The sequence below is a fragment of the Kitasatospora sp. NPDC056076 genome (assembly GCF_042266305.1).
Lineage (GTDB): Bacteria > Actinomycetota > Actinomycetes > Streptomycetales > Streptomycetaceae > Kitasatospora.
The window spans coordinates 57,672-114,275 of sequence record NZ_JBHJWG010000029.1; the positions used below are offsets into that span (position 1 = coordinate 57,672).

The 56,604-nt window shown below is 73.0% G+C and carries 43 protein-coding genes, 1 pseudogene and 1 riboswitch (1 of these 45 cut by a window edge); of the genes and pseudogenes, 36 read left to right on the plus strand and 8 right to left on the minus strand.

Annotated elements, in window-relative coordinates; all coding sequences use genetic code 11:
* The 3 genes from ACFC1T_RS23520 to ACFC1T_RS23530 form a co-directional block, all read left to right on the plus strand.
* On the plus strand, nucleotides 1-301 hold the 3' portion of the coding sequence (locus ACFC1T_RS23520; RefSeq protein WP_375891517.1) for an ATP-binding protein. 155 nt of this gene lie to the left of the window's left edge; the window shows 301 of its 456 coding nt (coding positions 156-456); the start codon falls outside the window, past its left edge; it ends in the stop codon at nucleotides 299-301.
* 331 nt (nucleotides 302-632) lie between these two features.
* Entirely contained in the window at nucleotides 633-2,609 is a 1,977-nt protein-coding gene (locus tag ACFC1T_RS23525; RefSeq protein ID WP_375891518.1) for an RICIN domain-containing protein, read from the plus strand.
* Nucleotides 2,610-2,848: 239 nt separating this feature from the next.
* Entirely contained in the window at nucleotides 2,849-3,787 is a 939-nt protein-coding gene (locus ACFC1T_RS23530) for a DMT family transporter (RefSeq protein WP_375891519.1), read from the plus strand.
* 71 nt (nucleotides 3,788-3,858) lie between these two features.
* Here ACFC1T_RS23530 and ACFC1T_RS23535 read toward each other — a convergent pair whose 3' ends face one another.
* Nucleotides 3,859-4,152 (minus strand): hypothetical protein, encoded by a 294-nt coding sequence (locus ACFC1T_RS23535; RefSeq protein ID WP_375891520.1) that lies wholly within the window; start codon nucleotides 4,150-4,152, stop codon nucleotides 3,859-3,861.
* 172 nt (nucleotides 4,153-4,324) lie between these two features.
* Between ACFC1T_RS23535 and ACFC1T_RS23540 the strand changes: the two genes are divergently transcribed.
* Nucleotides 4,325-4,966: a hypothetical protein gene (locus tag ACFC1T_RS23540; protein ID WP_375891521.1), complete on the plus strand. Its 642-nt coding sequence runs from the start codon at nucleotides 4,325-4,327 to the stop codon at nucleotides 4,964-4,966.
* Nucleotides 4,967-5,084: 118 nt separating this feature from the next.
* Nucleotides 5,085-5,513 (plus strand): nuclear transport factor 2 family protein, encoded by a 429-nt coding sequence (locus ACFC1T_RS23545; protein ID WP_375891522.1) that lies wholly within the window; start codon nucleotides 5,085-5,087, stop codon nucleotides 5,511-5,513.
* Here the strand turns inward: ACFC1T_RS23545 and ACFC1T_RS23550 are convergent.
* Complete coding sequence (locus ACFC1T_RS23550; RefSeq protein ID WP_375891523.1) at nucleotides 5,510-6,256, minus strand: TetR/AcrR family transcriptional regulator; 747 nt, start codon at nucleotides 6,254-6,256, stop codon at nucleotides 5,510-5,512. The genes ACFC1T_RS23545 and ACFC1T_RS23550 overlap by 4 nt on opposite strands.
* Before the next feature lie 143 nt (nucleotides 6,257-6,399).
* On the opposite strand from ACFC1T_RS23550, the gene ACFC1T_RS23555 reads away from it, so the two are divergent.
* Nucleotides 6,400-6,993 (plus strand): NADPH-dependent FMN reductase, encoded by a 594-nt coding sequence (locus tag ACFC1T_RS23555; protein ID WP_375891524.1) that lies wholly within the window; start codon nucleotides 6,400-6,402, stop codon nucleotides 6,991-6,993.
* A gap of 25 nt (nucleotides 6,994-7,018) precedes the next feature.
* On the plus strand, nucleotides 7,019-8,614 hold the full coding sequence (locus ACFC1T_RS23560) for an MDR family MFS transporter (protein WP_375891525.1): 1,596 nt from the start codon (nucleotides 7,019-7,021) through the stop codon (nucleotides 8,612-8,614).
* A gap of 99 nt (nucleotides 8,615-8,713) precedes the next feature.
* Here the strand turns inward: ACFC1T_RS23560 and ACFC1T_RS23565 are convergent, their stop codons facing one another.
* The 4 genes from ACFC1T_RS23565 to gcvT all read right to left on the minus strand — a co-directional run bounded on the left by ACFC1T_RS23565 (nucleotide 8,714) and on the right by gcvT (nucleotide 13,170).
* Nucleotides 8,714-10,081: an L-serine ammonia-lyase gene (locus tag ACFC1T_RS23565; protein WP_375891526.1), complete on the minus strand. Its 1,368-nt coding sequence runs from the start codon at nucleotides 10,079-10,081 to the stop codon at nucleotides 8,714-8,716.
* A gap of 135 nt (nucleotides 10,082-10,216) precedes the next feature.
* The gene (gene glyA, locus ACFC1T_RS23570; RefSeq protein WP_375891527.1) at nucleotides 10,217-11,485 is read right to left on the minus strand and encodes a serine hydroxymethyltransferase; all 1,269 of its coding nucleotides are present in this window, start codon (nucleotides 11,483-11,485) and stop codon (nucleotides 10,217-10,219) included.
* An 83-nt stretch (nucleotides 11,486-11,568) separates the two neighbouring features.
* Nucleotides 11,569-11,949, minus strand: coding sequence for a glycine cleavage system protein GcvH (gcvH, locus tag ACFC1T_RS23575; protein WP_375891528.1), 381 nt, complete (start codon nucleotides 11,947-11,949; stop codon nucleotides 11,569-11,571).
* A gap of 99 nt (nucleotides 11,950-12,048) precedes the next feature.
* Complete coding sequence (gene gcvT / locus ACFC1T_RS23580) at nucleotides 12,049-13,170, minus strand: glycine cleavage system aminomethyltransferase GcvT (RefSeq protein ID WP_375891529.1); 1,122 nt, start codon at nucleotides 13,168-13,170, stop codon at nucleotides 12,049-12,051.
* A gap of 246 nt (nucleotides 13,171-13,416) precedes the next feature.
* Nucleotides 13,417-13,521, minus strand: a riboswitch (glycine riboswitch).
* 186 nt (nucleotides 13,522-13,707) lie between these two features.
* On the opposite strand from gcvT, the gene ACFC1T_RS23585 reads away from it, so the two are divergent.
* From ACFC1T_RS23585 to ACFC1T_RS23615, 7 genes are all read left to right on the plus strand, one after another.
* Nucleotides 13,708-14,505 (plus strand): enhanced serine sensitivity protein SseB C-terminal domain-containing protein, encoded by a 798-nt coding sequence (locus tag ACFC1T_RS23585; protein WP_375891530.1) that lies wholly within the window; start codon nucleotides 13,708-13,710, stop codon nucleotides 14,503-14,505.
* 115 nt (nucleotides 14,506-14,620) lie between these two features.
* Complete coding sequence (locus tag ACFC1T_RS23590) at nucleotides 14,621-15,571, plus strand: enhanced serine sensitivity protein SseB C-terminal domain-containing protein (protein ID WP_375891531.1); 951 nt, start codon at nucleotides 14,621-14,623, stop codon at nucleotides 15,569-15,571.
* A 456-nt stretch (nucleotides 15,572-16,027) separates the two neighbouring features.
* Nucleotides 16,028-17,017 carry an ABC transporter permease gene (locus ACFC1T_RS23595; RefSeq protein WP_375891532.1) on the plus strand — a complete coding sequence of 330 codons (990 nt, stop codon included), beginning with the start codon at nucleotides 16,028-16,030 and terminating at the stop codon, nucleotides 17,015-17,017.
* A gap of 65 nt (nucleotides 17,018-17,082) precedes the next feature.
* The gene (locus ACFC1T_RS23600; RefSeq protein WP_375891533.1) at nucleotides 17,083-18,852 is read left to right on the plus strand and encodes an ABC transporter substrate-binding protein; all 1,770 of its coding nucleotides are present in this window, start codon (nucleotides 17,083-17,085) and stop codon (nucleotides 18,850-18,852) included.
* Between the two features lie 99 nt (nucleotides 18,853-18,951).
* Entirely contained in the window at nucleotides 18,952-19,962 is a 1,011-nt protein-coding gene (locus ACFC1T_RS23605) for an ABC transporter permease (protein WP_375891534.1), read from the plus strand.
* Entirely contained in the window at nucleotides 19,959-21,029 is a 1,071-nt protein-coding gene (locus ACFC1T_RS23610) for an ABC transporter ATP-binding protein (protein WP_375891535.1), read from the plus strand. Before ACFC1T_RS23605 ends, ACFC1T_RS23610 begins: the two co-directional genes overlap by 4 nt.
* 34 nt (nucleotides 21,030-21,063) lie before the next feature.
* Nucleotides 21,064-22,110 (plus strand): ABC transporter ATP-binding protein, encoded by a 1,047-nt coding sequence (locus tag ACFC1T_RS23615; protein ID WP_375891536.1) that lies wholly within the window; start codon nucleotides 21,064-21,066, stop codon nucleotides 22,108-22,110.
* 103 nt (nucleotides 22,111-22,213) lie between these two features.
* On the opposite strand, the gene ACFC1T_RS23620 is transcribed toward ACFC1T_RS23615, so the two are convergent.
* Nucleotides 22,214-23,641 (minus strand): acyltransferase family protein, encoded by a 1,428-nt coding sequence (locus tag ACFC1T_RS23620; RefSeq protein WP_375891537.1) that lies wholly within the window; start codon nucleotides 23,639-23,641, stop codon nucleotides 22,214-22,216.
* Nucleotides 23,642-23,770: 129 nt separating this feature from the next.
* Between ACFC1T_RS23620 and ACFC1T_RS23625 the strand changes: the two genes are divergently transcribed.
* Nucleotides 23,771-24,430 (plus strand): trimeric intracellular cation channel family protein, encoded by a 660-nt coding sequence (locus tag ACFC1T_RS23625; protein WP_375891538.1) that lies wholly within the window; start codon nucleotides 23,771-23,773, stop codon nucleotides 24,428-24,430.
* Here the strand turns inward: ACFC1T_RS23625 and ACFC1T_RS23630 are convergent.
* On the minus strand, nucleotides 24,336-25,112 hold the full coding sequence (locus ACFC1T_RS23630) for an IclR family transcriptional regulator (RefSeq protein ID WP_375891539.1): 777 nt from the start codon (nucleotides 25,110-25,112) through the stop codon (nucleotides 24,336-24,338). The genes ACFC1T_RS23625 and ACFC1T_RS23630 overlap by 95 nt on opposite strands.
* Before the next feature lie 183 nt (nucleotides 25,113-25,295).
* Here ACFC1T_RS23630 and ACFC1T_RS23635 point away from each other — a divergent pair, with 183 nt between their 5' ends.
* From ACFC1T_RS23635 to ACFC1T_RS23735, 21 genes and pseudogenes are all read left to right on the plus strand, one after another.
* Nucleotides 25,296-26,477, plus strand: a complete 1,182-nt coding sequence (locus ACFC1T_RS23635; RefSeq protein ID WP_375891540.1) for a cysteine desulfurase family protein — start codon at nucleotides 25,296-25,298, stop codon at nucleotides 26,475-26,477.
* Between the two features lie 63 nt (nucleotides 26,478-26,540).
* Nucleotides 26,541-27,680: a tRNA 2-thiouridine(34) synthase MnmA gene (gene mnmA, locus ACFC1T_RS23640; RefSeq protein ID WP_375891541.1), complete on the plus strand. Its 1,140-nt coding sequence runs from the start codon at nucleotides 26,541-26,543 to the stop codon at nucleotides 27,678-27,680.
* A gap of 122 nt (nucleotides 27,681-27,802) precedes the next feature.
* Nucleotides 27,803-28,969: an alpha/beta hydrolase family protein gene (locus tag ACFC1T_RS23645; RefSeq protein ID WP_375891542.1), complete on the plus strand. Its 1,167-nt coding sequence runs from the start codon at nucleotides 27,803-27,805 to the stop codon at nucleotides 28,967-28,969.
* 121 nt (nucleotides 28,970-29,090) lie between these two features.
* Nucleotides 29,091-29,615: a TIGR00730 family Rossman fold protein gene (locus ACFC1T_RS23650; RefSeq protein WP_375891543.1), complete on the plus strand. Its 525-nt coding sequence runs from the start codon at nucleotides 29,091-29,093 to the stop codon at nucleotides 29,613-29,615.
* Nucleotides 29,616-29,628: 13 nt separating this feature from the next.
* Nucleotides 29,629-30,318 (plus strand): SDR family oxidoreductase, encoded by a 690-nt coding sequence (locus tag ACFC1T_RS23655; RefSeq protein ID WP_375891544.1) that lies wholly within the window; start codon nucleotides 29,629-29,631, stop codon nucleotides 30,316-30,318.
* A gap of 61 nt (nucleotides 30,319-30,379) precedes the next feature.
* Complete coding sequence (locus ACFC1T_RS23660; protein ID WP_375891545.1) at nucleotides 30,380-31,390, plus strand: methionine synthase; 1,011 nt, start codon at nucleotides 30,380-30,382, stop codon at nucleotides 31,388-31,390.
* A gap of 19 nt (nucleotides 31,391-31,409) precedes the next feature.
* Entirely contained in the window at nucleotides 31,410-33,698 is a 2,289-nt protein-coding gene (ligA, locus tag ACFC1T_RS23665; RefSeq protein WP_375891546.1) for an NAD-dependent DNA ligase LigA, read from the plus strand.
* Nucleotides 33,699-34,083: 385 nt separating this feature from the next.
* A pseudogene (locus tag ACFC1T_RS23670) lies at nucleotides 34,084-35,835 on the plus strand (putative bifunctional diguanylate cyclase/phosphodiesterase); the annotation flags it as partial.
* A 196-nt stretch (nucleotides 35,836-36,031) separates the two neighbouring features.
* Complete coding sequence (gene gatC / locus ACFC1T_RS23675) at nucleotides 36,032-36,328, plus strand: Asp-tRNA(Asn)/Glu-tRNA(Gln) amidotransferase subunit GatC (protein WP_030057414.1); 297 nt, start codon at nucleotides 36,032-36,034, stop codon at nucleotides 36,326-36,328.
* 5 nt (nucleotides 36,329-36,333) lie between these two features.
* On the plus strand, nucleotides 36,334-37,827 hold the full coding sequence (gatA, locus tag ACFC1T_RS23680; protein ID WP_375891547.1) for an Asp-tRNA(Asn)/Glu-tRNA(Gln) amidotransferase subunit GatA: 1,494 nt from the start codon (nucleotides 36,334-36,336) through the stop codon (nucleotides 37,825-37,827).
* Nucleotides 37,828-37,832: 5 nt separating this feature from the next.
* The gene (locus ACFC1T_RS23685) at nucleotides 37,833-38,117 is read left to right on the plus strand and encodes a hypothetical protein (protein ID WP_375891558.1); all 285 of its coding nucleotides are present in this window, start codon (nucleotides 37,833-37,835) and stop codon (nucleotides 38,115-38,117) included.
* An 83-nt stretch (nucleotides 38,118-38,200) separates the two neighbouring features.
* Entirely contained in the window at nucleotides 38,201-39,712 is a 1,512-nt protein-coding gene (gene gatB / locus ACFC1T_RS23690; protein WP_375891548.1) for an Asp-tRNA(Asn)/Glu-tRNA(Gln) amidotransferase subunit GatB, read from the plus strand.
* Nucleotides 39,713-40,010: 298 nt separating this feature from the next.
* Nucleotides 40,011-40,169 carry a hypothetical protein gene (locus ACFC1T_RS23695; protein WP_375891549.1) on the plus strand — a complete coding sequence of 53 codons (159 nt, stop codon included), beginning with the start codon at nucleotides 40,011-40,013 and terminating at the stop codon, nucleotides 40,167-40,169.
* 134 nt (nucleotides 40,170-40,303) lie between these two features.
* A complete protein-coding gene (locus ACFC1T_RS23700) occupies nucleotides 40,304-43,351 on the plus strand; it encodes a helix-turn-helix transcriptional regulator (protein WP_375891550.1) in 3,048 nt (1,015 codons plus the stop codon).
* A gap of 477 nt (nucleotides 43,352-43,828) precedes the next feature.
* Nucleotides 43,829-46,762 carry a putative bifunctional diguanylate cyclase/phosphodiesterase gene (locus ACFC1T_RS23705; RefSeq protein ID WP_375891559.1) on the plus strand — a complete coding sequence of 978 codons (2,934 nt, stop codon included), beginning with the start codon at nucleotides 43,829-43,831 and terminating at the stop codon, nucleotides 46,760-46,762.
* 329 nt (nucleotides 46,763-47,091) lie between these two features.
* The gene (locus ACFC1T_RS23710; RefSeq protein WP_375891551.1) at nucleotides 47,092-48,939 is read left to right on the plus strand and encodes an acetolactate synthase large subunit; all 1,848 of its coding nucleotides are present in this window, start codon (nucleotides 47,092-47,094) and stop codon (nucleotides 48,937-48,939) included.
* 35 nt (nucleotides 48,940-48,974) lie between these two features.
* On the plus strand, nucleotides 48,975-49,499 hold the full coding sequence (ilvN, locus tag ACFC1T_RS23715) for an acetolactate synthase small subunit (protein ID WP_097236150.1): 525 nt from the start codon (nucleotides 48,975-48,977) through the stop codon (nucleotides 49,497-49,499).
* Nucleotides 49,500-49,604: 105 nt separating this feature from the next.
* Nucleotides 49,605-50,603, plus strand: coding sequence for a ketol-acid reductoisomerase (gene ilvC, locus ACFC1T_RS23720; protein ID WP_375891552.1), 999 nt, complete (start codon nucleotides 49,605-49,607; stop codon nucleotides 50,601-50,603).
* A 233-nt stretch (nucleotides 50,604-50,836) separates the two neighbouring features.
* Nucleotides 50,837-52,423 (plus strand): phosphoglycerate dehydrogenase, encoded by a 1,587-nt coding sequence (serA, locus tag ACFC1T_RS23725; RefSeq protein ID WP_375891560.1) that lies wholly within the window; start codon nucleotides 50,837-50,839, stop codon nucleotides 52,421-52,423.
* A 290-nt stretch (nucleotides 52,424-52,713) separates the two neighbouring features.
* The gene (locus tag ACFC1T_RS23730; RefSeq protein WP_350504273.1) at nucleotides 52,714-52,875 is read left to right on the plus strand and encodes a hypothetical protein; all 162 of its coding nucleotides are present in this window, start codon (nucleotides 52,714-52,716) and stop codon (nucleotides 52,873-52,875) included.
* A 260-nt stretch (nucleotides 52,876-53,135) separates the two neighbouring features.
* Complete coding sequence (locus ACFC1T_RS23735) at nucleotides 53,136-56,486, plus strand: S8 family serine peptidase (RefSeq protein ID WP_375891553.1); 3,351 nt, start codon at nucleotides 53,136-53,138, stop codon at nucleotides 56,484-56,486.
* The last annotated feature ends 118 nt before the right edge of the window (nucleotides 56,487-56,604 follow it).

The window sequence follows — 56,604 nt, forward strand, 5'->3', positions numbered from 1 at the left end:
CACCAACGCCTGTCGCCACGCCCGCGGGCCGCGCGACCGTCTGATCGGTGTCCGCCTGGCCCTGGTCACCCCCACCCTCCTCCGCATCGAGGTCTCCGACGCGAGCCCCAACCTCCCCGTGCCCCGGCACGCCGCCCCCGACGAGGAGTCCGGCCGGGGCCTCGAACTCGTCGCCGCCCTCGCCACCTCCTGGGGCGCCCACCCGCGCGGCGAGGGCCACATCGGCAAAACCGTCTGGTTCGAACTCGCCCTCCCCTCGCCCGCCGGCCCTGCCTCGGGCGATCTCGTCGCATCGCGGTGAGCGGGCCGACGCCTGTGGGAAATGGTGCCGCGCTCAACGACGTTCTCCGGCGGCTCGGGCCGGATGAGGACTTCGCGGCGGACGTGGCGTCCGCCCGCGCCCTGCGCAGGAAGTCGGCGGGGCCGACTTCCTGCGCAGGCCCCAACAGTGTTGGCGCCCATGCGGCGCCCGGAAGATATCAATTCGTGATAACCGTCCGGCGCTTCCGGGGTAGCGCGTAAAAATCCTCACGCCTTTTCGCTCGGGACGTATGAATACCGTCAACAGTGCCGCTGCAGCGGGATTTCCGGCCCTACCATCCAGCTTTACCGAGAAGAAGGATGGAATTGACGTGCAATCCCTGTCCCGCCTGAAACGCGCCCTGGCCTGCGGGGTCGCCGCGGTCGCCCTGTCCGGCGGCCTGGCCGTTCAGGCCCCGACGGCGTCGGCGGCGCCCCCCGTGGACACCACCTGCGGCACCCCGGCCGCCGTGGGTGGCGGCAACTGCATGACCGCGCTGATCAATTCGGCCTTCGACATGATCAAGGGCATGCGTGCCGCCGCCAACAACAACAAGCTGGACAACGCGGAGTTCACCCAGAGCACCGCGTCCAAGCTGAGCCAGAAGTTCCCGGGGTTCAACGTCCTGGTGTACAAGACGGTGGGCACCGACCTGTACGACACCGAATGGTTCAAGGGCGAGTACAAGGCCGACATGAAGGGCGTGCTGCTCGACACCACGTACAAGCTCAACCATTTCCTGGACAAGGACAAGAAGGACCCCTCCGGCTACGACGTGTTCCGGATCTGGGTCTTCCAGGGGGACTCGACCTTCCGCAACCGGACCGACGGCGGCTTCATGAACTGGGCGTTCGTCGGCCAGGACGGCGACAGCGTCAAGAAGGAGTCGTGGACCTGCCGGTCGGGCACCGCGCGGCCCTACAAGTGCGACGGCGACGTCCGCAGCATCCACTTCCCCGGGCGCTCGGGCTACGGCACCCGGACCGGCAGCCTGACCCCCGACATCAGCCGCGACCACCACGCCTGCCTGGACGTCAGCGGCAACGGCACCGCGAACGGCACCCCCGTGCAGATGTGGGAGTGCAACGGCGGCGACGCGCAGCGCTGGACCTACAACGGGTACCGGCTCCAGGCGGCCAACGGCAAGTGCCTCGACCTGCCGGGCAACAACACCGCGAACGGGAACAAGCTCCAGGTCTGGGACTGCCTGGACAACCCCGGGCAGCGCTGGAACATGTCGGCCAGCGGCGGCTTCCGGCACCTGGTGGACCAGGAGGACCGGTCCAAGGACGTCTGCATCGACGACTTCAACTCGCAGACCGGCAACGGCAGCCCGGTGGTGGCCTGGGGCTGCGGCTCCGAGGACAAGCGGGACGCGCCCAACCAGAACTGGGCCTGGGGCGGCACCCCGCCGACCACCACCCCGACCACGCCCGCCAACGGCGCCGACGTGATCCTCAAGCTCGACAACGGGCTGGGCGCCGTCCCGGTCGGCGGTTCGGCCGGCGCGTCGGTCGTCCCGGGCATCCGGGGCGGCAACGAGTCCAAGTGGAAGATCGCCTCGGTGGGCGGCGGCCGCTACCGGATCACCAGCTCGTACGGGCTGGAACTCACCGAGAACAGCAACTACATGGCCGAGCTCCAGCCGTGGAGCAACGCCGACCGGCAGAAGTGGCAGCTCGTCCCGGTCGGCAACGGCAAGTACCGGATCCGGATCTCCGAGGACGACTGCCTCGCCCACGACGCCGACTTCAAGCAGCTCGGCGTGTGGACGTGCAAGTCGGGCTGGCAGCAGGAGTGGGTGCTGGAGGGCTACTCCGGCGGCGGGACCACGCCGACCAAGCCCGACCCCGGCACCGGCGGCGGTGGCACGGGCGGTGGCACCGGCGGTGGCGGTGGCGGTGGCGCCAGCGTTCCGACCGAGCGGCCGCTGTTCCTCAAGCTCGCCAACGGGCTGGGCGCGTCGGCGCCCACCGAGACCGCCAGCTGGGGTTCGCCGATCGTGGCCGGGGTCCTGGGGTACAAGGGCTCCAAGTGGACGATCAAGCCGCTGGGCGGGGACCGCTACCGGATCGTCAACGACCTCGGGTACAACCTCACCGAGAACCCCGACACCTACGTCGCCGAGCAGCAGGCGTGGGGTGACACCTCCAACCAGAAGTGGCAGTTCAAGAGCCTCGGCGGGGGGAAGTACCGGGTCCAGATCGACGACGACAACTGCCTCGCCCACGACGCCGACTTCAAGCAGCTCGGCGTGTGGACCTGCAAGTCGGGCTGGCAGCAGGAGTGGACCTTCCAGCTCCTCTGACCGCTCACCGCTGCCGCACGGGAAGTCGGACCGGCCGACTTCCCGTGCGGTGCCGTTTCGGCCCCGCTAGCATCGGGGGCGTGAACCCGTACTGGCGCGTCGCGCTGCCACCCCTCCGCGCCTGATCGGGCGCCCGCTCCGGTGGCTTGATCCCCGCAGCCCCGCCCAGGGGCTCAGCGGCGTGCGCCCGTTCTCGAAACCTTTCCTCTGACGGTCTTCGACGACGGAAGTTCACGACTGTGCCGAATCGCCTGTCCGCGCCCGCGCGCGCCCGCCTGACCCCCACCCCCGGCCGTACCCGTCCGATCGACGGGCCGGTGCCGATCCTCGTCACCGCGCTGCTGTGGGGCACCACCGGGACGGCCAGTTCGCTGGCGCCGGGCGGCGCCCCGGCCATCGGCATCGGCGCGGCCGCGCTGGTGCTCGGCGGGCTGCTGCTGTTCCTCACCGACCGCACCGCCTGGTCGCTGCCCCGCCGCTGCGGGACGCGGGAACGGTGGCTGCTGGCGGCCGGGGCCGTCGCTGTGGCGGGGTACCCGCTGACCTTCTACCCGGCCGTACCCCGCGCCGGGGTCGCGGTGGCGACGGTGATCGCGCTCGGCAGCGCGCCGGTCTTCACCGGACTGCTGGCATGGCTCACCCGGCAGGGGCGGCCCGGCGGGCGCTGGGCCGGGGCCACGGCGCTGGCCGTGCTCGGCTGCGCGGTGCTCGTGCTCGGGCCCGAACTCGCCGGTGGCGGGCGGGCGGTGGACCTCCTCGGGGTGCTGCTGGCGACGCTCTCCGGACTCTCGTTCGCGGTGTACTCGCTGATCGCCGGGCGGCTGATCGGGGGCGGGCGGCCGGCCGCCGGGGTGATGGGGGCGATGTTCGGCGGGGCGGCGGTGCTGGTGCTCCCGGTGCTGCTGCTCGGCGACCTCCAGTGGCTGGCCTCGGCGCGCGGCGCGGGCGTCGTGCTGCACCTCGGAGTGGTCACCACCTTCCTGGCGTACCGGCTCTACGGCCACGGCCTGCGGCACACCCCGGCCCAGACCGCCACCACCCTGACCCTCGCCGAACCCGCCGTCGCCGCCGTCCTCGGCGTCGCGGCCCTGGGCGAGCGCCTCCCGGCAGCATCCTGGTGCGGCCTCGCCGTCCTCGCCTCCGGCCTCGCCTTCCTCGCCCTCCCCGAGCGGCGCTAGACGCACCGCTGCACGGGAAGTCGGCCCGGCCGACTTCCCGTGCAGCGGGTGAAACCGGGCCGGGCCCGCCGTCAGTCGATGCGCACGCTGGCACCGAACTCCTGCGTCGTGTGACCCCCGGGAGGAACGACCGCGATGACCCTTCCGGTGCAGTTCGCGCCGTCGTACACGCGGGCGGGCCCGTCGGTCCTGTTCTCCAGGATCAGCGGAACGATCGGCGCGTTGTAGCAGCCGCTCGGGTTCTTGATGACCTCGCCGGGGGCGAAGACGAGCTCGCCGCGGGCGGCGAAGGCGGTGTTGGGCAGGGTGAGGGCCATGACCCCTGCGGTGGCGAGGGCGCCGAACACGGTCGCGAGACGTCGCACGATGACTCCTGGGGAGTGGGTGATCGGGGCCGGGACGCCCCAGGCCCAAACTCCCCACCCGCCGGAGCACCCGCAATCCCCGCGCGTCGCCCGAGTGACTCGCCTGCGTAGGCCGGCACCGGAAGTCGGCCCGGCCGACTTCCCCTGCGGCGGGGGCTGGTTGACTGGCGCCGTGAACGCTGTGACCGAGGTGCTGGTCCCTGGAAGCGGGGGCGACCCGTTGGTGGCGGGCGAGCCGTTGCTGGGGTGTGCCGGGTTCTGGTGGTGCCACCTGGTCGGGCTGGGGTGGCCCGGGCCCGGGGAGGGGTGGCCGGAGCCCGAGTGGTTCGGGGCGGACGGTGCCGATGCCGACGCGATGTCCGAGCGGCTGTACGACGCCGGGGCGTGGCCGGTGTTCCGGATCCCGTTCGACGGCGGGCGGGCGGTGGCGGTGGTCTACCGCAATCTGGACGGCGATGCCGGGATCGACTACCTGCTGATCGGCCCCGGGTCGTCCCGGCCGGAGCTGCTCGTTCAGGACGACGGGCACCGCACCGGGGCGGGGCTCGGCTGGCCGGAGCTGGAGCGCATCGCCGACGCGCCCGACCGGGCAGCCGACGGCGTGCACCACCCCGCCGAGCGGCTACTCCTGCTGCTGCCCGCACTGGACGGCTCGGAGTCGGCGGCCGGGGCGGTGGACCGGGTGGCACGGGCGCTGGTGGAGGTCGGGGCTCCGGCGGGCACCGCCCGTGCGACGGCGGCGCGGCTGCTGGAGCGGCGGGGGAGCGGGGTGGGCTGCCAGGTGGCGGGGGAGTCGCCGCTCAGTGGTGGGTAGGGTGGGGTGATCGAGTGATCCGCGCGGGGGCAAGTGGGTTGCCGTACAAGGATCCTGGCGTCCCCGTCCGCTAACGAAGGGGCCTGAGGCCATGTCGGATTCCACCACGGCCGGTCCAATGGAGCTGCTGGCCCGGTACCGGCGGGCGATGCTCGACCTGGATGCGGACGCGCTGGCCGGGCTGTACGCCGAGGACGGGGTGCACGAGTTCCCGTTCCTGTTCCCGGGGATGCCCGCGCGCTACCGGGGGCGGGAGGAGGTCCGGGCCGGGTACCGGGCCGCGTGGGGGGCGAGTGAGGCCCGGCCGCGGGAGGTCCGGGAGGTGGCCGTCCATCCGGGGGCGGACCCCGAGGTGCTCACCGTGGAGCAGCTGGTGATCGGCACGATCGCCTCCACCGGCGCGGAGTTCGCCCTGCCGGGGCTGCTGGTGCTGCGCGCCCGGGGCGGGCTGCTGGTGCACGTCCGGGACTACATGGACGGCCTCGGCGTCGCCCACGCGATGGGGCGCCTCGGTGCGGTCGCCGCCCGGTTGGAAGCCGGGAGCTAGATGGCGAAGTGGGTGGCGATGCCGTCGAGGACGCAGTCGAGGCCGGTCTCGAAGTGCCAGGCGGGGTCGTCCTTGCGGGTGGCCTGCTGGAGGTACTGCTGGTAGGCGGGGTAGCGGCCGGTGCCCATCAGGTAGGTCATCCGGGGGGCCAGGCCGGCGCGGGTCTCGTCGCCGTCGGACCAGTTGTGGTCGCGGCGCAGGGCGGCCAGGGCGACCTCGGAGGCGACCGAGCCGTGGACGTAGCCGGCCACCGTGCGGAAGATCGCCATGGTGGTGTCGGCGTCCAGGCCGTGCTCGGCGAGGGCGGCGAAGGACCGCTCGGGGACGGCGAGCTGGTGGGGGGTGAGGGAGAACGGGGTGGCCGCCCGGACCATCCAGGGGTGGGCCAGGTTCATCGCGCGCAGGTGGACGGCGAGTGAGCGCATGGCCGCGCGCCAGCCGTCGGCGGGGGCGTCCAGGGGGAGTTGGCCGTAGACGAAGTCGGCCATCAGCTCGATGAGTTCGTCCTTGCCGGAGACGTACCGGTAGGCGGCCATCGGGGCCACGCCGAGCGCGGTGGCGAGCCGGCGCATGGTGACGGCGTCCAGGCCCTCGGCGTCGGCGATGGCGACCGCGGCCTCGGCGATCCGGTGCGGGGTCAGGGTGGTGCGCGGTGCGGCGGCCGGGCGGTCGAGCCGCTCCCAGAGGGAGAGCTGCGGCTTGTCCTGGTCGTCGTCCCCGCTGGGGGCCTGCTGAGCGGGCATGGGGGGCGGGCTCCTTCCGGTGGGAGGGTTCACCGTATCACTCGCGTGTACACCGTATCCGTCTAGTAGACGCCGTACGCATCAGTGTGTACGTTGTATCCATCGCCGATACGGCGTACACATCATCTTGGAGGGGGACCCCCATGTCCACGGAGCAGAACCTCAAGGTCGCGGTCGTGCTCGGCAGCACCCGCGACGGCCGCTTCGGCCCGGTCGTCGCCGACTGGCTGCTCGGCCACCTCGACGCCCGCGGCGGCATGACCGCCGACCTGATCGACCTGGCGGCCACTCCGCTGCCCACCGTGATGCCGTCCTGGGGTGCGGAACTGCCGGAGCAGGAACGTGAGTTGCTCGCCGCGGTGTCGCCCCGGCTGGCGGCCGCCGACGCCTTCGTGTTCGTCACGCCGGAGTACAACCACAGCTTCCCCGCGCCGTTGAAGAACGCCATCGACTGGCACAACCAGCAGTGGCACGGCAAGCCGATCGGCTTCGTCTCGTACGGCGGACTCTCCGGCGGCCTCCGGGCGGTCGAGCAACTGCGAGTGGTGATGGCCGAGTTGAACTCCGTCACGATCCGCAACACGGTCAGCTTCCACGGCGCCGCCCAGGCCTTCGATGCCGACGGGAAGCCGAAGGACCCGGCCGCCGATGCCGCCGCCAAGACCCTGCTCGACCAACTGGACTGGTGGGCGCAGGCGTTGCGGGATGCCCGGCAGGCCCGGCCGTTCACCGCCTGAACCGGACGGGACAGGGGGAACCGCCATGACCACGGAACCGACCGACGACCGCCCCAAGCCGCCGCTGCTCGGCGTGCTCGGGCTGATGCTCGGCATCTTCCTCTCGGCCCTCGACGGGCAGATCATCGGCACCGCGCTGCCCACCATCGTCGGCGACCTCGGCGGGCTGGAGCACCTCTCCTGGGCGGTCACCGCCTACCTGCTCACCTCCGCCGCCGCCACCCCGCTGTGGGGCCGGCTCGGCGACCTGTACGGGCGCAAGGGCGCCTACCAGTGGGCGGTGGCGGTCTTCCTGCTCGGCTCGGCACTGTCCGGACTCGCCCAGGACATGGGCGAGTTGATCGCCTTCCGGGCGCTCCAGGGGGTCGGCGCGGGCGGGCTGATGGTCGGCGCGCTCTCGGTGATCGGGGTGCTGGTGCCCGCCACCGACCGGGGCCGGGTGCAGTCGGTGATCGGGGTGCTGATGCCGATCGCCTTCGTCGGCGGGCCGCTGCTCGGCGGCTTCCTCACCGACCGGCTCAGCTGGCGCTGGGCCTTCTACGTCAACCTGCCGGTCGGCCTGTTCGCCCTGGCCGCGGTCGCCCTCGCGGTCCGGCTGCCGAAGGCCGAACGGGTCCGCGTCCCCTTCGACTGGGCCGGGGTCGCCCTGCTGACCACCGGCATCCTCGGACTCACCCTGGTCAGCAGCTGGGGCGGGACGACGTACGCCTGGACCTCGCCGCTGATCCTCGGCACCGGCGTGGTCGCGGTGGTCGCGCTGGCCGCCTTCGTGCCGGTCGAACTGCGCGCCCCGGGACCGCTGATCCCGCCCGCGCTGTTCCGCAGCCGCAACTTCTCGGTGGCCCAGGTGCTGGGCTTCCTGGCCGGCGCGGTGATGCTCGCCCTGATCGGCTACCTGCCGCAGTACCTGCAGTTCGTCCAGGGCGCGACACCGACCACCGGCGGGCTGCTCCTGCTGCCGCTGATGCTCGGCATGATGGGCACCCAGCTGGTCACCGCCCGGCTGATGGGCCGGCCCGGCGGCGAACGGCGCTACCCGGTGCTGGGCGGGGCGCTGACCCTGGCCGGGTCCGTGCTGCTGCTGTTCCTGGGGACGGACACGCCGGTGGCGGTGGCCTCCGGGCTCACGGCGGTCGCCGGGATCGGCATCGGGCTGCTGATGCAGAGCACCATGCTGACCTCGATGGGCGCGGTGCCGCGCCAGGACATGGGGGCGGCGATGGGCGTGGTGACCCTGCTGCGCAGCTTCGGCGGCTCGCTCGGCATGGCCGCCCTCGGCGCGGTCTACACGGCGCGGCTGACCGCCGGCCTGGAGGCGCGGCTGAGCCCGGCCGACGCCGCCCACCTGACCGGCGGCGGGGGGCTCACCCCGGCCACGCTGGCGGGCCTGCCCCCGGCCGTCCGGGACGCCGTCGGCACGGCGGTCACCAGCGGGCTGCACGGCGCGGTGGCCGGCGGCCTCGGCCTGGCGGCGGTGGCGACGGCGGTCGCCCTCCTGGCCCGGCCGAACCCGAACCCGAGCCCGAAGCCGGCCGCCAGCCCTGCCCCGAACCCGAGCCCGGCCCCGTCGTCGAGCCCCGAGCCGAGCCCGAGCCCGGCGCGGCGGGCGGCCACGCCGTAGCCCTGCCGCCCGCCGGGGGCGGTAGGGGCCCGAGAAAGCGCGAGCGGCCCGCGGGCGGTACGGGGTTCCGCCCGGGGGCCGCTCGTCAGCGGGGCTCGATCAGCACTCGATGACGTTCACGGCGAGGCCGCCGCGCGAGGTCTCCTTGTACTTGATCTTCATGTCCGCCCCGGTCTCCTTCATCGTCTTGATCGCCTTGTCCAGCGAGACGTGGTGGCGCCCGTCGCCGCGCAGCGCCATCCGGGCCGCGGTGACGGCCTTGACCGAGGCCATGCCGTTGCGCTCGATGCAGGGGATCTGGACCAGGCCGCCGACCGGGTCGCAGGTGAGGCCGAGGTTGTGCTCGATGCCGATCTCGGCGGCGTTCTCGACCTGCTCGGGGCTGCCGCCGAGGACCTCGGCGAGGCCGCCCGCGGCCATCGAGCAGGCGGAGCCGACCTCGCCCTGGCAGCCGACCTCGGCGCCGGAGATGGAGGCGTTCTCCTTGAAGAGCATGCCGATGGCGCCGGCCGCGAGCAGGAAGCGGACGATGCCGTCCTCGTCCGCGCCCGGGATGAAGTTCAGGTAGTAGTGCAGGACGGCCGGGATGATGCCCGCCGCGCCGTTGGTCGGGGCGGTGACCACCCGACGACCGGAGGCGTTCTCCTCGTTGACCGCCATCGCGTAGAGGGTCACCCACTCCATCGCGTTGGCCGGCCCGATGCCCTCGGCGCGCAGCGCCCGGGCGCCCGAGGCGGCCCGGCGGCGGACCTTCAGCCCGCCCGGCAGGATGCCCTCGCGGCTCATGCCGGCCCGCACGCACTCCTGCATCACGGACCAGATCTCCAGCAGCCCGGTGCGGATCTCCTCCTCGCTGCGCCAGGCCTTCTCGTTCTCCAGCATCAGGCCGGAGATCGACAGCCCGGTCTCCCGGCTGAGCCGGAGCAGTTCGTCACCGGTGCGGAAGGGGTACTTGAGCGCGGTGTCGTCGGGCTTGACCCGGTCCGCGCCGAGCGCGTCCTCGTCCACGACGAAGCCGCCGCCGACCGAGTAGTAGGTCTTCTCCAGCAGCGTCGAGCCGTCCGCCGCGAACGCCCACAGGGTCATCCCGTTGGCGTGGTACGGCAGCGAGCGGCGCCGGTGCAGGATCACCTGGCTGTCGGGGTCGAAGTCGATGGGGCGCTCGCCGAGCAGGTTGATCCGCTTCTCGGCGGCGATCCGCTCGACGTCCTTGTCCGCCTGGTCGACGTCGACGGTGCGGGGCGAGTTGTTCTCCAGGCCCAGCAGGACGGCCTTCAGGGTGCCGTGGCCGTGGCCGGTGGCGCCCAGCGAGCCGTACAGCTCGGCGCGTACGGCGGTCACCTGCTCCAGCAGGCCTTCGGAGCGCAGGCGGCGGGCGAACATCCGGGCGGCGCGCATCGGGCCGACGGTGTGGGAGCTCGACGGGCCGATGCCGATGGAGAAGAGGTCGAAGACACTGAGGGCCACGGGGGACGTCCTTGTCTGGTCTCGTGGAGGGACTGGGCGGTGCACGGAACGGGGCACCGCGCGCACTTCCAGTGTGCGCGGTGCCCCGGAGTGACAGGTGTCCGGCCGGAGTGAGGCCGGTCACCCGCGGCCGAACTAGAGGTTCGGGTAGAGCGGGTACTTCTCGGCCAGGGCGGTGACCCGGGCCTTGAGCGCGGCGGCGACGGTCTCGTCGAAGGCGGGCTTGAGCGCCTCGGCGATGACGTCGGCGACCTCGCGGAAGTCCTCGGCCCGGAAGCCGCGGGTGGCCAGGGCCGGGGTGCCGATCCGCAGGCCCGAGGTGACCATCGGCGGGCGCGGGTCGTTCGGGACGGCGTTGCGGTTCACCGTGATGCCGACCTCGTGCAGCCGGTCCTCGGCCTGCTGGCCGTCGAGCTGGCTGTTGCGCAGGTCGACCAGGACCAGGTGGACGTCGGTGCCGCCGGACAGCACCGAGGCGCCGGCCTCGGCGACGTCGGCCTGGAGCAGGCGCTCGGCGAGGATCTTGGCGCCCTCCAGGGTGCGCTCCTGGCGCTCCTTGAAGTCCTCCGAGGCGGCGACCTTGAAGGCGACGGCCTTGCCCGCGATCACGTGCTCCAGCGGACCGCCCTGCTGGCCCGGGAAGACCGCGGAGTTGATCTTCTTGGCCCACTCGGCCTTGGACAGGATGACGCCGCCGCGCGGGCCGCCCAGGGTCTTGTGGGTCGTGGTGGTGACCACGTCCGCGTACGGCACGGGGTTCGGGTGCAGGCCCGCGGCCACCAGGCCGGCGAAGTGCGCCATGTCCACCATGAGCAGCGCGCCGACCTCGTCGGCGACCCGGCGGAACGCGGCGAAGTCCAGCTGGCGCGGGTAGGCGGACCAGCCGGCGATGATCAGCTTCGGCTGGTGCTCCTTGGCCAGGCGCTCGACCTCGGCCATGTCGACCTGGCCGGTCTTCTCGTCGACGTGGTAGGCGGCCACGTTGTAGAGCTTGCCGGAGAAGTTGATCTTCATGCCGTGGGTCAGGTGACCGCCGTGGGCCAGGCTCAGGCCCAGGATGGTGTCGCCCGGCTGGATCAGCGCGAACATCGCGGCGGCGTTGGCCTGCGCGCCCGAGTGCGGCTGGACGTTGGCGTGCTCGGCGCCGAACAGGGCCTTCACCCGGTCGATCGCGATCTGCTCGACCACGTCGACGTGCTCGCAACCGCCGTAGTACCGGCGGCCGGGGTAACCCTCGGCGTACTTGTTGGTGAGCACCGAACCCTGGGCCTCCATGACCGCCACCGGGGCGAAGTTCTCGGAGGCGATCATCTCCAGCGTGGTCTGCTGGCGGTGCAGCTCGGCGTCGACCGCGGCGGCGATCTCCGGGTCGAGGGCGTGCAGGGACTGGTTGAGAACCGTCATGGTGTGGTCTTCCCGGGGAGGAGAGCGGAGGGACGGTGGGAGAGCGGGACGGACCGCCGTGCTGCGGCCCGTCCCGGCGGGGCTCAGCCCTCGGCGTGGGTGAGCGCGTCGTACTCGGCGGCGCTGAGCAGCGTGTCGGTGGCCTCCACGCGGACCTTGAACAGCCAGCCGCCCTCGAACGGGGCGCTGTTGACCAGGCTGTTGTCGTCCAGGACGTCCTGGTTGACCTCGGTGACCTCGCCGGTCACCGGGGAGTACAGGTCGCTGACCGACTTGGTCGACTCCAGCTCGCCACAGGTCTCGCCGGCGGTCACCGTGTCGCCGACCTCGGGGAGCTGCACGTAGACGATGTCACCGAGCGCGTCGGCGGCGTGCTTGGTGATGCCGACCGTCGAGACACCGTCCTCGGCGGCGGTCAGCCACTCGTGCTCCTTGGTGTACTGCAGGTGCTGGGGGTTGCTCATGGCGTCATTCTCCAGGATGGGAAGCGGGTACGACGCAGCGGGCCGCCGCACGGACGGCTCCGACGTGCGCCGATGGGAAAACGAGGGGCGGCGACGGCCTCAGCGGGCGCGCTTGTAGAACGGCAGCGCCACGACCTGGACCGGCTCGTGCTTGCCGCGGACGTCCACCGCGACGGTGGAGCCGGGGGCGGCGTGGGCCGCGTCCACGTAGGCCATCGCGATCGGCTTGCCCAGCGTGGGGGACGGCGCGCCCGAGGTGATCCGGCCGATCGGGGCGCCCTCGGTGGAGACCACCGTGTACTCCGCGCGCGGGACCCGCTTGCCCTCGGACACCAGGCCGACCAGCACCTTCGGGGGGTTGGTCTCGGCCGCGGCGGCGGCCTGCTCCAGCGCCCTGCGGCCGACGAACGCGCCCTCGTTGGTGGTCTTGTCGAAGCGCACGACCCGGCCCAGGCCGGCGTCGAACGGGGTCAGGTCGGTGGACAGCTCGTGCCCGTACAGCGGCATGCCCGCCTCCAGGCGCAGCGTGTCGCGGCAGGACAGGCCGCACGGGACCAGGCCGCGGCCCTCGCCGGCGGCGGTCAGCGCCCGCCAGACCGGCTCGGCGTCGGCCGGGGCGCAGAAGATCTCGAAGCCGTCCTCGCCGGTGTAGCCGGTGCGGGCCAGCAGCACCTCCCGGCCGGCCACGGTGGCCGGGAGGATCGCGTAGTACTTGAGGCCGGGCAGGTCGGCGTCGGTGGTCTCCGCCAGGATCGCGGTGGCCTCCGGGCCCTGGACGGCGATCAGCGCGTAGGTGTCGCGGTCGTCGGTGACGACGGCGTCGAAGCCCTTGGCCCGGGCGATCAGCTCGTCCAGCACCAGCTGGGCGTTGGAGGCGTTGGCGACGACCAGGAAGGCGTCCTCGCGCAGCCGGTAGACGATCAGGTCGTCCAGGATGCCGCCGTCCTCGGCGCAGATCATGGTGTAGCGGGCGCGCAGCTCGCCGAGCGCGGAGACGAAGCCGACCAGCGCGTGGTCCAGCATCTCGCCGGCCTGCGGGCCGGTGACGGTGATCTCGCCCATGTGCGAGAGGTCGAACAGACCGGCCTTGGTGCGGACCGCGAGGTGCTCCTCGCGCTCACTGCCGTAACGCAGCGGCATGTCCCAGCCGGCGAAGTCGGTCATGGTCGCGCCGAGGGCGCGGTGCAGCGCGTCGAGCGCGGTCAGGCGGAGGGACGACATGGCCAAGAACTCCTCGGTCGGGGCACTCAGGGGTGCGCGCGCCGGACCGGACCCGCTCGGGGACCGACCCCGCGCGCGGGCATGCGGCGGCGTGGGTCTCCCCATCTGTCGTCGAACCTGAGAGCTTCACCGCCCACCTGCCCGCAGCCGGCACCAGCGTCGGCTGGTTCCAGCATCGGGGACAGGACGGCGGCTTGCACCGTGGGTGGGCGCGCGACCGGGTCGTGCGCCGCTTTCCAGATGTGCCTAACCCGCGCGGTAGGGGGGCCTGAGAGATTCCGGGGAGGACTTGCTCCTTCGGCGCCGGCTGTGCCCCCCGAGGGGCATTCCGGGCTCTCCCGCGCGGGTTCGAGCGGCCGGTGTGGAGTTGTGGGGGCCCGCGGCGCATGCCGTCGGACGCGCACATCATGGCACGTCCTCGCGGAGGAGGGGAGAGGGGACCCGGTCACACCGCGGTCGGGCGGACCCGGGCCCTAAAATCATCGCGTCGGCGCAGCAGTGGGCGGCCGACCCGGCCCTGGGCCGGATCGGCGGCGCATGGAGTACCCGGTGGAGCAGCAGCAGGGGTGGGGCGGGCCGCAGGCGGCGCCGTCGGGCGGCGCGTGGCCCGCGAACGAGCTGGAGCAGGTGCTGACGGCCGCGCTGGGCGACCCGGGGGCGACCCCGCGGGTGATCGAGGTGCTGGCCCGCAGCCAGGTGTGGATCCCGCTGCCGGCCGGGGGCGACCCGGCCGGGCAGTCGCTGGACCTGCCGACCGTCGAGCTGGCCGGGGCCCCGTACGTACCGGTGTTCTCCTCGCAGGAGGTGTTCCTGCAGCAGGCGCCGGGGATGGCCTTCGCCGTCGCGCCGGCCTGGGAGTTCGCCCGCGGGCTGCCGCTGGGCGTGGGCATCGCGGTCAACCCGGAGGCGGCGGTGGGCATCCCGGTGCCCCCGCAGGGCGTGGCGGAGCTGCGCCGCGACCCCCGGGAGGACCGCTGGGAGCAGCAGCCGGAGGGGCCGACCGGCGGCCGGGTGGCCCTGCGCGAGCCGGTGCCGGGCGAGGACCCGGAGCACTTCCTGGCCGCCTGCCGGGCCGAACTGTCGGCCCTGCCGGGGGTGTTGACCGCGCGCCGGGCGCTGGCCAGCATCGAGGGCGAGCCGACCGTGATGTTCGTGGGCGTGCAGCTCGATCCGGCGGCCCCGGCCGACCCGGGGGCGGTGAACGAGGCGCTCGGCCGAGCCCTGGGAACCGCACCGCTGCCGGGTGGCGTCCACCTCGTGCTGCTCGACCTCGCCGACGACCCGGTGGTCGAGTGGCTGTCGACCCGGGTCATGCCCTTCTACTCGCGGGTGTGAGCGGGGATCCTTCACAGGCACGTCGCCGTGGCGGCGGCCGGTGCCGCGCCATAGGGTGCGTGCAGGCGGCTGACGGGCCGGCGGGTTCAGGAAAGAGGCGCGGCGAGGTGGGCGCATGAGTGCGGGAACGGGAGCGGGCGGGGCGCCGGGGCCCTGGGGCCAGGCACCGGCCGGGCGCCCGGGCGCGGACCCGGGCGGGTTGGAGCAGGCTCTGCGCGAGGTCGCGCCGGAGCGCTTCGACGCGTACGAGCGGCTGCTGCACGCGCTGGCCGACGGCCAGGTCTGGATGCTGCTCTGGCACGGCACGCCGGGCAGCCCGGACGCGCAGTACGGGAACATGGAGATCAGCGGTCACGGCTACGCGCCGGCCGTCACCTCGCCCGAGCAGCTGACGGCCTCCGGCTGGGCGCGGGCCCACGAGGTCATCTCGGGGCGGGAGATCGCCGCCTCGCTGTACCGCACCCGCTGGGGCCTGTGGCTGAACCCGCACGCGCCGGGCGGCGGGGTCGGCGTGCCCTGGGCGGACCTGCGGCGGGTCGCCGCGGGCCTGGACCGGCTGCCGGCCGGTCCGTTGAAGCTGAGCGAGCCGCAGGTCGACGCGCAGCAGTTCTTCGCGCTGCTGGAGCGGCAGGCCGGTGAGGTGCGCGCGGTGCGGGCGCTGCGCCGGGCCTGGGTGCAGCCGGCGGTGGGGGAGCCGTACCTGGCGATCGGCCTGGACCTGTACGAGAGTTCGCCGCCGGCCGTGGAGGCGGTGCGGGCGCTGATGCAGCGCGCGATCGCGGTGGCCCCGGAGGGGCTCGCGGTGTCCACGGTGGCGATGGCGGACGAGTTCGACCCGGTGGCGCTGTGGATGCGCGCCAACGCGCGGCCGTTCTTCGACCGGGAGGCCGGGCGTCCGCAGACCGGCCCGTACCCCCCGGTGCCGCAGCCGTACCCGGGCCAGTCGGTGCCGGGGCAGCCGGTACCCGGGCAGTCGATGCCGGGCTACGCGTACGGCACCCAGCCGCCCGCGCCGGGCTGGGGGCAGCAGGCCCAGCCGCAGTGGCCCGGCTACCCCGGGCGCTGATCACCAAACCCGATAACCACAATCTGTCACCCGAAGCCGACTTGATTCACCATCAGGTCGGCTTCGGTGCTTTCCGGACGAATTTCCCCACTCTCCGCAGAGGCAGCTTGACATGGCAGTTACACCCATGTGAAGAGGTATATGCCGAAGATCGGAGGCGTGCATGCAGGCAGATCACAGTTGGGCATCTGTCGGTTGTCAGGGCTGGCGCAAGCCAGTTCGGATGACAGAGAGTTCTGCGCAACGCATCGCGCGTACTGGAAACCCCACGAAGGTGAACGCGCACGCCGACCGCTCGATCCACGCGACGCCCATCCCGCGTGGAGGCATTGCCCGTGCACGACGCACTGCCGCGACCACCTGCTCCTAGCACCTCCGCACGTCCGCAGCCGTACCGCCGAAGCCGGCGCCCGGCACCCGTGGGCCGGCCACCGTCGGCGAGGGGACCAACTGACCATGACCGCACCCATCACTACCGCCGGGAACGAACCCGAGGCGCCCGCCTCCCCGAGCCCGGCCAAGACGATCGAGGGCCGCTCCCTCGGTCGGATCGCCTGGACCCGCTTCAAGCGGGACAAGGCCGCCGTCGCCGGCGGCGTCGTGGTGATCCTGCTGATCCTCCTGGCCGTCCTGTCCGGCCCGATCGAGGCCCTGTTCGGGCTCGACCCCGACCAGCCGAACCCGGACCTGCTGGACGCCAACCTCGGCGGACTCCCGCTCGGGGACTGGGGCGGGATGAGCGGGGACCACCTGCTCGGCATCGACCCGCTGCAGGGCCGTGACCTGCTCTCCCGCGTGGTCGACGGCTCCTGGGTCTCCCTGCTGGTCGCCTTCGGCGCGACCGTGCTCTCCAACACCATCGGCACCGTGCTCGGAGTGATGGCCGGCTACTACGGCGGCTGGGTGGACACCCTGATCAGCCGGCTGATGGACGTCTTCCTGGCGTTCCCGCTGCTGCTGTTCGCCATCGCGATCTCCGCCTCGCTCCAGGGCGGCGCGTTCGGCCTGCACGGCCTGCCGCTGCACATCCTGGTGCTGATCTTCGTGATCGGCTTCTTCAACTGGCCCTACATGGGCCGGATCGTGCGCGGACAGACCCTCTCGCTGCGCGAGCGGGAGTTCGTCCACGCGGCCCGCAGCCTCGGTGCGCGCGGCCCGTTCATCCTGTTCAAGGAACTGCTGCCCAACCTGGTCGGCCCGATCCTGGTCTACTCGACCCTGCTGATCCCGACCAACATCCTCTTCGAGGCCGGGCTGAGCTTCCTCGGCGTCGGCATCCAGCCCCCGCAGGCCTCCTGGGGCGGCATGCTGGCGGACGCGAAGAACTACTACCAGGTCGACCCCCAGTACATGGTGGTCCCCGGTGTCGCGATCTTCATCACCGTGCTCGCGTTCAACCTGCTCGGCGACGGGCTGCGTGACGCCCTCGATCCCAAGAGCAACTGACCCTGCGTCAATGCGCAGGCGCCAGGCCCTCCCTCCTCCACATCCTCAAGGGGTTGATCCCACCCATGCGTAGGTCCCGTACCGTCGCGTTGACCGCCGTGGCCGCTGCCGCGGTCCTGGTCGTCACCGGCTGCTCGTCCAGCCCGAAGAGCGCCAGCGGAAGCTCCAACTCGGCCGACTCCAACGGTGGCGGCGCCGACGCGGCCACCAAGCAGATCGTCAACGCCTCGGACAAGAAGGGCGGGACGGTCACCTACGAGATGAAGGGCACCCCGGACTCCCTCGACCCGGGCAACACCTACTACGCCTACATCTACAACTTCTCGCGCCTGTACGGGCGTCCGCTGACCACCTTCAACCCGGCCGCCGGCGCGGACGGCAACAAGCTGGTCCCGGACCTCGCCGAGTCGCTGGGCCAGCCCAGCGCGGACGGCCTGACCTGGACGTACAAGCTGCGCGCCGGCCTCAAGTACGACGACGGCACCCCGATCAGCTCCAAGGACGTCAAGTACGCCGTGGAGCGCTCGAACTTCGCGCCCGAGGTGAACTCCAACGGCCCGACGTACTTCCACGACCTGCTGGTCGACAACCCCACGCCGTACCAGGGTCCGTACAAGGACAAGACCGGCGACCTCAAGTCGATCGAGACGCCGGACGACACCACGATCGTCTTCCACCTGCAGCACCCCTTCGCGGACTTCGACTACCTGGTCAGCGCCCCGCAGACGGTGCCGGTCCCGCAGGCCAAGGACACCGGTGCCGACTACGTGAAGCACGTCGTCTCCTCGGGCACCTACAAGTTCCAGTCCTACGAGGACGGCAAGCAGGCCGTCCTGGTCCCGAACACCAACTGGGACAAGAGCACCGACCCGATCCGCAAGCAGCTCGCGGACAAGATCGTGCTCAAGATGAACATCGACCAGGCCACCATCGACAAGGACCTGCTGGCCGGCAACGCCCAGGTCGACCTGGTCGGCGGCGGCGTCGACCCGCAGACCCAGGCGCAGATCCTGCGCGACCCGAAGCTCAAGGCGAAGACCGACAACGCCTACGGCGGCCGCCTGGTCTACATGGCGATCAACACCAAGGTCGCGCCGTTCGACAACATCGAGTGCCGCAAGGCCGTCCAGTTCGCGGTCGACAAGGTCGCGGTGCAGACCGCGCTCGGCGGCCCGATCCGCGGCCAGGTGGCCAACACCGTGCTCCCGCCGGACATCCCGGGCCACCAGGACTTCAACCTGTTCGAGACCAAGGACAACAAGGGCGACCAGGCCAAGGCCAAGGACGCCCTGAAGGCCTGCGGCAAGGACGGCGGCTTCACCACCGTGCTGTCCGCCCGCACCGAGCGCGCGACCGAGGTCGCCGCGGCCACCGCGATCCAGGCGCAGCTCAAGAACATCGGCATCAACGCCGAGATCCAGCAGTTCCCGCAGGGCAAGTACCTGACCGACTCGGCCGGTGCGCCGCAGTACACCCAGGACCACAACATCGGTCTGATGATGATGCAGTGGGGCGCCGACTGGCCGACCGGCTACGGCTTCCTGCAGCAGATCGTCGACGGCCGCGCGATCAAGGCCTCCGGCAACAGCAACCTGGCCCAGCTGAACGACCCGGCCGTCAACAAGATGCTGGACGACGCCGCGGTCAACCCGGACCGGGCCGCCCGCGAGAAGATCTACGGCGACATCGACAAGAAGGTCATGGAGAACGCGGTGTACGTCCCGCTGACGGACTTCAAGGTCTTCCTGTACCGCCCGGACAGCGCCACCAACCTGGCGTCCACCCCGGCCTTCTCGGGTGAGTACGACTACCTGAACATCGGCACCACCAAGTAAAGAGCCTGGCTCCGCATCCCTGAAGGCAGGTGAAGGCAGCGGCGCCCGCCGCCGTCCGGAAGATCCCGGACGGCGGCGGGCCGCCGGAGCCGCCCAACTGTGTTTGCCTACATCATCCGCAGGATCCTCGCGGCCGCGGCGCTGCTGGTCGTCGTCAGCGCGGTCACCTTCGCGATCTTCTTCCTGCTCCCGCGCATCGCCGGCGAGACCACCGACCAGCTGGCCGCGCAGTACATCGGGAAGAACCCCTCGCCCGAGGCGATCCAGGCGGTCAAGCAGAACCTCGGCTTCGACCAGCCGCTGTACACCCAGTACTGGAACTTCCTCAAGGCGCTGGTCACCGGCGCCGAGTACAAGTTCGGCCCGGAACCGGCCACCTGCCACGTGCCCTGCTTCGGCTACTCCTTCAAGAACCACCTGGAGGTCTGGCCGGAGATGACCAGCCGGATCCCGGTCACCATCTCGCTCGCCATCGGCGCGGCGGTGCTCTGGCTGGTCTCCGGCGTCACCACCGGCGTGATCTCCGCCCTCAAGCCGCGCTCGATCTTCGACCGGCTCTCCATGGGCATCGCCCTGGCCGGCGTCTCGCTCCCGGTCTTCTTCACCGGCGCCCTGCTGCTGACCGTGTTCAGCTACGAGTGGCCGATCCTGGACAACCTGGAGTACGTCGACTTCTCCGCCGACCCGCTGATGTGGGCCCGCAACCTGATCCTCCCGTGGGTCTCGCTGGCCTTCCTCTACTCCGCGCTCTACGCCCGGCTCACCCGCGCCGGAATGCTGGAGACGATGAGCGAGGACTACATCCGCACCGCCCGGGCCAAGGGCCTGGCCGAGCGCAAGGTGGTGGTCAAGCACGGCCTGCGCTCCGCGCTCACCCCGATCGTCACCATCTTCGGCATGGACCTCGGTCTGCTGCTCGGCGGTGCGCTGATCACCGAGCAGGTCTTCTCGCTCAAGGGCATCGGCCAGTTCGCCGTCCAGGCGATCTCCGACAACGACCTGCCCAAGATCCTCGGCGTCACCCTGCTGGCCGCCTTCTTCATCGTCGCCTGCAACCTCGTGGTCGACCTCCTGTACGCCCTCGTCGACCCCCGCGTGAGGCTCTCGTGACCGACCTCCAGAAGAACCCGGCGGACGCCGCGTCCAACTCTCCGGGCGACCCCTTCCTGTCCGTGCGCGACCTGCGGATCCACTTCGACACCGACGACGGCCTGGTCCGCTCGGTGGACGGGGTCAGCTTCGACCTGCACAAGGGCCGCACCCTCGGCATCGTCGGCGAGTCCGGCTCCGGGAAGTCCGTCACCTCGCTCGGCATCATGGGCCTGCACCGCTCCAAGCGGGCCCGGATCAGCGGCGAGATCCGGCTGGACGGCGAGGACCTGATCGCGGCCGGGCCCGACCGGGTGCGCCAACTGCGCGGCCGGGAACTGGCGATGATCTTCCAGGACCCGCTGACCGCGATGCACCCCTACTACACGGTGGGGCAGCAGATCGTCGAGGCCTACCGGGTGCACCACCCCCAGGCCTCCAAGCGGCAGGCCAGGACCCGCGCGATCGAGATGCTCGACCGGGTCGGCATCCCGCAGCCGGACCGCCGGGTGGACGACTACCCGCACCAGTTCTCCGGCGGCATGCGCCAGCGCGCCATGATCGCCATGGCCCTGGTCAACGACCCCTCGCTGCTGATCGCCGACGAGCCCACCACCGCCCTGGACGTCACCGTCCAGGCGCAGATCCTGGACCTCATCCGGGACCTCCAGCAGGAGTTCGGCTCCGCCGTCATCATCATCACCCACGACCTCGGGGTGGTCGCCGAGCTCGCCGACGACATCCTGGTCATGTACGGCGGCAAGTGCATCGAGCGCGGGCCCGCCGAGACCCTCTTCGACGCGCCCGAACACCCCTACACCTGGGGCCTGCTGGGCTCGATGCCGCGCCTGGACCGGGAACTGCAGGACCGGCTGGTGCCGGTCCGGGGCACCCCGCCCAGCCTGATCAACGTGCCGTCCGGCTGCGCCTTCCACCCGCGCTGCCCGTACGCCGACCTGACCGGCGGGCGCTCCACGGGCGAGGTCCCGGTGCTGACCGAGGCCGCGCCCGGGCACTTCGCGGCCTGCCACCTGGCGGCCGACGAGCGGCACCGCATCTTCGCCGAAGAGATCGCGCCCCGGCTGTGAGCCCGGCCCCGTACCACCATTCTGGAGAGAACCGATGACGGACACTCAGGGGGCCACCATCCCTGCACCGGCGCCCGCCCCCGAGCGCGAGCCGCTGTTGAAGGTCACCGGCCTGACCCGGCACTTCCCGATCCGCGGCGGACTGCTGCGGCGCCAGACCGGCGCGGTGCGGGCCGTCGACGGCATCGACTTCACCGTCAACGCCGGCGAGACGCTGGGCGTCGTCGGCGAGTCCGGCTGCGGCAAGTCGACGATGGGGCGGCTGGTCACCCGGCTCGACGAACCCACCGGCGGGACGGTCGAGTTCGAGGGCACCGACATCACCCACCTGGGCACCGGGGCGATGCGGCCGCTGCGCCGCGACATCCAGATGATCTTCCAGGACCCGTACTCCTCGCTGAACCCGCGGCACACCGTCGGCACCATCGTCAGCGCGCCGTTCAAGCTGCAGGGGGTCCACCCCGAGGGCGGCGTCAAGAAGGCCGTCCAGGACCTGCTGGAGCTGTGCGGGCTCAGCCCCGAGCACTACAACCGCTACCCGCACGAGTTCTCCGGCGGCCAGCGCCAGCGCATCGGCATCGCCCGGGCGCTCGCGCTCAAGCCGAAGATGATCATCGCGGACGAGCCGGTCTCGGCGCTGGACGTGTCGATCCAGGCGCAGGTGGTCAACCTGCTCGACGACCTCCAGCAGGAGCTCGGCCTGACCTACCTGATCATCGCGCACGACCTCTCGGTGGTCCGGCACGTCTCCGACCGGGTGGCGGTGATGTACCTCGGCAAGATCGTCGAGATCGCCGACCGCGACTCGCTCTACCGCAGCCCGATGCACCCGTACACCACCGCCCTGATGTCGGCCGTCCCGGTGCCGGACCCGCGCCGGCGCCAGCAGGGCGGGCGCGAGCGGATCCTGCTCAAGGGCGACGTGCCCTCGCCGATCAACCCGCCCAGCGGCTGCCGGTTCCGCACCCGCTGCTGGAAGGCGCAGGACGTGTGCGCGAGCCAGGAACCGCCGCTGACGGCACTGCGGACCGGCCACCAGGTGGCGTGCCACTTCCCCGAGGGGACCGAGGGGAACGATTAGGCACAGCCCCGAGAACGTCTGAGCACTCGGGCACCGACGAGAAGAGGCCGCCCGCCCCCGGGTCCCGGGGGCGGGCGGCCTCACGTCGTGCGGGCGGCGGGTGTCAGCCGCGCCCGGCGCCGTCCAGGACGGGCCGTGCCGCGGCCTCCGCGGCCGGGTCGGCCGGCTGCGGCTCGCGCGCCGCCGGGGCGGCCGGGGCGGCCGGGGCGGCCGGGCGGGCCGACGGCAGCTCGGCCGGGAAGCGGCGGTTCAGCGCCTTGATCGCCTTGCGGCCCAGGTTCTGGAACGGGATCTCGACCAGGCGGTAGCTGAGGTAGCTGATCACCAGCAGGGCGGCCATCAGCCCGAAGAACTGCAGGCTGCGGTCCTGCCAGGAGGTGAAGGGCGGACGGCCCTCCAGCTTCCAGTTCATGAAGTGGATGATCGGGTTGTGCAGCAGGTACACCGAGTAGCTGATCGAGCCGGTCCAGGTCAGCCAGCGCGGGAAGCGGCGGTGGCGCAGCAGCATGCCGATCGCGAAGACGACCCAGGCGCCCAGGTAGGCGCCGGAGAACGACTGCCAGGACTCGCTCCAGGTCCGCCACAGCGCGTTGTCGCGGTTGTACATGAAGCCGCACAGGACGCCCGAGGTGAGGACGAAGCCGCAGCACAGCAGCGCCGGCAGGCGGTCGATCTGGCCGTGCTCCAGCCGGTACAGCACCGTCCCGGAGAACATGGTGGCGAAGATCAGCAGGGTCTCGAAGGCGGCGGAGCGGCCGTTCAGCACGACCAGCACCAGGCCCAGGCCGCCGAGCATCGTCCCGCCCCAGCGGGTCAGGTCGACCCGGCCGGTGAGGAAGCAGACCATCGCGGTGATCACGATGACCAGGACGGCCACCGTCAGGTGCCGGTTGGCGGGCAGGCCGCCGTCGGCGGTGAGCAGGCCGAGCGGCAGCCACGAGCCGAGCAGCAGCGCGGCGCCGGCGAAGCCGATCGCGAGCGGGGCGCTCTTCTTGTGCTTGCCGTTGACGAACAGGGCCGTCACGAAGAAGTAGAAGATCATCTCGTAGGTGAGCGTCCACATCACCCCGATGAGGTTCGGGACGCCCGTGAGGTCCTGCACCATCGGGGCGTTGCCCACCACCGAGAGCAGCGGGTGGTCGAAGGCGAAGGCCTGGATGACCGAGTGGTTGCGGGGCAGGATCAGCAGGCTCAGCAGCGCGGTGACGATCACCACCGGGTAGATCCGGAAGTACCGGCCCGCCCAGAACGAGCGCACGTCGCCGCGCCGCTCCAGCGAGGCCGGGATGATGTACCCGCTCACCAGGAAGAAGAGCATCACGCCGAAGATGCCCGGATCCCCGAAATTGCGCGGCGCGTGGTCGATGTGGAGCCAGTAGAACGGCAGCGCGAAGTGGTAGATCGCCACGGAGAGCGCGGCTATGCCGCGCAGGGCGTCGAGCCAGCCGAGCCTCGACGAGGCTGCTGGGGCGGCACCCGCTGCGGCACGGGTGTTCTGGCGGCGTGGGAATGCGCGTCCGGTGAGCTTCACACGCGGGAGGTTAGCGGAGTGGGGCGGGGGTACACCCGTTCGGGCCGGGAAGGCCCCGTCCGCGAGACGGTTTCATCCGGACTGTGACCGGTGTCGGGAACGGCCGGGTGGATCGGGTACACATGGACGGTGAGTTCGCAGATCTTCCCCTCCGACGTGCAGCAATCGTTGGACCTCGTCGGTATCTTCGTCTTCGCCCTCTCCGGGGCGCTGCTCGCCGTCCGCAAGAACATGGACATCTTCGGGATCTGCGTGTTGGCGGAGGTCACGGCCCTCGGTGGCGGGGTGATGCGCGACCTGGTGATCGGCGCCACCCCGGTGGCGGCGTTCACCAACCTCGGCTACTTCGTCACCCCGCTGGCCGCCGGCCTCGTGGTGTTCTTCCTGCACCCCGAGGTCGAGCGGATCAACCGCTCCGTGCAGACCCTGGACGCCCTCGGCCTCGGCCTGTTCTGCGTCACCGGCACCGCCAAGGCGCACGACTACGGGCTCGGCGCCGTCGCCTCGATCGCGCTCGGCATGGTGACCGCGGCCGGCGGCGGGGTGATCCGCGACGTGCTGGCCGGGGAGATCCCCTCGCTGCTGCGCTGGGACCGTGAGATCTACGCCGTCCCGGCCCTGGTCGGCGCCGCTCTGGTGGCCGTGCTGATCGGGGCCGACCGGCTCACCGGCGCCACCGGCACCGCCGCCGCGCTCACCGCCTTCGTCCTGCGGATGCTCGCCCTGAAGTACGGCTGGCGTGCCCCGCGGGCCTGGCACCGCAACGGTTCTCGCACCAGCGAGGAGTAGGCGAGCCGCCGCAGGCCAGCGAGATCGCCTCGGCCGTGCAGAGCAGCTCCGGCAGCATCCGGGCCAGCTCGGCCGGCGGCACCTGGCCGGCCGGGGCGCTCAGCGCGCAGGCCGCGACCGTCCGCCCGCCGCTGCCCGCCACCGGCGCGGCCACGCAGGTCACCGGCTCCCGGTGCTCGGCCGACTCGGCCGCCCAGCCCCGGCGGCGCACCGCCGCCAGCTCGGCCGGCAGCTCCTCCTCACGGACGCCGTCCTCCGGCAGCCCGGCGAGCAGCACCCGCCCGACGGCCGTCCCGGTCACCGGGGCGCGGCGCCCGATCCGCGGCGGCCGGGCGGCCGAGGGCGCGGCCACCTCGTCCAGGTAGAGCACCTCGCCGTCGTGCAGCACGGCCAGCTGGACGGTGTAGCCGCAGCGCGCGTTCAGCGCGGCCAGGTACGGCGCGGCGACCTGCCGGACGTCGAAGTCCTCCAGCGCCCGGTGCGCCAGCGACAGCACCCGGCCGCCGACCCGGTAGCGCAGGTCGGGCTGGCGCCGGACGAACCCGTGCTCCTCCAGGGTGCGCAGCAGCCGCAGCGCGGTGGACTTGTGCACCCCGAGGCTGCTCGCGGCCTGCTCCAGCGAGAGCGGCCCGTCGCCGAGCGAACCGAGCAGGGTCAGCGCGCGGTCGACCGACTGCGACATGGCGCCCCCTGGAACGCTGGAACCCGATGGAGAAGTGGCCGTCAGGCTAACCGCTGGGCGGCGCAGTGGTACAAACCAGTGCCGGACGCCGGCGTCCGCCGGCCGCGGCCGTGGCCGGATCGGTGCGCACCCGGGCCCGGGCCTGGTGGGGCCCCGGGGCATGCCCTCTACAATCGGATGGTTATGCCATACCTGGACCATGCGGCGACCACGCCGATGCTGCCCGAGGCGATCGCCGCGATGTCGGCGCACCTGGGGGTGGTCGGCAACGCCTCGTCCCTGCACGCGGCCGGCCGCCGGGCCCGCCGGGTGGTCGAGGAGTCCCGCGAGTCGCTGGCCGAGTCGCTGGGCGCCCGCCCGAGCGAGATCGTGCTCACCGGCGGCGGCACGGAATCCGACAACCTCGCGGTCAAGGGCCTCTACTGGGCCCGCCGGGACGCCGACCCGGCCCGCACCCGGGTGCTGTCCAGCCCGGTCGAGCACCACGCCGTGCTGGACGCGGTGCACTGGCTCTCCGAGCACGAGGGCGCGACGGTCGAGTACCTGCCGGTGGACGCACTGGGCCGGGTGCACCCCGGGGCGCTGCGCGCCGCGATCGAGCGCGACCCCGGCTCCGTCGCCCTGGTCACCGTGATGTGGGCCAACAACGAGGTCGGCACCGTCCAGCCGGTGCGCGAACTCGCCGCCGTGGCGGCCGAGTACGGCATCCCGATGCACGCCGACGCGGTGCAGGCGCTCGGTCAGGTCCCGGTCTCCTTCGCCGACTCCGGCCTCACCGCGCTCACCGTCACCGGGCACAAGATCGGCGGCCCGTTCGGCATCGGCGCCCTGCTGCTCTCCCGCGGCGCCACGCCCGTACCGCTGCTGCACGGCGGCGGCCAGGAGCGCGACGTGCGCTCCGGCACCCTGGACGCCCCCGCCGCCGCCGGCTTCGCGGCCGCCGCCGCGCTGGCCGTCGAACGGCGCGAGGAGCACGCGGTGACGCTCGGCGCGCTGCGCGACGAACTGGTCGCCGGGGTGGCCGCGGCCGTCCCGGACGCGGTGCTCAACGGCGACCCGGCGGGGGAGGGGCGGCTGCCCGCCAACGCCCACTACTCCTTCCCCGGCTGCGAGGGCGACGCGCTGCTGATGCTGCTCGACGCCCAGGGCATCGAGTGCTCCACCGGCTCGGCCTGCTCGGCCGGGGTGCCGCAGCCCAGCCACGTGCTGCTCGCGATGGGCGTCGACCCGCTGCTGGCCCGCGCCTCGCTGCGGTTCTCGCTCGGGCACACCTCGGTGCGCGAGGACGTCACGGCGCTGGTGGCGGCCATCGGCCCGGCGGTGCAGCGGGCCCGCAACGCGGGGCTGGCCTCGGTCCGCCGGTAGTCCCGTCCCTCGGAGCACCGGGGCCCCGGGCATGTCCGGCGGCCCCGTAGGCTTGTACTCACCATGACTGACTTCCCGGGTGCCCCGACCACTCCGTCCACCGGCCGCCTGCGCGTGCTCGCGGCGATGTCCGGCGGGGTCGACTCCGCCGTCGCCGCCGCCCGCGCCGTCGAAGCGGGGCACGAGGTGACGGGCGTGCACCTGGCGCTGTCCGCCAACCCGCAGTCCTTCCGCACCGGCGCGCGCGGCTGCTGCACCATCGAGGACTCCCGGGACGCCTGGCGCGCCGCCGACGTGATCGGCATCCCCTTCTACGTCTGGGACCTCGCCGAGCGCTTCCGCGAGGACGTGATCGACGACTTCGTCGCCGAGTACGCGGCCGGGCGGACCCCGAACCCCTGCCTGCGCTGCAACGAGAAGATCAAGTTCGCCGCGCTGCTGGACAAGGCGATCGCCCTCGGCTTCGACGCCGTCTGCACCGGCCACTACGCCCGCGTCGTCGACCGGCCGGACGGCTCGCGCGAGCTGCACCGCGCCGTGGACGCCGCCAAGGACCAGTCCTACGTCCTCGGCGTGCTCGACGCCGACCAGCTCGCCCACTCCCTCTTCCCGCTCGGCGACACCACCAAGGACGCCATCCGGGCCGAGGCCGAGCAGCGCGGCCTGGCCGTCGCCAAGAAGCCCGACAGCCACGACATCTGCTTCATCGCCGACGGCGACACCCAGGGCTTCCTGGCGCAGCACCTCGGCACCGCCACCGGCGACATCCTCGACGTGGACGGCACCAAGCTCGGCGAGCACGACGGCGCCTACGGCTTCACCATCGGCCAGCGCAAGGGCCTGCGGATCGGCCGCCCGGCCGCCGACGGCAAGCCGCGCTACGTCCTCGACATCTCCCCGGTGAACAACACCGTCACCGTCGGCCCGGTCGAGGGCCTGGACGTCACCGCCCTGACCGCCATCCGCCCCCGCTGGTGCGGCACCGAGCCCCTGGCCGACGGCCGCTACACCGCCCAGCTGCGCGCCCACGGCGAGGAGGTGCCGGTCGCCGCCTCGGTCGTCGACGACACCCTCCACGTCCGCCTCGATACCCCCGCCCGCGGCATCGCCCCCGGCCAGGCCGTCGTCCTCTACGACGGCACCCGCGTCATCGGCTCCGCCACCATCGCCACCACCGAACGCCCGGCGGCGGCGCGGGTCTGAGGGGGTCGCGGGGGGTGTCATCCGGAGGGATGACGGGGCTGGGCCGGGGGGATGAGCGGGGCCGGAGAGGGCATTCGGTCGGCTGATCCGGGGGGTCGGGGCGCGGGCCTACCGTCTGGGACATGACCCGAATCCGCCGCATCGCGGCTGTCGCAGCGCTCGTTCTCGCCCTTCCGCTCCCGCTGGCCGGGGCCGCGTCGGCCGCGCCTTCGCCCACGCCCGCGTCCGCCGCTGTCGCCGCCTTCCACGGCGAGCTGCCCGCCCCGACCGGGCGGTACGCGGCCGGGGAGGAGGTGCTGCGGCTGACCGACCGCAGCCGCACCGATCCGTGGGTGCCCTCCGCCGGGCCGCGGCAGCTGGCCGTGTCGATGTTCTACCCGGCCCGGCAGGGCACCGGTGCGCCGGCCCCGTACATGACCCCCGGCGAGGCACAGGGCTTCCTGGCGACCCGGGTGCCGGCCGGCACCGGGCTCACGGCGCAGGACCTGGTCGACGTCGACACCCACGCCTACACCGGGGCGAAGGCCGCGGGCGGGAGGTTCCCGCTGGTGGTGCTCTCCCCGGGCTTCGAGAACCCGCGCGCCACGCTGACCGGTCTGGCGACCGACCTGGCCGCCCACGGCTACGTGGTGGCGCTGGTCGGCCACACCTACGAGGACTCCGGCGAGACGCTCGCCGACGGCAGCACCCCCGGCTGCGCGCTGTGCGACACCGGCGCGCCGGACTCGCTGCCGGACAGCCGGGCGAAGGACGTCTCCTTCGTCCTGGACCAGCTGACCGGGCAGCACCCGGTGTGGCGCCTGTCCCACCTGATCGACCGGGACCGGGTCGGCATGGCCGGGCACTCGATCGGCGGCGCGTCGACGCTCAACGCGATGGCCGAGGACCGGCGGATCCTGGCCGGGGTGAACATGGACGGAACCTTCTTCCAGCCGGTCCCGGCCGACACGCTCGAGGGCCGCTCGTTCCTGCTGCTCGGGAAGGACAGCAACCACTCCACGAACGGCGGGGACACCTCCTGGGCGCAGACCTGGGCGGGCTGGAAGGGCTACAAGCCCTGGCTGACCGTCGCCGGCACCAACCACGCGAGCTTCACGGACGTCACCGTGCTGGCCGCCGAGGCCGGCCTCCCCGCCCCCGCGGGGTCGACCACCTCGCCGGAGCGCGGGATGCAGCTGACCCGGGAGTACGTCGGGGCCTTCTTCGACCGGACCCTCAAGGGCCTCCACCAGCCCCTGCTGGACGGCCCGTCGGCGGCGAACCCGGAGGTGCTCTTCCAGCACCCGTGACCGTCCCCGGGGCGGCGCCCGTGAGCGCCGCCCCGGGGGGCCGGGCCCGTCCGCCGGGCCCGGCCCCCCGGGGTAAAGCCGGTGAGCGGCGGCGGGCGGACGTGATAGACCGGACGGCATCATGAACATTTGCGTCTTCTGCTCCGCGTACTCGCTCGACGACCGCTACTCCGCCCCCGCCGCCGAATTCGCCCGGCTGCTCGGGGAGGGCGGGCACACCCTGGTCTGGGGCGGCTCCAACGCCGGCCTGATGGGCCTGCTCGCCGACGAGGTGAAGGCGGCCGGCGGCCGACTCGTCGGCGTGCTGGTCGAGATGCTCAGGCACAAGGGATACGACGGTGCCGACGAGCTGGTGATGACCGCCGATCTGGCCGAGCGCAAGCGGGAGTTGGCCGCCCGGGCGGACGCCGTCGTGGTGCTGGTCGGCGGGCTGGGCACGATGGACGAGGTCACCGAGGTGCTGGAGCTCAAGAAGCACGGGATCTTCGACAAGCCGGTCGTCCTGCTGGACACCGAGGGCTTCTACACGGGCCTGCGCACCCAGCTGGAGCGGATGGACGCCGAGGGCTTCCTGCCGCGGCCGCTGGCCGAGCTGGTCGGCTTCGCCGACACGCCGGCCGAGGTCTTCGCGCTGCTCAAGGCCTGAGAGGATCGGGACCATGGCTGCACACCTGATCACCGGTGCCGGTTCCGGCATCGGCGCCGTCCTGACCGAGAAGCTCGCCGAGCGCGGGGACGAACTCTGGCTGCTCGCCCGGGACGCCCGGCGGGCCGGCGAGCTGCGGGACCGCTTCCCCGGCGCCCGCACCCTGGTCGGCGACCTCGGCGACCCCGCCAAGCTGTCCTGGGCCTTCGGGCACCAGGCCCTGCCCGTCGAGCTGGACTCCGTCCTGCACGTGGCCGGCGCGGTGGAGCTGGGCACGGTGGGCGACCTGCCGGTGAAGGCCTGGCAGGACACCCTGAACGTCAACCTGGTCGCCCCCGCCGAGCTGACCCGGCTGCTGCTGCCCTCGCTGCGCCTGGCCAAGGGCCACGTGGTGTTCGTCAACTCCGGCGCCGGCCTCACCGCCCACGCCGAGTGGTCGGCGTACGCGGCCAGCAAGCACGGGCTCAAGGCGCTCGCCGACGCGCTGCGCCAGGAGGAGCACGGGAACGGCGTGCGGGTCACCTCGGTCTACCCGGGCCGCACCGCCACCGCGATGCAGGCCAAGGTGCACCAGCAGGAGGGCAAGGAGTACGACGCCGCCCGCTGGATCGAGCCGGAGTCCGTCGCGAAGGCCGTCCTGGCGGCCCTGGACGCCTCCCGGGACGCCGAGATCACCGACATCACCGTCCGCCCCGGCCGCTGACCGACGGCGCTGGCCGGGACACCGGCGAACGTCGGCGGCGCCGCGCACTAGGCTCGGACGGGTGAGCACCGGACACCCCTTCCCCGACCTGCGCGGCGCCGCCACCGGCGTCGGCTCGCTGCCCGGCACCGACGCCCGGGAGGCCGCCAGGACCTCCACCGGGGCGCTGGAGCAGCTGCCGTTCCTGCCCGAACTGCCCGCCCGCGGACCGGGCGCCGACATGATCGGCCGCAGCGCCGGCCTGCTGGTCGAACTCTTCGCGCAGACCGAGCCCAGCGGCTGGCGGTTCGCCGACCGCCCCGGCCGGGACACCCGCCGCGCCCACTCCTGGCTCGGCGAGGACCTGGACGCCCTGGAGGAGTACACCCAGGGGTACCGGGGGGCGCTCAAGCTCCAGGCCGTCGGCCCCTGGACGCTGGCGGCCGCCATCGAGCTCAAGCACGGCGAGAAGGCGCTCGCCGACCCCGGTGCCTGCCGGGACGTCGCCGGCTCGCTCACGGAGGGGCTGCGCCGCCACCTCGCCGAGGTCCGCAAGCGCGTGCCGGGGGCCGAGGTGGTGCTCCAGCTGGACGAGCCCTCGCTGCCCGCCGTGCTGGCCGGGTCGGTGCGGACCGCCAGCGGCTTCCAGCGGCTGCGCGCCGTCGACCGGCAGGTCGCCGAGGAGGTGCTGCGCGAGCTGATCCGCGGCCTGGACGCGCCGGTCGTGGTGCACTCCTGCGCGCCGGAGGTGCCGGTGCCGCTGCTGCGCCGGGCCGGAGTCGCCGGGATCTCGCTGGACTTCTCCCTCCTCACCGACCGCCAGGACGACGACCTGGGCGAGGCGGTGGAGGGCGGCACGGCGATCCTCGCCGGTGTCGTGCCCTCCGTTGACCAGGCGGTGTCCGACCCGGCCGGTAGTGTCCAGGGGATCAGGACCTTGTGGCGCAGGCTCGGGTTCGCTCCGGAGCTGCTGGGCCGCCGCGTGCTGGTGACGCCGACCTGCGGGCTCGCCGGGGCCTCCCCTGCCTACGCGCGCACGGCGCTGCAGCTCGCTGCGCGGGCGGCGCAGAGCCTGGTGGACAACCCGGAATGAGAACGTAGGAGGGCTTGCGGTGACGGCTGTCGAGGGCTGGGAGGACGTCCCGGCGGAGGTGCGCCGGCGGCACGCCGAGCTGGCGCAGGAGATCACCGACCACCGCGCCCGGTACTACGAGCAGGACGCGCCGGTCGTCAGCGACGCCGAGTTCGACGCGCTGATGCGCGAGCTGGAGGAGCTGGAGGCCGAGCACCCGGCCCTGGTGACGCCGGAGTCGCCGACCCAGCGGGTCGGCGGCGCCCCCACCGCGCTGTTCGCCGCCGTCGAGCACCGCGAGCGGCTGCTCAGCCTGGACAACGCGATGGACGACGAGGAGCTCGGCGCCTGGGCGGACCGGGTCGCCACCGAGCTGCACGGCATCGAGTACCACTACCTGTGCGAGCTCAAGGTGGACGGCCTGGCCGTCAACCTCACCTACGAGAACGGCCAGTTGGTGCAGGCGGCGACCCGCGGCGACGGCCGGGTCGGCGAGGACATCACCGCCAACGTCCGCACCATCAAGGAGATCCCGCACCGGCTCAAGGGCGACGACCTCCCGGCGCTGGTGGAGATCCGCGGCGAGGTCTACTTCCCGACCGAGGAGTTCGACGCGCTCAACGCCTCGTTCGCGGCGGAGAACGAGCGCCGCCGGCAGGAGAACGAGGAGCGCGCCGAGGAGGGCAAGCGGCCCCGGGCGATGATCCGGCTGTTCATGAACCCCCGCAACGCCGCCGCCGGTTCGCTGCGCCAGAAGGACCCGCACGTCACCGCCTCCCGCCCGCTGCACATGGTGGTGCACGGCATCGGCGCCCGGGTCGGCTTCGACATCGACAACCAGTCGCACGCCTACCGGCTGCTGCACGACTGGGGCCTGCCCACCGCCCGGCACAACAAGGTGGTCGGCACGCTGGCCGACGTGCGCGCCTTCATCAAGTACTTCGGCGAGCAGCGGCACTCGGTCGAGCACGAGATCGACGGCGTCGTGGTCAAGGTGGACGAGATCGCCCTCCAGGGCCGGCTCGGCGCCACCTCCAAGTCCCCGCGCTGGGCGATCGCCTGGAAGTACCCGCCGGAGGAGGTCACCGGCAAGCTGGCCGAGATCAAGGTCGGCGTCGGGCGCACCGGCCGGGCCACCCCGTACGCGGTGCTGGCCGAGCCGGTGAAGGTGGCCGGCTCGATGGTGCAGTACGCGACGCTGCACAACCAGGACGTGGTCAAGGCCAAGGACGTCCTGCTCGGCGACACCGTGGTGCTGCGCAAGGCCGGTGACGTCATCCCGGAGATCCTCGGCCCGGTCTACGACCTGCGGGACGGTACCGAGCAGGCCTTCGTGATGCCCTCGCACTGCCCGGAGTGCGCCGCCGAGCTGCGCCCGATGTCCGAGGGGGACATCGACCTGCGCTGCCCGAACGCCCAGCACTGCCCGGCCCAGATCCGGGAGCGGATCGCCTTCCTCGGCGGCCGGCAGTGCCTGGACGTCGAGGGGCTGGGCTACGTCGCGGCGACCGCGCTGACCCAGCCGCTGGAGCCGGCCGAGGCCCCGGTGCACAACGAGGGGGACGTCTTCGGGCTGACGGCGGAGCAGCTGCTGCCGATCAAGGTGCTGGTGCGCGACCAGAAGACCGGCATGCCCAAGCTGGACGACCGGACGGGCAAGGAGAAGGAGGTCTTCTTCTTCGCCACGACCAAGGGCGAGCCGAAGAAGTCGCTGCAGACCCTGCTGGACAACCTGGAGGGGGCGAAGGACCGCCCGCTCTGGCGCTTCCTGAACGGCCTGTCGATCCGGCACGTGGGCCCGGTGGCGGCGCAGGAGCTGGCGCGCGAGTTCCGTGACCTGGACCGGGTCTTCTCGGCCACCGAGGAGGAGTTGGCGGCGGTCGAGGGCGTGGGCCCGACCATCGCCCGCTCGATCCGGGAGTGGTTCGAGGAGGAGTGGCACCGGGAGATCCTGGAGAAGTGGCGGGCCGCCGGGGTCCGCTTCGTCGAGGAGTTCGCGGACGAGGAGGAGGCGGAGCGCCCGCTGGAGGGCCTGACCGTGGTCGTCACCGGGACGCTGGCGGGCCACACCCGGGACGGCGCCAAGGAGGCGCTGACCTCGCGTGGAGCGAAGGTGACCGGTTCGGTTTCGAAGAAGACCGACTTCGTGGTCGCCGGTGATAACCCAGGGTCCAAGTATGACAAGGCAGTTCAGCTCGGCCTGCCGGTCCTGGACGACGCGGGCTTCGCGGTGCTGCTCGCCGACGGACCGTCTGCCGCCCGCGCCCACCTGGGACTTCCGGAGCCCGCCGCGGCGGAGGAGGTCGTCGAGGCACCCGCGGAGGGCTGACCCCGGGCGGACCCGGGCGGCCGCCGGCCGGATCCGGGTTGTTATCGTCCTGATGCGGCGTCACCGGGTGCCGCCCGGTGAAAGCGGGCATTGTGTCACTGTGCGACACCCGGGCGCGGTGGCGCGTTTCCGGTTGTCCGAAAGTCTGCCCACCGGGGAGACCCCGGCATACCCTGGAGCGCAACAGAGTGTCAGCAGGGGTGGGGGCACCGGCCGAGCCGGTGCTCCTCGGGGTCGCTCCATGCCCGGCAGCTGTCGGTACCGGCACGGTGCCTCACCGTAAGGCGGCCTGACGGGGCGGGCCCGACGGAGGACAGGGCTTATGGATCGTTCGACCGGCGGCGCGCCCACACGCCCGCCGCAGGGGGTGGCAGGTGCGGTCCTGCTGCTCGGCGTGCTGCTGGCCGGAGCCGCGCCGCTCATCCCGCTGGCCGTCCTGGTCTACCGGTTCGAACCCGAACTGCTGCCGCTGTTCGCGGTACCGCTGGCCGTCCTGGTGGCGGCCTGGCGGATCGCCCGGGACCGGGCCCGCGACCAGCTGACCGATCCCCTGACGGATCTGCCCAACCGTCAGGCCTTGCTGCTGGCCGCCCAGGAGGCGATCGTCGAGCGCGAGGAAGGGTACAGCGTCGGTCTCATCCTGCTTGACCTCGACCGCTTCCGATCACTCAACGACACACTTGGTCATACGGCCGGTGACCGCCTCCTGGTTCACATCGCCCGCCGGCTGCACCGGGCGCTGCGTTCCGGCGGCCCGGCCGGCAGCGCCACCCGGGAGTCCATCGACGACGTCTTCGCCGGCCTGCCCCGGCACTACCGGCGCGGACGCCCCATGGTGGCCCGGATGGGCGGCGACGAGTTCGCCGTCCTGCTCCCCGGCATCAACTGCCCCGACAGCCTGGAGCGGGTCGCCAAGGCCCTGATCGCCGAACTCGCCGCGCCGATCCGGCTGGACGGCCTGCTGCTGGTGCTGGAGGCCAGCGCCGGCGTCTGCGTCTACCCGCAGGGCGCCCAGGACGCCGAGTCGCTGCTGCGCCGCGCCGACGTGGCGATGGGCCACGCCCAGCGCGAGTGCAGCGGGGTCGCCCAGTACGACGAGACCCAGGACGCCGACACCCCGTACCGGATCGGCCTGCTCGGGGACCTCCGCCGGGCCCTGGAGACCGGCGAGGTGCAGCTGCACTACCAGCCGAAGGTGGCCTTCGACGGCCGGGTGGTCGGCCTGGAGGCCCTGCTGCGCTGGGAGCGGCCCGGACAGGGGAAGGTCTCCCCGGACGAGTTCGTCGGGCTCGCCGAGTCCAGCGGACTGATGCCCCGGCTCACCGACTACGTGCTGGAGGCGGCGGTCGGCCAGCTCGCCTACTGGCGCGAGCAGGGCCTCCAGGTGCAGGTCGCGGTCAACGTCTCGCCGCGCGACGTGCTCAACCCCGGCTTCGCCCAGCGCGTCGCCGGGCACCTGGTCCGCCACCAGGTGCCGGCCCACGCGCTCCAGCTGGAGATCACCGAGCGGCTGCTGCTGGACGACTCCCGGCGCGCCGCCGACACCCTGGCGGAACTGCGCGGCTACGGCGTCGGGATGTCCCTGGACGACTTCGGCACCGGGCACTCCTCGCTGGTGCGGCTGCGCAGCCTGCCGGTCGGCGAGCTCAAGATCGACCGTTCCTTCGTCTCCCGGATGGTCGCCGACGACCACGACGCGGCGGTGGTCCGCTGCTCGGTCGAGCTGGCCCACTCGCTCGGCCTGACCGTGGTCGCCGAGGGCGTCGAGGACGACGAGACCTGGGAGCGGCTGCACTGCATGGGCGTGGACGCCGTCCAGGGCTGGCTGGTGTCCGCCGCGCTGCCCGCCGAGCAGGCCACCGCCTGGCTGCGGGTGCACCGCACCACCGGCGCCCCGACGGTGGAGCGGCTCGGCGCGCCGCCGCAGCTCCCGTCGATCATCAAGCCGGTCGACCGCGCCGCCGCGGTCAAGCCGGCCGACCGGCCGTCCCCGCTGTCGCCGGTGCGGCCGCCGACCCTCCCGCCGGTGCTGCCGCCCGCCCTGCAGGCCGGGCAGCGCGGCCAGGCGCTGCCCGCCGCGCAGGTCGGCTTCCAGACGCCGGGCGCGCAGGGTTGGGCCCGTACCGGGCCGCAGTAGCGGCGGGGGTGACGGGGGCGACGGGGACGGTAACGGGGCCGCAGGTCCACTCGTTGGCCGGTGGCCGGGCCGGGCCCCATAGGATGGGGTCCAAAGACCACGAGGACGGAGCGCCGAACCCGGCTGCTCCTGCCCGGGCCCGGCACCGCCGCAGGCGTCGCCGGGTCTCACCAGAACTCACCCTGAGGATCGCTGCATGCCTGGCATCACGCGCGAGGAGGTCGCCCACCTCGCCCGGCTGTCGCGTCTTGAGCTGAAGCCCGAAGAGCTGGACCACTTCGCCGAGCAGCTCGACGTGATCATCGGCGCGGTCGCCCGCGTTTCCGAGGTCGCCGGACAGGACGTCCCGCCGACCTCCCACCCGCTGCCGCTGACCAACGTCATGCGCGCGGACGAGGTGCGACCGTCGCTGACCCCGGAGCAGGCGCTGTCCGGCGCCCCCGCCGCCGAGGAGCAGCGTTTCCGTGTGCCGCAGATCCTCGGGGAGGACTGACCGAGATGACCGAGCTGATCAAGTACACCGCGGCCGAGACCGCGGGCGCCATCGCCAAGGGTGAGGTCTCCGCCGTCGAGGTCGCCCAGGCGCACCTGGACCGCATCGAGGCCGTCGACAAGAAGGTCAACGCCTTCCTGCACGTCGACACCGAGGGCGCGCTGGCCGCCGCCAGGGCCGTCGACGACAAGCGCGCCAAGGGCGAGGAGCTGGGCCCGCTGGCCGGCGTCCCGCTCGCGCTCAAGGACGTCTTCACCACCAAGGGCATCCCGACCACCTGCGGGTCCAAGATGCTCGAGGGCTGGATCCCGCCCTACGACGCCACCCTGACCACCCGTCTCAAGGACGCGGGCGTGGTCATCCTCGGCAAGACCAACATGGACGAGTTCGCGATGGGCTCCTCCACCGAGAACTCGGCCTACGGTCCGACCGGCAACCCGTGGGACCTCACCCGCATCCCGGGCGGCTCCGGCGGCGGTTCGGCCGCCGCGCTGGCCGCCTTCGAGGCCCCGCTGGCGATCGGCACCGACACCGGCGGCTCGATCCGCCAGCCCGGCGCCGTCACCGGCACCGTCGGCGTCAAGCCGACCTACGGCTCGGTGTCCCGCTACGGCCTGGTCGCCTTCTCCAGCAGCCTGGACCAGGGCGGCCCGTGCGCCCGCACGGTGCTGGACGCGGCCCTGCTGCACGAGGCCATCGCCGGCCACGACCCGCTGGACTCCACCTCGATCGACGCGCCCGTCCCGGCCGTGGTCGAGGCCGCGAGGATGCGCGACGTCCGCGGCATGCGGATCGGCGTCGTCAAGGAGTTCGCCGGCGAGGGCTACCAGGCCGGCGTGATGCAGCGCTTCGACGAGTCGGTGGAGCTGCTGCGCGAGCTGGGCGCCGAGGTCGTCGAGGTGTCCTGCCCGTCCTTCACCCTGGCGCTGCCGGCGTACTACCTGATCGCGCCGTCGGAGTGCTCCTCCAACCTGGCCCGCTTCGACGCCATGCGCTACGGCCTGCGGGTCGGCGACGACGGCTCGCGCTCGGCCGAGGAGGTCACCGCGCTGACCCGCGAGGCCGGCTTCGGCGACGAGGTCAAGCGCCGCATCATCCTGGGCACCTACGCCCTCTCCTCGGGCTACTACGACGCCTACTACGGCTCGGCCCAGAAGGTCCGCACGCTCATCTCGCGGGACTTCGACGCCGCCTTCGCCGGTGTGGACGTGCTGGTCTCGCCGACCACGCCGACCACCGCCTTCCCGATCGGCGAGCGCGCCGACGACCCGATGGCGATGTACCTGGCCGACCTGTGCACGATCCCGTCCAACCTGGCGGGCAACGCGGCCATGTCGCTGCCGGTCGGCCTGGCGCCGGAGGACAATCTCCCGGTCGGCCTGCAGATCATCGCTCCCGCGATGGCGGACGACCGCCTGTACCGCGTGGGCGGTGCCGTCGAGGCCGCACTCAACGACAAGTGGGGGCACACCCTGCTGGAGGAGGTACCGGCACTGTGAGCAAGATCGAGAAGGCCAAGGCCCCGAGCTCCCTCAAGGCCCAGAGCTCCGCCAAGGCCCAGAGCTCCCTCAAGGGGTTCAAGCACAGCAAGCCCGGGCTGTGGCTGTCCATCGGCACCAGCGCGTTCGGTGCGATCTCCGTGGTCAAGGACGTCCGCAAGGCGCGCGAGGAGAGCGACACCCTCAAGCTGGTCAACGCCCTGGTCGGCGCCGCCGCGCTGATCACCGGCACCGCCCTGCTGGTGCGCGAGCTGCGTCAGCTCGCCTCCGACGACGTGCTGCTGGGCTGAGTCGATCCGAGCGCCCCGGCCCGGCCCCGCGCGATGCGGCGGCCGGGCCCGTACCTCCCAAGCTTCAAGTGAGAAGGGACGCTGTGAGCGTCATGAACCTGGTCTCCTACGAGGACGCTCTCGCGTCGTACGACCCGGTGATGGGCCTTGAGGTCCACGTCGAGCTGGGTACCAAGACCAAGATGTTCTGCGGTTGCTCGACCGAGCTGGGCGCCGAGCCGAACAGCCAGACCTGCCCGACCTGCCTGGGCCTGCCGGGCTCGCTCCCGGTGGTCAACGCGATCGGCGTGGAGTCGGCCGTCAAGATCGGCCTCGCGCTGAACTGCGAGATCGCCGAGTGGTGCCGGTTCGCGCGGAAGAACTACTTCTACCCGGACATGCCCAAGAACTTCCAGACCTCGCAGTACGACGAGCCGATCGCCTTCAACGGCTACCTCGACGTGCAGCTGGAGGACGGCACGACCTTCCGGGTGGAGATCGAGCGCGCCCACATGGAGGAGGACACCGGCAAGTCCAGCCACGTCGGCGGCGCCACCGGTCGCATCCACGGGGCCACCCACTCGCTGCTCGACTACAACCGGGCCGGCATCCCGCTGATCGAGATCGTCACCAAGCCGATCGTCGGCGCCGGCGAGCGCGCCCCCGAGGTCGCCAAGGCCTACGTGGCCGAGCTGCGCGAGCTGATCAAGGCGCTGGGCGTCTCCGAGGCCCGGATGGACAAGGGCCAGATGCGCTGCGACGTCAACCTGTCGCTGCGCCCGAACGGCACCGAGACCTTCGGCACCCGCTCGGAGACCAAGAACGTCAACTCCCTGCGCAGCGTGGAGCGGGCCGCCCGGTTCGAGATCCAGCGGCACGCCACCGTGCTGACCGACGGCGGCACCATCGTCCAGGAGACCCGTCACTTCCACGAGGAGGACGGCTCCACCACCTCGGGCCGGATCAAGGACAACGCCGAGGACTACCGCTACTTCCCCGAGCCGGACCTGGTGCCGGTGGCCCCCGCCCGGGCGTGGGTCGAGGAGCTGCGGGCCGGGCTGCCGGAGCTGCCGCGGGTGCGCCGCGCCCGGCTGCAGGCCGAGTGGGGCCTGACCGACAAGGACATGCAGTCGGTGCTCAACGCCGGTGCGGTGGAGCCGATCCAGGAGACCATCGCGGCCGGCGCCCCCGCCGACCAGGCCCGCAAGTGGTGGATGGGCGAGCTGGCCCGTCGCGCCAACGAGACCGGCACCGAGCTGAGCGAGCAGCCGATCACCCCGGCGCAGGTCGCCCGGGTCACCGCGCTGGTCGCCGAGGGCAAGCTGAACGACAAGCTGGCCCGCCAGGTCATCGAGGCCGTGCTGGCCGGCGAGGGCGAGCCGGACGAGGTCGTCGAGAAGCGCGGCCTGGCCGTGGTCTCGGACGACTCCGCGCTGGGTGCCGCGGTCGACCAGGCCATCGCCGAGAACGAGGCGATCGCCGCCAAGATCCGCGACGGCAAGGTCGCCGCCGTGGGCGCGCTGGTCGGCGCGGTCATGAAGGCCACCCGTGGCCAGGCGGACGCGGCCCGGGTCAAGGACCTGATCCTGGAGCGGCTCGGCGTGGAAGGCCAGTAGGCACAGCCTGGAGAAGCTGGGCGTCTCGGCCTGAGTCACCTGAGAAGGCTCGGCGGCCTAGGCCGTCAAGCCCGCCTTCCTAAGGCGCCTAAGGCGTCTAAGGCCCCCTAAGTAAGGCCTAAGGCCCCGTCTCACCTACGTATCTAGGTGAGACGGGGCCTTAAACCTTTTCTGGCGCCGAATCTAAGGCACTCGGCCTTCGGAAGATGGGGCACGCTCCCGATGTGGCACCCCCCACTGGGGGAGGAAGCTCTTACATGTCAGGGAAACGAAGGCGAAACCCCAGGGGGAACCCGAAGTGATCGAGTACCAGCTCATCCAGCAGCACGCCCACGAGCTCGAAGCCCGCGCCGAGCACGAGCGTCTGGTCCGCGAGGCCAAGCAGGTCGCCCGGCTGCGCCGCCGTCCGGTGGCCGCCCGCTTCCAGCGTCGCCCCGTGCGTCAGACGGAATGCTGACGACCCGGCACCAGGACGGTGCCGATGCAGTTCCGGAGGGGGAGGCGCCGCGGGGGAGCGCCTTCCCCTCCGGGCGTTCGCCCCGCGAGATAACCCCTCTCACCAGTGGCTCCGGCTATGGCATGCTCGCCTCCATGCAGCAGATATCGGTGAGTCCCGTCTTCGTCGGCCGCGGCAGCGAGATCACCGAACTGACCGACGCGCTGCGCCGGGCGGGCACCGGCAGCCCGCAGGCCGTGCTGATCGGTGGCGAGGCCGGGATCGGCAAGACCCGGCTGCTGGAGGAGTTCCTCCAGCGGGCCGCCGACGGGGGAGCGGTCACCACGCTCGGCAGCTGTCTGGAGGTCGGCGCCGAGGGCCTGCCCTACGCGCCGCTCGCCGCCGCGCTGCGCCGGCTGCACCGCGCGCTGGGCGCCGAGTTCGAGGCGGCCGCGGCCGGCAGCGAGGGCCATCTCGCCCGGCTGCTCTCCGAGTTCGGCGAGGGGGACGGCGAACCCAACGACGAGTACGGCCGGGCCCGACTGTTCGAGCACACCGCAAGACTGTTCGAACGGTTCGGCGCGGAACGTACCCTCGTGTTCGCCGTGGAGGACCTGCACTGGTCCGACCGCTCCACCCGCGAACTGCTCGCCTTCCTGGTGCGCACCCTGCACCGCTCCCGGGTGCTGCTGGTCGCCACCTACCGCACCGACGACCTGCACCGCCGCCACCCGCTGCGCCCCTTCCTGGCCGAGCTGGAGCGGCTGCGCACCGTGCAGCGCCTGGAGCTGGAGCGCTTCGGCCGCCGCGAGGTCGCGGCCCAGCTGGCCGGCATCCTCGGCACCGGCGCCCCCGACCGCCAGCTGGTGGACCGGATCCTGCGCCGCTCGGAGGGGAACCCGTTCTTCGTCGAGGAGCTGGCCACGGCCTTCGAGGACGGCTGCGGCGCCGGCCTCACCGACTCGCTGCGCGACATCCTGCTGGTCCGGGTGGAGAGCCTGGACGAGGAGGCCCAGAAGGTGGTGCGGATCGCCGCCGAGGGCGGCTCGCACGTCGAACACGCCCTGCTGGCCGCCGTCCTGGCCGACGACGAGGAGGCGCTGATCGAGGCGCTGCGGGCGGCCGTCGGCGCCAACATCCTGCGTCCGGACAGCGAGGGCGAGGGCTACCGGTTCCGGCACGCGTTGGTCCGCGAGGCCGTCTCGGACGACCTGCTGCCCGGCGAACGGCACCGGATCAACCGCAAGTTCGCGCTCGCCGTGGAGGCCCGGCCGCAACTCGTCCCGGCCGACGCGCTGCCCGCCCGGCTGGCCAACTACTGGTACCACGCCCACGACCCGGCCCGGGCCCTGCCGACCGCCCTGGACGCCGCCCGCGCGGCCCGGCGCCGCAACGCCTTCGCCGAGCAACTCGGCATGCTGGAGCGGGGGTTGGAGCTGTGGGACCTGGTCTCCGAGGAGGTGCTGGCGCACACCCTGCGCCCGTACGACTGGGCCGAGACCTACCCGCCCGGCTCCTGCGACCACAGCCCCGCGGACGCGGACTGCGACCGGATCCAGCTGGTCGACGTGCTGGCCGAGGCGGTGGTCGCGGCCCGGCGCTGCGGTGACCGCGAGCGCGGGCTGAGTCTGGCCAAGCGCGGCATCCGGCTGGTCGACGAGGCCGAGCACCCGGTGCGCGCGGCCTGGTTCCGGATCAACCGGGCCCGGATGCTGGGCAACCTGCGCCGCTCCGGGGACGACGAGGAGATCACCCGCGCCCACCGGCTGGTGGAGCACCTGCCGCCGTCCGCGACCCAGGCCGAGGTGTTCGCCCTGGCCGCGGGCGTGGCGGTGGTCCGGGCGCCCCGCCTCGAACACCTCAAACTGGCCGAGCGGGCGATCGGGATCGCCCGGGAGGTCGGCGCCCACTCGGTCGAGGTGCACGCCCGGATGACCCTCGGCAGCCTGCGCTACGACCTGCTGGGCGACGCCGAGGGCGGGCTGGCCGAGCTGACGGCCGCGGTCGAGCGGGCCCGGGCGCTGGGCATCCCGGACCTCCTGCTGCGCGGCATCAACAACCTGGCCAGCATGCAGCGCGGACTGGGCCGGGCCGAGGAGGCCGTCCGACTGGCCCGGGAGGGGCTGGAGTTCGCGGACGGCAACGGGCTGCAGCGCAACATCGGAAACATCCTGACCGGCAACCTGGTCGAGGCGCTCGCCGACCTCGGGCAGGTGCGGGAGGCGGAGGAACTGCTCACCGCCAGCGAGCTGATCGGCCTGCCCGGCTCCCACGCGGAGTTCCTGGACCGGATGCGCGGCGACCTCGCCGTGCTGCGCGGGGACTTCGCGACCGCGGCGACCATGCTGGCGCAGGCCCGGTCGGCGAACCGTTTCGGCCAGGCGCAGCACAGCGTGCCGATCAGCCGCCTGGCGGTGCGGATCGCCGCGCACAACGGGCGGCCGCTGGACGCCCGGGCGGAACTGCTCGCCGCGCTCGCGGAGGACGGGCGGCTCGGTTACGAGTCCGACGTCTACCCGCTGCTGGTGGAGGCCGCCGGGGTGGAGGCGGACAGCCTGGGCGTGCCGGAGACCGGCGCGGGCCGGGCCGAGGCGCTGACCGCGATCGCCGCCGCGGCCACCCAGCTGCGGCCCCAGTCGCCGCTGCACCACGGCTGGGCCCGGCTGCTGGAGGCCGAGCTGGCCCGGGCCGCGGCCGCGGACACCACCGGGCAGTGGGCGGAGGCGGCCACCGAGCTGCGGTCGACCGGGCTGCCGTACCCGCTGGCGCTCGCGCTGCTGCGCGGCGCCGAGGCCCAGGTGCGGGCCGGGCGGCGCGAGGCCGCGACCGAACTGCTGCGCGAGGCGGGCGAACTGGCGACCGCCCGGGGCGACCGGCCGCTCGCGGCCCAGGTCACCGCACTGGCGGAGCGCGCGGGGCTCACCCTGGCCCCGGTGGAGCGCCCGGCCGCGGCGGCGGGACCGGCCCCGGCGGTCGGGGACTCCTTCGGGCTCACCCCCCGTGAGCGGGACGTGCTCCGGCTGCTCGCCCGGGGCTGGACCAACCGGCAGATCGCCGAGGAGCTGTACATCTCTCCGAAGACCGCAAGCGTGCACGTGTCCAACATCCTGGGAAAGCTGGAGGTCGGCGGCCGTGGCGAGGCCGCCGCGCTGGCCCACCGGCTGCGGCTGTTCCCCGACGACCCGGCCCCCTCGGGCCGGTGAACCCGCAGGTCGCCGACCGTGTCCGAACGGTCGGCGGCCGGGGCTGCCCGGGTGGCCGGGCGCCGTTGCGTGCTCCCGTGCGCGCCGCGTGAGCCCCTGCCCGCGCGCCGCCGCCAACCGGGCCGATCGGTCGGAATCGGGTGCCTTTCCCCGCTCTGTCGCCATTACTCTAAGTTGAGTGTGCGTGTCATTGAGTGACGGAATTGGTGTAGGGTCCCGACCGGGAGCATCGGTGCGGTGCGGTGGCCGGACGGCCGCCCACCCCCTGGGCCGCCGTCCCGACGGGGCGCCAGGCCACCGCGTACGGTCGAGAGGTGCGCGGCCGGTGGTCCGTGGCCGGGGCGCCAGGCCCCGGGCCGGAGGGGGAGAGGCCGAGTGAGCTCCACCGATACGGTGCTGCCCGGATCCGGACGACCGGGCGTGCCGCCCGCCGACACGTCCGCGCCCGAGCCGCCGGGGCCGGTCGGACGCGGCCCGCTGGGCCGGCTCCGGGAGAGCCGCTCGCTGCCCGGCCTGGTCCTCGGCGCGCTCTGCCTGGCCTATGCGCTGGGCGCCGCCACCAGCTGGGGATCCCCCCAACTCGCCTCCTTCATGGGCGACTTCGGGCTCGCCGCGGCGGCCCTCGCGGCCGCGCTGTCCTGCCTGGTGTACGGCTGCACGGTCGCCGGCCACGCCCGCCCGGCCTGGCTGCTGTTCGGCCTCTCCTCGCTCATGGTGGCCTTCGGCAACGGCACCTGGGGCTGGTACGAGGTGGTCGTGCGCACCGCGCTGCCGCAGAACTCGCTCGCCCCGTACGCCTTCCTGCTGTTCGCCCCGCTCGCCATCACCGGCGTGCTGGTGCTCGCCCAGCACCCGCGGACGGCGGCCGGCTGGCTGTGCCTGCTGCTCGACGGCTGGCTGATCGCCGGCTCGCTGTTCACCCTCAGCTGGAGCCTGGCGCTCGGCCGGATCGCGGCCGGCGAGGACGGCTCCCCGCTGCGGCTGGCCCTCAACCTGGCCTACCCGGTGCTGGACATCCTGCTGGTCAGCCTGGTGGTGGGACTGCGCTTCGGCGGCCGGGACGGCAACCGGGCGGCGGTGCACACCGCGATGATCGCGCTCGCCGTCACGGTCATCTGCGACGCCCTGTTCACCTCCCCGGAGCTGCACAGCAACTACCACTCCGGCGAACTGCTGGACGCCGGCTGGTTCTCCGGCAGCCTGCTGCTCGCGTGGGCGCCGTGGTCCTCGCGCTGGCGCCGCCCGCTGCGCGAGCACCCTTCGGCCGGCGGCCTGCCGCGCCGCCGGGTGGCCACCACCTTCAGTGCGCTCACGCCCTACGCGGCGGCCGCGGTGTGCACCGCCGGAATCCTCTACAACGCCCTCGGCGGACGGCAGTTGGACCGCGTGGTGGCCGCGGCCGCGTGCACCGTCGGGCTGGCACTGATCCTCAGGCAAGGCGTCATGCTGCTCGACAACCTCTCGCTGGCCCAGGAACTCGCCCACAAGGAGTCGCACTTCCGCTCCCTGGTGCAGGGGTCCAGCGACGTCATCATGATCGCCGGGGCCAACGGCGTGCTCTCGTACGTCTCCCCGGCGGCGCTCGGCGTCTACGGGCGGGACCCGGAGGAACTGGTCGGCGGCAACCTGCTGGACCTGGTCCACCCCGAGGACGTGGACCGGGTGCTCGCCGAGGTCCGCCGCTACCTCGCGCGGGTGCGGCTGGCCGCCCACCGCACCCCGGGCACGGTCGAGCCCTCGGCCCGGGTGGAGTGCCGGATCAGCTCCGGGATCGGGGAGTGGCTGCACGTCGAGTCGACCGTCAGCCGGCACCGCGACGGGCTGCTGCTGAACAGCCGGGACGTCACCGAACGCGTCATGCTCCAGGCCCAGTTGCAGCACAACGCCTTCCACGATCCGCTCACCGACCTGCCCAACCGGGCGCTGTTCGCCCAGCGGCTGCGCGGCGCCCTCGGCACCCGCGGCCAGCAGGGCGGGACGGGCGCCGGCATCGCGGTGCTCTTCCTCGACCTGGACGGCTTCAAGGCGGTCAACGACACCGCCGGCCACCAGGTCGGGGACGAGCTGCTGGTGCAGGCGGCCCGCCGGCTGCAGGGCGCCGTCCGCTGCGGGGACACCGTGGCCCGGTTCGGCGGCGACGAGTTCGCCGCGCTGGTCTGCGGCCCGCTCGGCCGGCTCCAGGTCCAGGAGCTGGCCGAGCGGCTGCGGCTCGCGCTCTCCGAGCCGTACTGGATCGGCGGCGTCGAGCTCGGCGTCGCCGCCAGCATCGGCATCGCCTTCGGCACCCCCGAACGCGGCCCGGCCGCCGACCCCAGGGCCGCCGCCGACGAGCTGATGCGCAACGCCGACCTGGCGATGTACCGGGCCAAGTCCGAGGGCAAGGGCCGGGTGGTGCTCTACGCCCCCGCGATGCGGGCCGACCTGGAGCGCCGCACCGAGCTGGAGGAACGGCTGCGGGTCGCCGTCCGGGAGGGCGGCTTCACCCTGCTCCACCAGCCCGTGGTGGACCTCACCAGCGGCGCGGTGACCGCCGTCGAGGCCCAGGCCCGCTGGCGCTCGGCGGGCGGGCTGCTGCTCACCCCGGCCGAGTTCATGCGCTCGGCCGAGCACGGCGACGCGGCCACCCGGTTCTCCCGCTGGCTGGTGCACGAGGCGGTGGCGGCCGCGGCCGACCGCCGCGACCCGGCCGGCCGGCGCCCCGGCGCCCCGGCGCCCGTCCCGGTGGCCGTCCGGCTCTCGATCGAGCGGCTCTGCTCGCCCGGCCTGTACGAGACGGTGGCCGCGGCGCTGCGCGACAGCGGGCTGCCGGCCGGCGAGCTGGTGATCGAGGTGGCCCGGATGGGCCCGGACCCGCTCGCGGACGAGCTCGGCCGCCGGCTGGCCGCGCTGCGCAGACTCGGCGTCTCCACCTGGCTGGCCGGCTACGGCGCGGGCAGCGGCTCGCTGGGGGCGCTCGCCCGACTGCCGCTGGACGGGCTCAAGCTGGACCGCACGCTGGTCCAGGACCTGGGCGAGTCCGGGCTCAGCCGCACCCTGGCCGGGCACGCCCTGCGGCTCGGCCGGGACCTCGGGATGGCCACCGCCGCCGAGGGGGTGGACCTGCCCCGGCAGGTCGCCGCCCTCCAGGAGCTGGGCTGCCGGTTCGGCCAGGGCTCGGCCTTCGCCCCGCCGCTGGACGAGACCCGGCTGCGCCGGGCGCTGGCCCGCCGCGGCTACCCGCTGCCCAAGCCGCTCGGCACGCTCTCCGCCCGCCGCGGCTACCTGGCCGCGGACACCCGGACGAGTGGCCGCCCGGACGCCCAGGGGGGCCGTGCCGTACCCCACCACGGGGCCCCCGACCTGCCCGAACACCGGGCCGTGACCGGTCCGGGAGCCGGTCCGCATGGCGAGACGGTCATCCCACCTGCTTGACACGCCACCCCGGACGGGAGGAAGGTCGTTGCCATGCGCACCCGAATTCTCGTACTTGGCGGGCGCGTCGGCTGAGTGGGCTCGCAAGCCCCGCTCGTGACAGACCGACGCGCCACCCCTCGCATGCCCTTGGGCACGAGGGGTTTTTTGTTGCACTGACGCTGTTCCAACCGCAAGACCCCTGGCCCCGACCGCCCCGAGACGTCCGACTCGTCGGAATCGGCGGGACGATTGAGGCAGAGCCGGCGATCGGCCCGGACCGGGACCCCACCCTCGCAGCACCGGGGCCCGCAGCACCGGGCCGGCAAAACCCGAGAAGAGACAGGCAGATGACCGAGCACGCCGCATCCCCCCGCCGCGGGGACACCCCGGCCGCCCAGGCTCCCCAGCACGTCGCCGAGACCATGACCGGCGCCCAGTCGCTCATCCGCTCGCTCGAGGCCGTGGGTGCCGACACCGTCTTCGGCATCCCGGGCGGGGCCATCCTCCCCGCGTACGACCCGCTGATGGACTCGGTCAAGGTGCGCCACATCCTGGTCCGGCACGAGCAGGGTGCCGGTCACGCCGCCACCGGGTACGCCCAGGCCACCGGCCGGGTCGGGGTCTGCATGGCCACCTCCGGCCCCGGTGCCACCAACCTGGTCACCCCGATCGCCGACGCGTACATGGACTCCGTGCCGATCGTCGCGATCACCGGCCAGGTCGCCTCCAAGGCGATCGGCACCGACGCCTTCCAGGAGGCGGACATCTGCGGCATCACGATGCCGATCACCAAGCACAACTACCTGGTCACCGACCCGGCCGAGATCCCCCGGGTGATCGCCGAGGCCTTCCACATCGCCGCCACCGGCCGCCCCGGCCCGGTCCTGGTCGACATCGCCAAGGACGCCCTCCAGGCCACCACCACCTTCCGCTGGCCGGTCGAGACCGCCCTGCCCGGCTACCGCCCGGTCACCAAGCCGCACGCCAAGCAGATCCGCGAGGCCGCGAAGCTGCTGGTCGGCAGCAAGCGCCCGGTGCTCTACGTCGGCGGCGGCGTGCTCAAGGCGAACGCCACCGCCGAGCTGCGGATCCTCGCCGAGCTGACCGGCGCCCCGGTCGTCACCACCCTGATGGCGCTCGGCGCCTTCCCGGACAGCCACCCCCAGCACCTGGGCATGCCCGGCATGCACGGCTCCGTCCCGGCCGTCACCGCGCTGCAGAAGTCGGACCTGCTGTTCACCCTCGGCGCCCGCTTCGACGACCGGGTCACCGGCAAGCTGGACAGCTTCGCCCCGTACGCCAAGATCGTGCACGCGGACATCGACCCGGCCGAGATCGGCAAGAACCGCCCGGCGGACGTGCCGATCGTCGGCGACGCCCGCGAGGTGCTGGCCGACCTGATCGTCGCCGTCCAGGCCGAGTTCGACGCCGGCCACAAGGGCGACTACGCCGAGTGGTGGGAGAAGCTCGACGAGTGGAAGAAGACCTACCCGCTGGGCTTCGAGCCGGCCCCGGACGGCCAGCTCTCCCCGCAGCAGGTCATCGAGCGGATCGGCCAACTGGTCGGCCCGGAGGCGATCTACGCGGCGGGCGTCGGCCAGCACCAGATGTGGAGCTCGCAGTACATCCGCTTCGAGAAGCCCGGCACCTGGCTCAACTCCGGCGGCGCCGGCACCATGGGCTACGCCGTCCCGGCGGCGATGGGCGCCAAGGCGGGCCGCCCGGAGTCCGCGGTCTGGGCCATCGACGGCGACGGCTGCTTCCAGATGACCAACCAGGAGCTGGTCACCTGCGCCCTGAACGACATCCCGATCAAGGTCGCGGTCATCAACAACGGCTCGCTGGGCATGGTCCGGCAGTGGCAGACGCTGTTCTACAACCAGCGCTACTCCAACACCGTGCTGCACTCCGGCCCGGAGCACGACGGCATCGCGCCGCCGGCCCAGGGCACCCGGATCCCCGACTTCGTCCTGCTGTCCGAGGCGATGGGCTGCGTCGGCCTGCGCTGCGAGCGCCCCGAGGACCTGGACGCGGTCATCCGGCAGGCGATGGAGATCAACGACCGCCCGGTGGTCATCGACTTCATCGTCCACCAGGACGCGATGGTGTGGCCGATGGTCGCGGCCGGCACCAGCAATGACGAGATCCAGTTCGCCAAGGGCGTCCGGCCCGACTTCGGCGACGACCTCGACTGACGGCCCCAGACACCCCGGAACGACTGAGGAACCACATGTCCAAGCACACCCTCTCCGTCCTGGTCGAGAACAAGCCCGGCGTGCTCGCCCGCATCGCCGCGCTGTTCTCCCGTCGGGGCTTCAACATCGACTCCCTCGCCGTCGGCCCGACCGAGCACCCGGACGTGTCCCGGATGACGATCGTGGTCAACGTCGAGGACCTCCCGCTGGAACAGGTCACCAAGCAGCTCAACAAGCTCGTGAACGTGATAAAGATCGTCGAACTCGACCAGGCCGCTGCGATCCAGCGGGAACTGGTCCTGGTGAAGGTCCGCGCCGACAACGAGACCCGGTCGCAGATCGTCGAGATCGTCCAGCTGTTCCGTGCCAAGACCGTCGACGTGTCGCCGGAAGCGGTGACCATCGAGGCCACCGGCAGCTCGGACAAGCTGGAGGCCATGCTCCGGATGCTGGAGCCTTACGGCATCAAGGAGTTGGTCCAGTCCGGCCTGGTCGCCATCGGCCGCGGCGCGCGTTCCATCACGGACCGCTCGCTGCGCGCCCTCGACCGCAGCGCCTGACCCCAGCGCTGTCTCACCTTCTGAAGTAAACGACCGCACCGCGCCGGGTGCGCATACGGTAGGAAACCGCGTACCCGGCACCAACACGCAAGGAGATGTGCCCCCGTGGCCGAGCTGTTCTACGAAGACGACGCCGACCTGTCCATCATCCAGGGCCGCAAGGTCGCGGTCATCGGCTACGGCAGCCAGGGCCACGCCCACGCGCTGTCCCTGCGCGACTCCGGCGCCGACGTCCGGGTCGGCCTCAAGCCGGAGTCCAAGTCCCGCGCCAAGGCCGAGGAGGCCGGCCTGCGCGTGGTCACCCCCGCCGAGGCCGCGGCCGAGGCCGACGTCATCATGATCCTGGTGCCGGACCCGATCCAGGCCGACGTCTACGAGGCCGACATCGCGCCGCACCTGAAGGCGGGCGACGCCCTGTTCTTCGGGCACGGCCTGAACATCCGCTTCGGTTTCATCAAGCCCCCGGCGGACGTCGACGTCTGCATGGTCGCCCCGAAGGGCCCGGGCCACCTGGTCCGCCGCCAGTACGAGGAGGGCCGCGGCGTCCCCGCGATCGTCGCGGTCGAGCAGGACGCCTCGGGCAAGGCCTTCGACCTCGCGCTGTCCTACGCCAAGGGCCTGGGCGCCACCAAGGCCGGCGTCATCAAGACCACCTTCACCGAGGAGACCGAGACCGACCTGTTCGGTGAGCAGGCCGTCCTCTGCGGTGGCACCGCCGCCCTGGTGAAGGCCGGGTTCGAGACCCTGGTCGAGGCCGGCTACCAGCCGGAGATCGCCTACTTCGAGTGCCTGCACGAGCTCAAGCTGATCGTCGACCTGATGTACGAGGGCGGCCTGGAGAAGATGCGCTGGTCGGTCTCCGAGACCGCCGAGTGGGGCGACTACGTCACCGGCCCGCGCATCATCACCGCCGACACCAAGGCCGAGATGAAGAAGGTCCTGGCCGAGATCCAGGACGGCACCTTCGCCAAGACCTGGATCGCCGAGTACAAGGCGGGTCTGCCCAAGTACAACGAGTACAAGAAGGCCGACGAGGACCACCTGCTGGAGACCACCGGCAAGAAGCTGCGCTCGCTGATGAGCTGGGTCAACGAGAAGGCCTGAGCCTTTTCGTCCCGTATTTTGTAACTTCCTTGTACAAGTAGGCTGCTCTCGTCCGGGTGATTTCGCCGGACGGGAGCAGCCTGGTACCCAGCCCGTCGATACACTCCCGAGTGCGCGTCAGGCCCACAGCGTCGTGCGTCTACCTACGCGGCCATGCCACCTTCCCCGCCCTCACACGCCACCTACGTGCGCCGGGGAACCGGACAGTTAAGGACAACACTGTCGTGAGCACTGTGACCTCCAAGAGCGCCGTCGTACTGATCGCCGAAGAGCTGTCGCCCGCCACCGTCGACGCCCTCGGCCCCGACTTCGAGATCCGCCACTGCAACGGCGCCGACCGCACCGAGCTGCTCACCGCGATCGCCGACGTGGACGCGATCCTGATCCGCTCCGCCACCAAGGTCGACGCCGAGGCGCTGGCCGTCGCCCGCAAGCTCAAGGTGGTCGCCCGGGCCGGCGTCGGCCTGGACAACGTGGACGTGGCCGCCGCCACCAAGGCCGGCGTGATGGTCGTGAACGCGCCGACCTCCAACATCGTCACCGCCGCCGAGCTCGCCTGCGGCCTGCTGATCTCCGTCGCCCGCAACATCGCCCCGGCCAACGCGGCGCTCAAGCAGGGCGAGTGGAAGCGCAACAAGTACACCGGCGTCGAGCTGAGCGAGAAGACCCTCGGCGTGGTCGGCCTCGGCCGGATCGGTGTCCTGGTCGCCCAGCGGATGTCCGCGTTCGGGATGAAGATCGTCGCGTACGACCCCTACATCCAGGCCGCCCGGGCCGCCCAGATGGGCGTCAAGCTGGTCTCGCTGGAGGAGCTGCTGGAGGTCTCGGACTTCATCACCGTCCACCTCCCCAAGACCCCCGAGACGATCGGCCTGATCGGCGACGAGGCGCTGCACAAGGTCAAGCCGAGCGTGCGCATCGTCAACGCCGCCCGCGGCGGCATCGTGGACGAGGAGGCGCTCGCCGCCGCCCTGCGCGAGGGCCGGGTGGCCGGCGCGGGCCTGGACGTCTACGCCAAGGAGCCGTGCACCGACTCCCCGCTGTTCGCCTTCGACAACGTGGTCGCCACCCCGCACCTGGGCGCCTCCACCGACGAGGCGCAGGAGAAGGCCGGCATCGCGGTCGCCAGGTCGGTGCGCCTGGCGCTGGCCGGCGAGCTGGTACCGGACGCCGTCAACGTCCAGGGCGGCGTGATCGCCGAGGACGTGCGCCCGGGCCTGCCGCTGGCCGAGAAGCTCGGCCGGATCTTCACCGCGCTGGCCGGCGAGGTGGCCGTCCGGCTGGACGTCGAGGTCCGCGGCGAGATCACCCAGCACGACGTGAAGGTGCTCGAACTGTCCGCGCTCAAGGGCGTGTTCGAGGACGTCGTGGCGGAGACGGTGTCCTACGTCAACGCCCCGCTGTTCGCCCAGGAGCGCGGCGTCGAGGTCCGCCTGACCACCTCCAGCGAGAGCGCCGAGCACCGCAACGTGATCACCGTGCGCGGCACGCTCGGCAACGGCGAGGAGATCGCCATCTCCGGCACGCTGGCCGGCCCCAAGCAGGCCCAGAAGATCGTCGGCGTGGACACCTTCGACGTCGACGTGGCGCTCACCGACCACATGGCCTTCTTCAAGTACGAGGACCGCCCCGGCGTGGTCGGCGTGCTCGGCCGCCACCTCGGTGACGCGGGCATCAACATCGCGGGCATGCAGGTCGCCCGGGACGGCGGCAGCGCGCTCGCCTCGATCACCGTCGACAGCGAGATCCCGCAGGACGTGCTGACGGCGATCGCCGCCGAGATCGGCGCCCGCTTCGCGCGCTCGGTCGACCTGGGCTGACCCCCGCATCGGCCTGACCAGGGCCCGGACCGCCGTTCCAACGGCGGTCCGGGCCCTGGTGCGTTCCCCCGGGTGACAGCCGTCTCAGATACTAGGAAATCCAAGTATTCGTGCAGACACGGCCGGGGCGGGGTCGTACCGTGGAAGGGCCATACGGTGTGCCGCCCCTGTAGCCAGGGTGTGCGGCCCGTGTGCGCGTGCGCCCCCACGGGCAGGCGACCCCTGCCCCCGCGCGTACCTCTCCCACCCCCTGCCGCGCTTGCCCGCGCGCCGCTTCCAAGGAGCCCGGTATGCCCACCACCGCCGACCGCCACGCCACCCCCGCCCCCGCCGCCACCCCCGTCCGCGCCCCGCGCCGCCGCCGGGCCACCGAGCGGAACCCCTTCGCCGCCGCCGCGCTGCAGCGTTCGCTGGACCGCCGGGACAACGGCGGCGCCACCGGGCACAGCTGAGCGCGGCCGCGGCCGGCCGGTGCCGCCGGTCGGTGCCACCGACCGGACCGCCGATCGGCGTTGATCGGCCTACTGGGCCGACCGGGCTGACGCCGCGTCACTCCATCGGGTGCGAACCGGACCCGTTCGAGGGAAGGCGCTCGCGCCCGTCATCGCGATCATCCTAATTTGGGGCCCCCGGAAGGGTGATCGACGTCCGCGTGGGCGGGCGTCTGCGACACGGCGTGCGGATCAGTCCCCCTCCCGGGGGAGAGCCACCAGTGCGTCTGCCACCCGTCCGCCGACCGGTCGCCCGGATCGGCCTCACCCTGGTCCTGCTGGCCGCCGGAGCGGCGCTCGCCGCCACCCCGGCCGCGGGCGGACCGCCCAGCGCCGGACCACCCAGCGCCGGACCACCGGGCCGGACGGCCTCCGTCCTGCTCGAACTCGACACCGAGGCGGCCGGACCGGCCTGGCGCAGCGCCGCCGACGGCGCCCGGCGGGCCCGGCGCTCGCCGGACGCCGTCCGCCGGGAGGCCGCCCGGGCGGGCGCCGCCCAGCGCTCCCGGGCCGGGGACGCGCTCGACCGGCTGGCCGGGGCCGTCCACCGGTCGGCGCCCGCCGCCCGCGAGCTCTACCGCACCCGCACCCTGCTCACCGGCCTGGCGGTCAGCCTCCCCGCCGACCGGCTGCCCGCCCTGCGGGCGCTGCCCGGCGTCCGGGCCGTCCACCCGATCGTGAACAAGCAGCGCGACAACGCCTACTCCGTCCCGCTGACCGGAGCCCCCCAGGTCTGGTCCGGCGACACCGCGCCGGACGGGAACACCGGCCGGGGCGTACGGATCGGCATCATCGACAGCGGCATCGACTACACCCACGCCGACTTCGGCGGCCCCGGCACCGAGGAGGCCTTCCGCTCCGTCGAGCGCGGCAAGCCCGCCCCGGCCGCGCTGTTCCCCAACGCCAAGGTGGTCGGCGGCAAGGACCTGGTCGGCGACGACTACAACCCCGACCCGGCCGCCCCCAACCACCAGCCGGTGCCGCACCCCAGCGACAACCCGCTGGACTGCGTGCGCAACGGGCACGGCACCCACGTCGCCGGGACGGCCGCCGGGTACGGCGTCACCGCCGACGGCCACCCGTACGCCGGTCCGTACCGGCCCGGGCTCGACCCGGCCTCGTTCCGGATCGGCCCCGGCGCCGCCCCCGGCGCGCAGCTCTACGCGATCCGGGTGTTCGGCTGCGACGGCTCCACCGACCGGCTCGCCCAGGCCCTCGACGTGGCCGCCGACCCGAACGGCGACGGCGACCTCGGCGACCGGCTCGACGTGGTCAACCTGTCGCTCGGCAGCCGCTTCGGTAGCCCCGACGACGCCGACGCGCTGGCCGTCGACCGGCTCGCCGAACTGGGCACCGTGGTGGTCGCGGCGGCCGGCAACGAGGGCGACGTGTACGGCATCGGCGGCAGCCCCGGCACGGCCGTGCGGGCGGTCACCGTCGCCGCCTCCGTGCACGGGCACGCCGACGTGGACGGCATCACCGTGCTCGCCCCCGCCGCGCAGGCCGGGGTCGTCCCCGGCCACTGGAGCGAGCGCTACCAGGGCTGGAGCACCACCGAGGTGACCGGCGGGCTCGCCGTGCCCGCCGACCAGGCGGACGGCTGCACCGAGTTCAGCGCGGCCGACCAGCAGCGCCTCAAGGGCCGGATCGCGGTGCTCACCTGGAACACCCGCGACCCCGACCGGGCCTGCAACTCCGGCCCGCGGGCCGACCACGCCGCCGACGCCGGGGCGATCGGCGCGCTCTACGCCGCCGACAGCGACCACCTGGCCGAGATCTCCGGCAACGACCGGATCCCGGCCGTCCTGCTCGGCCGCGCGGACGGCGAACGGCTGGTGAAGGCCGCCGCCGACGGCGACGTCCGGGTCCGGCTCGCCGCGCCCGGCAATCCGCTGCACGGCTCCGTCGCGCGGAACCAGCCGGCCCGGGTCGACACCCTCACCGACTTCACCTCCCGGGGCATCGGCCTGCCCGGCGTGGTCAAGCCCGACCTCGCCGCCCCCGGGGAGACCATCTGGTCCGCCCTGGTCGGCAGCGGCACCGGCGGCCAGCGCGAGAACGGCACCTCGATGGCCACCCCGCACGTCGCCGGACTGGCCGCGCTGGTCCGCGCCGCCCACCCGGACTGGCCGGTCGAGCAGGTCAAGGCCGCCCTGATGAACACCAGCACGGACACCTACCTCGGCGACGACCACAGCGGGCCGGTCTACGGCCCCGAGCGCACCGGCGCCGGGCGGGCCCGGGTCGACGGAGCGGTCCGCACCCCGGTGGTGGCCTACGCGGCGGGGGAGGGCGCGGCGCCGGGCGGCGTCGGGGTCTCCTACGGGCCGGTCGAGGTCGGCGGGCCGACCGCCCTGGTCCGCGAGATCGAGCTGGCCAACCACGCGTCCGTGCCGCTGAGTTACCGCACCGGCTACGCGGCCGCCACCGAACTGCCGGGCGCCGCCTTCGAGGTGAGCCCGGCGCGGGTGGAGGTGCCGGCCGGCGGCACCGCGCGGGTGCGGGTCACGCTGTCCGTCCCGGGGCGGCTGGGGCGCGCGCCCGATCCGACCATCGACACCGAGCAGGGCGGCCGGGCCCGCAGCTACCGGGGCGAGCTGTCCGGCCGTGTGCTGCTCAGCCCGGTCACCGACGGGGCCCTGCCGCAGCTGCGGGTCCCGGTGTTCGCCGCCCCGCGCCCTACCGGCGACCTCGGCGTCACCGCCTCCGCCCGGACCCCCCGGGACGGCACCCTGGTCACCCTCGGCGGCAGCGCCGCGCCGGGCGCGGCGCCCGGACTGGTCAGCGCCTTCGCCCTCGGCGGCGAGGGCGCCCGCTGGCCGGACTGCCGACCCGGCGACGGCAAGGCCGTCGGCCCCGGCGCGGGCGTCCGGCCCGAGGACGCCGGGGAGTCGGCCGAGCCGCCCCAGGAACTCTGCGTCGAACACCCCGGCGACCGGGTCGCGGACCTGCGGGCCGTCGGCGCGGCCGCCGACTCCGACCTGCTGTACGTGGGAGCCCGGCTGTGGGCCCCCGCGGCCACCCCGGTCGGGCTGTACGGGGTGCGGGTGTCGCTGGACACCGACGGGGACGGCGTCACCGACGTGATCCTCAAGGCCGACCGGCTGCGCGGCAGCGACGTCCTGGTCTCCCGGGCCCTGGACGCCCGCACCGGCGCCGAACTCGACGTCCAGCCGCTGAACGCCCGCTGGGGCGACACCGACACCGAGCTGCTGGACAGCGACGTGGTGGTGCTCCCGGTCCGGCTGGGCGCCCTGCCCGGCGTCGGGCCCGGCCACAGCACCGTCCGGTACGGGGTCTGGACCGGCGTGGCCGCCTCCGGCACGCCCGACCCGGCCGACTCCTTCTCCTCGATCGGCCTGCGCGGCACCCGTCCGACCGTCCCGCTGGACGTCCTGCACCCGGCCCTCACCGTGCGGTCCGGCCTCGCCGGTCCGGTCGCGATGGTCACCCCGGCGGGCCCCGGCACCTTCCTCGACGTGCACCGCGCGCCCGGCGACGGCTCCCGGCTCCTGCTGCTCTACCACCTCAACCCGGCGGACCGCCGGGCCCAGGTGCTCGACCTGCCGTGACCTGACGCCAGGGCCCGAGGGGCGGGGCGGCGGGCCCCCCCCCGGGCGGCCCCCCGGCCGGGGGGGGGGGGCCCCCCGCCGTGGGGTGCGGCGCCCCTGGAACCGGCCTGTCCAGTGT

Coding starts and splice junctions, on each gene's coding strand:
- ACFC1T_RS23650 (WP_375891543.1), top strand. CDS start 29,091: ATGAACATTTGCGTCTTCTGCTCCGCGTACTCGCTCGACGACCGCTAC.
- ilvN (WP_097236150.1), top strand. CDS start 48,975: ATGTCCAAGCACACCCTCTCCGTCCTGGTCGAGAACAAGCCCGGCGTG.
- glyA (WP_375891527.1), bottom strand. CDS start 11,485: ATGACGGTTCTCAACCAGTCCCTGCACGCCCTCGACCCGGAGATCGCC.
- ACFC1T_RS23600 (WP_375891533.1), top strand. CDS start 17,083: ATGCGTAGGTCCCGTACCGTCGCGTTGACCGCCGTGGCCGCTGCCGCG.
- gatA (WP_375891547.1), top strand. CDS start 36,334: ATGACCGAGCTGATCAAGTACACCGCGGCCGAGACCGCGGGCGCCATC.
- ACFC1T_RS23560 (WP_375891525.1), top strand. CDS start 7,019: ATGACCACGGAACCGACCGACGACCGCCCCAAGCCGCCGCTGCTCGGC.
- ACFC1T_RS23585 (WP_375891530.1), top strand. CDS start 13,708: ATGGAGTACCCGGTGGAGCAGCAGCAGGGGTGGGGCGGGCCGCAGGCG.
- ACFC1T_RS23710 (WP_375891551.1), top strand. CDS start 47,092: ATGACCGAGCACGCCGCATCCCCCCGCCGCGGGGACACCCCGGCCGCC.
- mnmA (WP_375891541.1), top strand. CDS start 26,541: ATGACTGACTTCCCGGGTGCCCCGACCACTCCGTCCACCGGCCGCCTG.
- ACFC1T_RS23645 (WP_375891542.1), top strand. CDS start 27,803: ATGACCCGAATCCGCCGCATCGCGGCTGTCGCAGCGCTCGTTCTCGCC.
- ACFC1T_RS23550 (WP_375891523.1), bottom strand. CDS start 6,256: ATGCCCGCTCAGCAGGCCCCCAGCGGGGACGACGACCAGGACAAGCCG.
- ACFC1T_RS23635 (WP_375891540.1), top strand. CDS start 25,296: ATGCCATACCTGGACCATGCGGCGACCACGCCGATGCTGCCCGAGGCG.
- gatC (WP_030057414.1), top strand. CDS start 36,032: ATGCCTGGCATCACGCGCGAGGAGGTCGCCCACCTCGCCCGGCTGTCG.
- ACFC1T_RS23555 (WP_375891524.1), top strand. CDS start 6,400: ATGTCCACGGAGCAGAACCTCAAGGTCGCGGTCGTGCTCGGCAGCACC.
- ACFC1T_RS23545 (WP_375891522.1), top strand. CDS start 5,085: ATGGAGCTGCTGGCCCGGTACCGGCGGGCGATGCTCGACCTGGATGCG.
- ACFC1T_RS23615 (WP_375891536.1), top strand. CDS start 21,064: ATGACGGACACTCAGGGGGCCACCATCCCTGCACCGGCGCCCGCCCCC.
- ACFC1T_RS23730 (WP_350504273.1), top strand. CDS start 52,714: ATGCCCACCACCGCCGACCGCCACGCCACCCCCGCCCCCGCCGCCACC.
- ACFC1T_RS23700 (WP_375891550.1), top strand. CDS start 40,304: ATGCAGCAGATATCGGTGAGTCCCGTCTTCGTCGGCCGCGGCAGCGAG.
- ACFC1T_RS23655 (WP_375891544.1), top strand. CDS start 29,629: ATGGCTGCACACCTGATCACCGGTGCCGGTTCCGGCATCGGCGCCGTC.
- gcvT (WP_375891529.1), bottom strand. CDS start 13,170: ATGTCGTCCCTCCGCCTGACCGCGCTCGACGCGCTGCACCGCGCCCTC.
- ACFC1T_RS23590 (WP_375891531.1), top strand. CDS start 14,621: ATGAGTGCGGGAACGGGAGCGGGCGGGGCGCCGGGGCCCTGGGGCCAG.
- gcvH (WP_375891528.1), bottom strand. CDS start 11,949: ATGAGCAACCCCCAGCACCTGCAGTACACCAAGGAGCACGAGTGGCTG.
- ACFC1T_RS23595 (WP_375891532.1), top strand. CDS start 16,028: ATGACCGCACCCATCACTACCGCCGGGAACGAACCCGAGGCGCCCGCC.
- ACFC1T_RS23630 (WP_375891539.1), bottom strand. CDS start 25,112: ATGTCGCAGTCGGTCGACCGCGCGCTGACCCTGCTCGGTTCGCTCGGC.